Annotated in this window: 55 protein-coding genes and 1 tRNA gene (2 of these 56 running past the window's edge); 31 read left to right on the plus strand and 25 right to left on the minus strand. The window is 42.6% G+C overall.

Translation table 11 applies throughout. From position 1 onward, the window contains the following. The 3 genes from GVO60_RS15175 to GVO60_RS15185 all read left to right on the plus strand — a co-directional run. On the plus strand, positions 1-603 hold the 3' portion of the coding sequence (locus GVO60_RS15175) for a LysR family transcriptional regulator ArgP (RefSeq protein WP_159655509.1). 294 nt of this gene lie to the left of the window's left edge; only the last 603 of its 897 coding nucleotides appear in the window; its start codon lies beyond the left edge, outside the window; its stop codon occupies positions 601-603. Positions 604-700: 97 nt separating this feature from the next. Further along, positions 701-1,396, plus strand: coding sequence for an oxidative stress defense protein (locus GVO60_RS15180; protein WP_159655511.1), 696 nt, complete (start codon positions 701-703; stop codon positions 1,394-1,396). A gap of 97 nt (positions 1,397-1,493) precedes the next feature. Beyond that, complete coding sequence (locus tag GVO60_RS15185; RefSeq protein WP_159655513.1) at positions 1,494-3,374, plus strand: GGDEF domain-containing protein; 1,881 nt, start codon at positions 1,494-1,496, stop codon at positions 3,372-3,374. 41 nt (positions 3,375-3,415) lie between these two features. Here GVO60_RS15185 and GVO60_RS15190 read toward each other — a convergent pair whose 3' ends face one another. Both GVO60_RS15190 and pykF read right to left on the minus strand, forming a co-directional pair. Continuing rightward, positions 3,416-4,075, minus strand: a complete 660-nt coding sequence (locus tag GVO60_RS15190; protein WP_159655515.1) for a GntR family transcriptional regulator — start codon at positions 4,073-4,075, stop codon at positions 3,416-3,418. A 179-nt stretch (positions 4,076-4,254) separates the two neighbouring features. Beyond that, positions 4,255-5,667 (minus strand): pyruvate kinase PykF, encoded by a 1,413-nt coding sequence (gene pykF / locus GVO60_RS15195; protein ID WP_159655517.1) that lies wholly within the window; start codon positions 5,665-5,667, stop codon positions 4,255-4,257. A gap of 429 nt (positions 5,668-6,096) precedes the next feature. Here pykF and GVO60_RS15200 point away from each other — a divergent pair, with 429 nt between their 5' ends. Both GVO60_RS15200 and glmS read left to right on the plus strand, forming a co-directional pair. Beyond that, entirely contained in the window at positions 6,097-6,858 is a 762-nt protein-coding gene (locus GVO60_RS15200; RefSeq protein ID WP_159655519.1) for a DeoR/GlpR family DNA-binding transcription regulator, read from the plus strand. Between the two features lie 85 nt (positions 6,859-6,943). Further along, the gene (gene glmS, locus GVO60_RS15205; RefSeq protein ID WP_159655521.1) at positions 6,944-8,776 is read left to right on the plus strand and encodes a glutamine--fructose-6-phosphate transaminase (isomerizing); all 1,833 of its coding nucleotides are present in this window, start codon (positions 6,944-6,946) and stop codon (positions 8,774-8,776) included. 107 nt (positions 8,777-8,883) lie between these two features. On the opposite strand, the gene GVO60_RS15210 is transcribed toward glmS, so the two are convergent. The 6 genes from GVO60_RS15210 to ispB form a co-directional block, all read right to left on the minus strand. After that, the gene (locus tag GVO60_RS15210) at positions 8,884-9,414 is read right to left on the minus strand and encodes an MltR family transcriptional regulator (RefSeq protein ID WP_159655523.1); all 531 of its coding nucleotides are present in this window, start codon (positions 9,412-9,414) and stop codon (positions 8,884-8,886) included. A gap of 58 nt (positions 9,415-9,472) precedes the next feature. Then, entirely contained in the window at positions 9,473-10,621 is a 1,149-nt protein-coding gene (locus GVO60_RS15215; protein ID WP_159655525.1) for a mannitol-1-phosphate 5-dehydrogenase, read from the minus strand. A 106-nt stretch (positions 10,622-10,727) separates the two neighbouring features. Further along, positions 10,728-12,680 (minus strand): PTS mannitol transporter subunit IICBA, encoded by a 1,953-nt coding sequence (locus GVO60_RS15220; RefSeq protein ID WP_159655527.1) that lies wholly within the window; start codon positions 12,678-12,680, stop codon positions 10,728-10,730. A gap of 499 nt (positions 12,681-13,179) precedes the next feature. After that, positions 13,180-14,262: a TRAP transporter substrate-binding protein gene (locus tag GVO60_RS15225; RefSeq protein ID WP_159655529.1), complete on the minus strand. Its 1,083-nt coding sequence runs from the start codon at positions 14,260-14,262 to the stop codon at positions 13,180-13,182. A 257-nt stretch (positions 14,263-14,519) separates the two neighbouring features. Further along, positions 14,520-16,277 carry a bifunctional lysophospholipid acyltransferase family protein/GNAT family N-acetyltransferase gene (locus GVO60_RS15230; RefSeq protein WP_159655531.1) on the minus strand — a complete coding sequence of 586 codons (1,758 nt, stop codon included), beginning with the start codon at positions 16,275-16,277 and terminating at the stop codon, positions 14,520-14,522. 416 nt (positions 16,278-16,693) lie between these two features. Continuing rightward, positions 16,694-17,665, minus strand: coding sequence for an octaprenyl diphosphate synthase (ispB, locus tag GVO60_RS15235; RefSeq protein WP_159655533.1), 972 nt, complete (start codon positions 17,663-17,665; stop codon positions 16,694-16,696). 272 nt (positions 17,666-17,937) lie between these two features. Here ispB and rplU point away from each other — a divergent pair, with 272 nt between their 5' ends. The 6 genes from rplU to folA all read left to right on the plus strand — a co-directional run bounded on the left by rplU (position 17,938) and on the right by folA (position 21,838). Beyond that, positions 17,938-18,249, plus strand: coding sequence for a 50S ribosomal protein L21 (rplU, locus tag GVO60_RS15240; RefSeq protein WP_006074830.1), 312 nt, complete (start codon positions 17,938-17,940; stop codon positions 18,247-18,249). A gap of 20 nt (positions 18,250-18,269) precedes the next feature. Next, the gene (gene rpmA, locus GVO60_RS15245; protein WP_004409945.1) at positions 18,270-18,527 is read left to right on the plus strand and encodes a 50S ribosomal protein L27; all 258 of its coding nucleotides are present in this window, start codon (positions 18,270-18,272) and stop codon (positions 18,525-18,527) included. 286 nt (positions 18,528-18,813) lie between these two features. After that, complete coding sequence (cgtA, locus tag GVO60_RS15250; protein ID WP_159655535.1) at positions 18,814-19,986, plus strand: Obg family GTPase CgtA; 1,173 nt, start codon at positions 18,814-18,816, stop codon at positions 19,984-19,986. Between the two features lie 116 nt (positions 19,987-20,102). Then, entirely contained in the window at positions 20,103-20,870 is a 768-nt protein-coding gene (locus tag GVO60_RS15255; protein WP_159655536.1) for a threonine/serine exporter family protein, read from the plus strand. Next, complete coding sequence (locus tag GVO60_RS15260; protein WP_159655537.1) at positions 20,867-21,340, plus strand: threonine/serine exporter family protein; 474 nt, start codon at positions 20,867-20,869, stop codon at positions 21,338-21,340. The genes GVO60_RS15255 and GVO60_RS15260 overlap by 4 nt, the downstream gene beginning before the upstream one ends. A gap of 18 nt (positions 21,341-21,358) precedes the next feature. Continuing rightward, positions 21,359-21,838: a type 3 dihydrofolate reductase gene (folA, locus tag GVO60_RS15265; RefSeq protein WP_159655538.1), complete on the plus strand. Its 480-nt coding sequence runs from the start codon at positions 21,359-21,361 to the stop codon at positions 21,836-21,838. A gap of 158 nt (positions 21,839-21,996) precedes the next feature. Here the strand turns inward: folA and apaH are convergent, their stop codons facing one another. From apaH to lptD, 6 genes are all read right to left on the minus strand, one after another. Next, positions 21,997-22,806, minus strand: a complete 810-nt coding sequence (gene apaH, locus GVO60_RS15270) for a bis(5'-nucleosyl)-tetraphosphatase (symmetrical) ApaH (RefSeq protein WP_159655539.1) — start codon at positions 22,804-22,806, stop codon at positions 21,997-21,999. Between the two features lie 17 nt (positions 22,807-22,823). Continuing rightward, on the minus strand, positions 22,824-23,201 hold the full coding sequence (gene apaG / locus GVO60_RS15275) for a Co2+/Mg2+ efflux facilitator ApaG/CorD (RefSeq protein WP_159655540.1): 378 nt from the start codon (positions 23,199-23,201) through the stop codon (positions 22,824-22,826). A gap of 69 nt (positions 23,202-23,270) precedes the next feature. After that, complete coding sequence (gene rsmA / locus GVO60_RS15280) at positions 23,271-24,077, minus strand: 16S rRNA (adenine(1518)-N(6)/adenine(1519)-N(6))-dimethyltransferase RsmA (RefSeq protein WP_159655541.1); 807 nt, start codon at positions 24,075-24,077, stop codon at positions 23,271-23,273. 12 nt (positions 24,078-24,089) lie between these two features. Continuing rightward, a complete protein-coding gene (gene pdxA, locus GVO60_RS15285; RefSeq protein ID WP_159655542.1) occupies positions 24,090-25,082 on the minus strand; it encodes a 4-hydroxythreonine-4-phosphate dehydrogenase PdxA in 993 nt (330 codons plus the stop codon). Beyond that, a complete protein-coding gene (gene surA / locus GVO60_RS15290; RefSeq protein ID WP_159655543.1) occupies positions 25,072-26,367 on the minus strand; it encodes a peptidylprolyl isomerase SurA in 1,296 nt (431 codons plus the stop codon). The genes pdxA and surA overlap by 11 nt, the downstream gene beginning before the upstream one ends. 53 nt (positions 26,368-26,420) lie before the next feature. Beyond that, on the minus strand, positions 26,421-28,736 hold the full coding sequence (lptD, locus tag GVO60_RS15295; RefSeq protein ID WP_159655544.1) for an LPS assembly protein LptD: 2,316 nt from the start codon (positions 28,734-28,736) through the stop codon (positions 26,421-26,423). Between the two features lie 193 nt (positions 28,737-28,929). Here lptD and djlA point away from each other — a divergent pair, with 193 nt between their 5' ends. Then, positions 28,930-29,784, plus strand: coding sequence for a co-chaperone DjlA (djlA, locus tag GVO60_RS15300; RefSeq protein ID WP_159655545.1), 855 nt, complete (start codon positions 28,930-28,932; stop codon positions 29,782-29,784). Positions 29,785-29,839: 55 nt separating this feature from the next. Here the strand turns inward: djlA and GVO60_RS15305 are convergent, their stop codons facing one another. After that, the gene (locus tag GVO60_RS15305; RefSeq protein WP_159655546.1) at positions 29,840-31,681 is read right to left on the minus strand and encodes a sensor domain-containing diguanylate cyclase; all 1,842 of its coding nucleotides are present in this window, start codon (positions 31,679-31,681) and stop codon (positions 29,840-29,842) included. A 504-nt stretch (positions 31,682-32,185) separates the two neighbouring features. Between GVO60_RS15305 and GVO60_RS15310 the strand changes: the two genes are divergently transcribed. Next, positions 32,186-33,541 (plus strand): tyrosine-type recombinase/integrase, encoded by a 1,356-nt coding sequence (locus GVO60_RS15310; protein WP_159655547.1) that lies wholly within the window; start codon positions 32,186-32,188, stop codon positions 33,539-33,541. Here the strand turns inward: GVO60_RS15310 and GVO60_RS15315 are convergent, their stop codons facing one another. The 4 genes from GVO60_RS15315 to GVO60_RS15330 form a co-directional block, all read right to left on the minus strand. Beyond that, positions 33,542-34,780, minus strand: a complete 1,239-nt coding sequence (locus GVO60_RS15315) for a flagellin N-terminal helical domain-containing protein (protein ID WP_159655548.1) — start codon at positions 34,778-34,780, stop codon at positions 33,542-33,544. It abuts the gene before it with no gap. 105 nt (positions 34,781-34,885) lie between these two features. Next, positions 34,886-36,178, minus strand: coding sequence for a hypothetical protein (locus tag GVO60_RS15320; protein WP_159655549.1), 1,293 nt, complete (start codon positions 36,176-36,178; stop codon positions 34,886-34,888). 75 nt (positions 36,179-36,253) lie between these two features. Further along, entirely contained in the window at positions 36,254-37,204 is a 951-nt protein-coding gene (locus GVO60_RS15325; RefSeq protein WP_159655550.1) for a hypothetical protein, read from the minus strand. A gap of 45 nt (positions 37,205-37,249) precedes the next feature. Continuing rightward, positions 37,250-37,444 (minus strand): helix-turn-helix domain-containing protein, encoded by a 195-nt coding sequence (locus tag GVO60_RS15330; RefSeq protein ID WP_025505681.1) that lies wholly within the window; start codon positions 37,442-37,444, stop codon positions 37,250-37,252. A gap of 209 nt (positions 37,445-37,653) precedes the next feature. Here GVO60_RS15330 and GVO60_RS15335 point away from each other — a divergent pair, with 209 nt between their 5' ends. The 5 genes from GVO60_RS15335 to GVO60_RS15355 all read left to right on the plus strand — a co-directional run bounded on the left by GVO60_RS15335 (position 37,654) and on the right by GVO60_RS15355 (position 42,757). Next, positions 37,654-38,043, plus strand: coding sequence for a hypothetical protein (locus tag GVO60_RS15335; RefSeq protein WP_031829229.1), 390 nt, complete (start codon positions 37,654-37,656; stop codon positions 38,041-38,043). A 265-nt stretch (positions 38,044-38,308) separates the two neighbouring features. Further along, positions 38,309-40,960, plus strand: a complete 2,652-nt coding sequence (locus GVO60_RS15340) for an SMEK domain-containing protein (RefSeq protein WP_159655551.1) — start codon at positions 38,309-38,311, stop codon at positions 40,958-40,960. After that, positions 40,957-41,334 carry a hypothetical protein gene (locus GVO60_RS15345; protein WP_031829232.1) on the plus strand — a complete coding sequence of 126 codons (378 nt, stop codon included), beginning with the start codon at positions 40,957-40,959 and terminating at the stop codon, positions 41,332-41,334. The genes GVO60_RS15340 and GVO60_RS15345 overlap by 4 nt, the downstream gene beginning before the upstream one ends. Then, positions 41,318-41,719 carry a hypothetical protein gene (locus tag GVO60_RS15350; protein ID WP_031829233.1) on the plus strand — a complete coding sequence of 134 codons (402 nt, stop codon included), beginning with the start codon at positions 41,318-41,320 and terminating at the stop codon, positions 41,717-41,719. Before GVO60_RS15345 ends, GVO60_RS15350 begins: the two co-directional genes overlap by 17 nt. 3 nt (positions 41,720-41,722) lie before the next feature. Continuing rightward, entirely contained in the window at positions 41,723-42,757 is a 1,035-nt protein-coding gene (locus GVO60_RS15355; RefSeq protein ID WP_108677791.1) for a radical SAM/SPASM domain-containing protein, read from the plus strand. A 248-nt stretch (positions 42,758-43,005) separates the two neighbouring features. Here the strand turns inward: GVO60_RS15355 and GVO60_RS15360 are convergent. The 5 genes from GVO60_RS15360 to rpsU all read right to left on the minus strand — a co-directional run bounded on the left by GVO60_RS15360 (position 43,006) and on the right by rpsU (position 47,740). Further along, positions 43,006-43,081, minus strand: a tRNA-Ile gene (locus GVO60_RS15360). A 149-nt stretch (positions 43,082-43,230) separates the two neighbouring features. Next, positions 43,231-45,093: an RNA polymerase sigma factor RpoD gene (gene rpoD, locus GVO60_RS15365; RefSeq protein WP_159655552.1), complete on the minus strand. Its 1,863-nt coding sequence runs from the start codon at positions 45,091-45,093 to the stop codon at positions 43,231-43,233. Positions 45,094-45,191: 98 nt separating this feature from the next. Further along, positions 45,192-46,949 (minus strand): DNA primase, encoded by a 1,758-nt coding sequence (gene dnaG / locus GVO60_RS15370; protein WP_159655554.1) that lies wholly within the window; start codon positions 46,947-46,949, stop codon positions 45,192-45,194. Between the two features lie 106 nt (positions 46,950-47,055). Continuing rightward, complete coding sequence (locus tag GVO60_RS15375; protein WP_159655556.1) at positions 47,056-47,499, minus strand: GatB/YqeY domain-containing protein; 444 nt, start codon at positions 47,497-47,499, stop codon at positions 47,056-47,058. Between the two features lie 25 nt (positions 47,500-47,524). Next, positions 47,525-47,740, minus strand: a complete 216-nt coding sequence (gene rpsU / locus GVO60_RS15380) for a 30S ribosomal protein S21 (RefSeq protein ID WP_001145625.1) — start codon at positions 47,738-47,740, stop codon at positions 47,525-47,527. 229 nt (positions 47,741-47,969) lie between these two features. On the opposite strand from rpsU, the gene tsaD reads away from it, so the two are divergent. Then, positions 47,970-48,986, plus strand: a complete 1,017-nt coding sequence (tsaD, locus tag GVO60_RS15385; RefSeq protein ID WP_159655558.1) for a tRNA (adenosine(37)-N6)-threonylcarbamoyltransferase complex transferase subunit TsaD — start codon at positions 47,970-47,972, stop codon at positions 48,984-48,986. Positions 48,987-49,119: 133 nt separating this feature from the next. Further along, positions 49,120-49,932: an alpha/beta fold hydrolase gene (locus GVO60_RS15390; RefSeq protein WP_159655560.1), complete on the plus strand. Its 813-nt coding sequence runs from the start codon at positions 49,120-49,122 to the stop codon at positions 49,930-49,932. Positions 49,933-49,962: 30 nt separating this feature from the next. On the opposite strand, the gene plsY is transcribed toward GVO60_RS15390, so the two are convergent. Continuing rightward, the gene (gene plsY, locus GVO60_RS15395; protein WP_159655562.1) at positions 49,963-50,571 is read right to left on the minus strand and encodes a glycerol-3-phosphate 1-O-acyltransferase PlsY; all 609 of its coding nucleotides are present in this window, start codon (positions 50,569-50,571) and stop codon (positions 49,963-49,965) included. A 147-nt stretch (positions 50,572-50,718) separates the two neighbouring features. On the opposite strand from plsY, the gene folB reads away from it, so the two are divergent. The 11 genes from folB to rpoS form a co-directional block, all read left to right on the plus strand. Next, positions 50,719-51,072: a bifunctional dihydroneopterin aldolase/7,8-dihydroneopterin epimerase gene (folB, locus tag GVO60_RS15400; protein ID WP_159655564.1), complete on the plus strand. Its 354-nt coding sequence runs from the start codon at positions 50,719-50,721 to the stop codon at positions 51,070-51,072. After that, a complete protein-coding gene (gene folK, locus GVO60_RS15405; protein WP_159655566.1) occupies positions 51,069-51,554 on the plus strand; it encodes a 2-amino-4-hydroxy-6-hydroxymethyldihydropteridine diphosphokinase in 486 nt (161 codons plus the stop codon). The genes folB and folK overlap by 4 nt, the downstream gene beginning before the upstream one ends. A 19-nt stretch (positions 51,555-51,573) precedes the next feature. Next, positions 51,574-52,377, plus strand: coding sequence for an undecaprenyl-diphosphate phosphatase (locus tag GVO60_RS15410; protein ID WP_159655568.1), 804 nt, complete (start codon positions 51,574-51,576; stop codon positions 52,375-52,377). 113 nt (positions 52,378-52,490) lie between these two features. Then, positions 52,491-52,769: a cell division protein FtsB gene (gene ftsB / locus GVO60_RS15415; protein ID WP_159655570.1), complete on the plus strand. Its 279-nt coding sequence runs from the start codon at positions 52,491-52,493 to the stop codon at positions 52,767-52,769. Continuing rightward, positions 52,770-53,477 (plus strand): 2-C-methyl-D-erythritol 4-phosphate cytidylyltransferase, encoded by a 708-nt coding sequence (ispD, locus tag GVO60_RS15420; protein ID WP_159655572.1) that lies wholly within the window; start codon positions 52,770-52,772, stop codon positions 53,475-53,477. 3 nt (positions 53,478-53,480) lie between these two features. Next, positions 53,481-53,957, plus strand: coding sequence for a 2-C-methyl-D-erythritol 2,4-cyclodiphosphate synthase (ispF, locus tag GVO60_RS15425; RefSeq protein ID WP_159655574.1), 477 nt, complete (start codon positions 53,481-53,483; stop codon positions 53,955-53,957). Positions 53,958-54,013: 56 nt separating this feature from the next. After that, complete coding sequence (gene truD / locus GVO60_RS15430; protein ID WP_159655576.1) at positions 54,014-55,057, plus strand: tRNA pseudouridine(13) synthase TruD; 1,044 nt, start codon at positions 54,014-54,016, stop codon at positions 55,055-55,057. Beyond that, on the plus strand, positions 55,057-55,815 hold the full coding sequence (surE, locus tag GVO60_RS15435) for a 5'/3'-nucleotidase SurE (protein WP_159655578.1): 759 nt from the start codon (positions 55,057-55,059) through the stop codon (positions 55,813-55,815). Before truD ends, surE begins: the two co-directional genes overlap by 1 nt. Positions 55,816-55,817: 2 nt before the next feature. Then, on the plus strand, positions 55,818-56,444 hold the full coding sequence (locus GVO60_RS15440; RefSeq protein ID WP_159655580.1) for a protein-L-isoaspartate(D-aspartate) O-methyltransferase: 627 nt from the start codon (positions 55,818-55,820) through the stop codon (positions 56,442-56,444). Between the two features lie 2 nt (positions 56,445-56,446). Beyond that, the gene (gene nlpD, locus GVO60_RS15445; protein ID WP_159655582.1) at positions 56,447-57,355 is read left to right on the plus strand and encodes a murein hydrolase activator NlpD; all 909 of its coding nucleotides are present in this window, start codon (positions 56,447-56,449) and stop codon (positions 57,353-57,355) included. A gap of 72 nt (positions 57,356-57,427) precedes the next feature. Further along, positions 57,428-57,671, plus strand: partial view of an RNA polymerase sigma factor RpoS gene (rpoS, locus tag GVO60_RS15450; RefSeq protein ID WP_159655584.1) — the 5' portion only. It continues 752 nt past the right edge of the window; the window shows 244 of its 996 coding nt (coding positions 1-244); it begins with the start codon at positions 57,428-57,430; the stop codon falls past the right edge of the window.

A 57,671-nucleotide genomic window follows, 5' to 3' on the forward strand; every position in this document is an offset into this window, starting at 1 on the left:
ACCAATGCTGACAGTTTGGCGACATGGTTGTTACCTGCGTTGGCGCCTATCATGCAAGAACGAAAAGTTGAATTTAATCTTTCGGTAGACATTGAAGCACGTACGATCGAGAAGCTAAAAAAAGGGGAGGTGACAGGTGCGATTAGCCTTGAACCTGAACCTATTCCTGGATGTGTTAGCCAGTATTTAGGTCGTATGGACTACGTTTGCGTGGCGAATCCAGAATTTGCAAAGCGATATTTTTCTAAGGGAGTGACCCGTCATACTTTAAAACATGCTCCAGCGGTTTCTTTCGATCAATATGACGAAATGCACCAGATGTTTCTTAAGCAACACTTCAACTTATCCCCAGAAGTGATCACTCAGCATCGAGTTGCAAGCTCAGAAGCGTTTGTAAACTTAGCGCTACTTGGTGTTGCTTATTGCCTGATTCCACGACTACAAATAGCTAAGGAGTTGGAACAGGGAAGGTTAGTCGATCTCATGCCCGGTTTTTTGCTGAGTTTTCAGATTTACTGGCATCATTGGCAGCTAGAAACTGGCTTATTACAGGAAATTACTCAAGCGATTGTTGATTACAGTAGTGCTCAATTACCTAAATAGTATTGAGTTAATTCTCTGTCAGTTTGTCCTTGAGTGCTTGGTCTAATGTAGTTCGTTACCTATGATGTATGAGGTTAATTATCTACGGTGAATTAGTATGAAAGCACTTCCAGTCTTACTTGCAACACTATCATTGACAGCAACCAGCTTCGGGGCTCTAGCGAATAGTCCTGATTTTCCTCACTTAGTGACGACGGGCTATGGTGAGGTAGTCGCAAAACCAGATATGGCTCAGTTTACGGTTCGGGTGGTTGAAACAACGATGACTGCAGAGCAATCAAAGCAGTCGGTTGATAAAGTAGTGTCTGATTTCTTAACTGCATTGGCGGCACAGGGTGTGAGCACGGATAGTATTACTAGCTCAAACCTTTATATCTCTCCGCAATATCATTATCCGAAAAAGGGTAAGCCTGAACTGGTAGGTTATCGTGCTAGCCGCACTGTAAACGTTACGGTTAACGAGTTAGACAACTTAAATCAGTACCTTGATACTGCTCTTAATGCTGGTATCAATCAGGTTGATAACATTCAACTTAAAGTCAAAGAGCCAGCAAAATATCAGCAGCAAGCACGTTTATCTGCGATCAAAGATGCTAATGAGAAAGCGGAATTCTTAGCCGAAGGTTTTGGCAAAGAGTTAAAAGATGTGTGGCGTATTGACTACAACATGCCTAGCTCTCAGCCTGTCTTGATGCGTTCAATGGCAATGGACGCCAAAGCAGAGTCAAATACTTATCAAGATTCTACGATCGTAATTCGTGACCGAGTGGATGTAATTTACAAGCTTGATTAAGGAATATTCGATATTCTAAGTTATTGATAGCTTAGTAATTACTCTGCTAGATGGTAAGTGGTATACTATTTGCTCTATTGATGAGGAGTAGTAGTCAGTGGCAAGGCGTAAAAATGTAGTTTCGTATCTTATTACCACCACTCTATTCTTCACACTGGTAGTAACCACTTACTATATCCATAAATATAATCAGGTTAAACAGCAGGTTATCACTCAAACGGCCAAGCAAGCTGCTCATCAACTTGCTTATAGTGAGCGTGAGTATCTCTCTGCACGAAACCAATTTTTCTCAATTATTGAGCTCCTATCGCATAGTCGCAATATGCACGACTATATTCAGCATTCGACCCGAGATCATAAAAAGATCGTTGAGGGAGTATGGAGTTCAGTCGCCATTAATCAGAAGTGGTATAGCCAGATCCGCTATATTAACTTGCAGGGCATTGAGGAGATCAAAGTCAGCTATAGTGACCATCAAGTCGTGGTTGGAAATAGCTATGAAGACAAGTCTCAGCGAGCCTATTTCCTTAAAGCACAAGAGCTATCGCAGAATCAAATTGGATCTTGGGGGATTGACCTTGAGTACAAAAATGGTGAAATAGCTTTACCGTATCAACCAACACTTAGGCTGTTCACGCCAGTATTTGTGAACGACATGAAGGCGGGCTATTTGGTGCTAAATATTGATGTATGGTATTTGGCGTCAAGATTGAACTACTCACCAGATGAACTCTTTAAACCAGAATTGATTGATGACGATGGTTTTTTCTTAGCTGGAGATAATCAAACTAAGCTTTTTGGTCATTTAATCGAAAGGCGAGCCCAATATAACTTTTCTATCGATTACCCAGCCTCTTGGTTTTCGATGCAAGAAGATCAATCAGGTTATCTTGTCGAGAATGATCACTTAGTCGTTTATAACCGAATTCGCCTCTCACCTGAACAGCAGCTTTACCTTGTGATCAACTTTAGCCCTGAACAATTAGACGACATCGCAAAGGGAGAACTTGAGGACTTAGTACAGGAAGCGATCTTAGTCGTCCTCCTTATGTTTGCTTTTGTTGTGCCGACAACTTGGCTTGTCATTTATTACCGTAAGCGAAGCGTGGAAAGTCAGCTTGCTCGGGCGGCGTTAAGTGGCATGTCTGCAGTCATCATTTCAGACCGAAATCATCGCGTAATATTAGTTAATGATGAGTTTACTCACTTAACGGGGCTCGCTTTACATGAGATTGCATCGAAGAATTCTTTAAGTAAGTTACTTGGTGATGAGCAACTTGATCGTATGCTGTTTATCTTTGAGCAAGTCGCAAGTAATCATTTTTGGGAAGGCGAGGTTGTCCTTAAGCGTTTTGGAAATTCTGACTCTGTCACAGCTATATTGCGGGTGCAAAGTGTGCGAGCGAAGTCCGGCCGCGTGAGTTACTACATTAGCTCTTTGGTCGATATCAGTGATCGTAAACAGTTAGAAGAACGTTTACGTATGTTGAGTGAGAAAGATGAGTTGACTCAGTTATGGAATCGCAGAAAGTTTGAGTTAGAAATTCGTTCTTGTTCTCGGCTTCAAGAGCGATACCCGCAAGGTGCAGTCACTTGTTTATCATTACTCGATATTGATTATTTCAAACGTGTGAACGATGAATTGGGACATGATGAAGGGGATCGGGTGATTACTCGAGTTGGTAGCATTATTCAAGACACGCTGAGAGAGACGGATTTTGTTGCACGTATTGGCGGAGAGGAGTTTGCAATAATTTTACCGCACACGACGATTAAAGAAGCCGAACTTGCGCTTGAACGGGTGCGTGTTGCTGTCGAGATTGCTCCTGACCTATCTGTGACGATCAGTGCGGGCGTGACGGATCTTCTTAGTGATAATACAAGAAGCTATAAACTGGCCGATATTGCCTTGTATGAAGCGAAAACATCAGGGCGAAATCGAGTCTCTACCTGTTTGTCTAGTGCTGACGTTGCATAAAAAAACGAGCGCAATGCTCGTTTTTTATTGTTTGATTCAGTTTATGCTGCAGATTCAATCACGTTTTGAATGTGCTGCATTGAACGGGTTAAATGCAGTTCAAATCTTTCTTTTGCTTGTTCAGTGTCCTTCGCCAGAGCAAGCTTCATGATCGCTTCGTATTCATCAATATTGAATGCGTTTTTATCTATGCCGTTGTTTAAAGCAAAGTAGCGGTAGCGCTTTACTTGATTGATCAAATCTATGAAGAAGTTAAACATGTGTTTTGAACGCGCACCTTCTAACAGTGAAACATGAAACTGATGCTGACGCTCTTCCCACTCAGCCCAATCTAAATCTGTTTGGGAGTGCTTTACTCGAGAGAGTTTATGGAATGAAGTGAGTACTTCCAATTCCCAACTTTCGTCGCCTGATTCTATGGCTTGTCTAAGCAATTCCGATGCAACAAACCGAAGGCTTTGATAAAGGTCGGTAAGTTCTTCAATAGTGACAGGGGCAACCCAACAACCTTTTTGTGGTTCAAGATTGACGTATTTTGTCCAAGACATCTGAACTAAAGCTTCTCGGATCGGCGATGCGCCGACATTATATTTGGACTTTAGCTCAGCAACGACTAGCTTTTGGCCAGGTTTCAACTCGCCATTTAAGATATCCAGATAGATCATTTTTGATACTTTATCTGTCAAAGTTGGGCTAGACACGACACAATCCTCATTCACATAAAACGTGGTTATATAAATTCAATGTAATTTTAACGGTACGTAGTACCGACCTGTGTGACTGATGATATAGCGTACTGAATATTGGGGCAAGGAAAATATATAAAAAAAAGAGGGCCGAAGCCCTCTTTTTATCGAATAGTGAGAAAGTTCTCTAATTCTTATAGAACGTGTACAGAAGCTGTGTTTGTTGTGCCTGAAGCAACTAGTGCACCAGAAACCATAACAACGATATCGCCTTTCTTACCAAAATCAGCTTCTAGAGCGTACTCTTTACCCATTTTGTAGAAAGCGTCTGTGCTGTCGATAGAGTCAACAAGAACTGGACGAACACCTTTAGTTAGAACTAGCTGAGCTGCTGTCTTTTGGTTTGTTGTTAGTGCGATGATGTTTGCAGTTGGGAAGTACTTACGTACAGAACGTGCAGATTTACCACCTTCAGTAGCAACGATGATCAGTGGAGCAGCTAGTTTCTCAGCTGTGTCTACTGCACCTTTACATACAGCTTCAGTGATACGTAGACGTGGGCTGTCTAGACGAGAACCTAGTTCAGCTTTAAGTGCAGTGTCAGTACGGTTAGCGATTTGAGCCATGATAGTTACCGCTTCAACTGGGTACTTACCTTTTGCTGTTTCACCAGAAAGCATTACTGCGTCAGTACCATCCATGATTGCGTTCGCAACGTCACCCGCTTCTGCGCGAGTTGGACGTGGGTTGTTGATCATAGAATCAAGCATTTGAGTTGCAGTGATAACCATCTTACGTGCACGGTTACACTTCTCGATCATCATTTTTTGAGCGAAGATTACTTCTTCAGCTGGGATTTCAACACCTAGGTCACCACGAGCAACCATGATACCGTCAGAAAGCTCTAGAATTTCGTCGAAGTTATCAACACCTTCTTGGTTTTCGATCTTAGAAATGATGTGAATGTCAGAGCCGCCGTTTGCGTCTAGGATTTCACGGATTTCTTTAACGTCAGATGCTTTACGGATGAAAGATGCTGCAACGAAATCAACGCCTTGCTCACAACCAAATTTAAGGTCGTTCTTATCTTTTTCAGATAGAGCTGGAAGTTGAACAGAAACGCCAGGAAGGTTAACGCCTTTGTTTTCGCCTAGAGCACCGTTGTTAAGAACTTTACACTTAACTTCAGTTTCAGTTGTAGCGATAACTTCCATCTCAATTAGGCCGTCATCAACTAGGATAGTGTTACCAACGTTTAGGTCAGCAGCGAAGCCAGCGTAAGTTACGGCTACTACGTCTTTGTTACCAACAACTGAGATGTCAGTTGTAAAAGTGAATTCTTGACCAGCTACTAGATCAACGTCGTTGCCGCCTTCTAGCTTGATAGTGCGGATTTCAGGACCTTTAGTATCTAGTAGGATAGCTAGTTGCTTGCCTACTTTGTCCATTACTTCGCGGAAGTTCGCAATACGAGTGCCGTGCTCTTCGTAGTCACCGTGAGAGAAGTTCAGGCGCATTACGTTCATGCCTGCGTTTACTAGTTCAGTTAGCTTCTCTACAGATTCAGTTTTAGGGCCAATCGTACATACGATTTTGGTCTTTTTCATGGAAGATACTCTCCGGTCTATATATTTACAATTTGAAAGTTGGTTATTGGTCTGAAGCTCAAGCTACTTTTAGGCATTTTGTGCCTGCCAACTTATAAAGGTAGCGGATTGTTTTGTTAGCTTCAGAACTGAAAGTCTTTCATAAGTTTAGTCATTTTATGACCAACTTATGGGCGTCAAGTGCCATCTTTATGTGACAAAACTAGGATATATGGCCTAGATTGCAAAAAAATAACGGTCAATTCTGTAATTTTTTTTCTTTTAGGTTGCGGATTCTACCACCTAATCATTCCAATATCACTGCTTAACAATTGTCTTAGGACAAGGTTTTGGTGCTATTTATTAATTTTTTGGATCGAAATAAATAGACTTAAAAGTTTCGACTTGACTATAATTGCTTTCACTTCGAAACTTTAAAGTAATTAATAAATGTCGAAACGAAACACTCAGCTGAGAAGGCATACCATTTCTAACCTTGTAAATGAAAAAGGAGAAGTGAGCGTTGAAGAGCTATCCGCTCAATTCGAAACTTCGGAAGTCACAATTAGAAAGGATCTTGCATCATTGGAAAAAAATGGCCAGTTGCTTCGCCGATACGGTGGTGCGATTGCTCTTCCTAAAGAAGTGGTTTCGGATGAATTGAGTAAAAATGTTTCGATTCGTAAGAATGAACTGGCCGAAGCGGCTGCGAAATTAATTCGAGAACACAATCGTATCGTCATCGATAGTGGTAGTACTACTGGGGCGTTAATTAAGCAGCTAGACGGTATGCGAGGACTGGTTGTAATGACGAATTCTCTAACGGTTGCTAATACACTCAATGAACTTGAAAGTGAGCCGACACTGCTCATGACGGGTGGAACATGGGATGCACATTCAGAGTCTTTTCAAGGGCAAGTGGCTGAATCTGTTCTACGATCATATGACTTTGATCAGTTATTCATTGGTGCTGACGGCGTGGATCTTGACCGAGGAACAACCACTTTCAACGAGCTTGTGGGCCTTAGTAAAGTGATGGCGGAAGTTTCCCGCGAAGTGATTGTTATGGTGGAGTCAGAAAAGATTGGTCGAAAGATTCCTAATTTAGAACTCGCCTGGGATGTGATTGACATATTAATTACGAACAAAGACTTAGAGCCAGACTATAAGCGAACGATTGAATCGCATGGCATCAAAGTCATTTGCGCGTAGATATTTATAACAACTTAAACCTAACTAATCAGGATTTGGCCTTTGCTTGCTGCCACCTGGAATCAAATAAATTGGAGTTAATAATATGTGTGGAATCGTAGGTGCAGTCGCACAACGAGATGTCGCAGAAATTTTAGTAGAAGGATTACGTCGCCTGGAATACCGAGGCTATGATTCTGCAGGTGTAGCAATTGTCGATGGTGCATCTAACTTAACGCGTATACGTCGTTTGGGCAAAGTTCAAGAGTTGGCTGACGCGGTAGATTCGGCAGAAGTGGTTGGCGGTACAGGTATTGCTCATACACGTTGGGCAACCCATGGAGAACCATCAGAAGCGAATGCACACCCACATATGTCAGGCGATATTGCAGTCGTGCACAATGGCATTATTGAAAACCACGAAGAGCTACGCGAAATTCTTCAATCTCGTGGTTATGTATTTGAATCTCAAACCGATACCGAAGTTATTGCGCACATGGTTGAGTGGGAACTGCGTACATCAGAATCTCTATGTGATGCGGTACAGAAAACGGCGAAACAGTTAGAAGGGGCGTATGGTACGGTAGCATTGGATCGTAAAGATCCTTCACGTATCGTAGTGGCTCGCTCAGGAAGCCCAATCGTAATTGGCTTTGGTGTAGGAGAAAACTTTCTTGCATCGGATCAATTGGCATTATTAAACGTAACTCGACGCTTTATGTATCTAGAAGAGGGAGACATTGCGGAGATTACTCGCCGTGAGGTGAACGTCTTTGATGCATCTGGTGAGCGTGTTGAGCGCGAGATCATTGAATCTAACGCTGAGCATGATGCGGGTGATAAAGGCCAATATCGCCACTTTATGCAAAAAGAAATCTACGAACAGCCAACCGCTCTGATTAATACGATGGAAGGACGCTTGACGGCAGATTCTGTTGTGACGGAAGCGATTGGAGTGAACGCCGTTGAGATTTTAAATAAGGTTGAGCATGTACAGATTGTAGCGTGTGGTACCTCGTATAATGCAGGTATGACTGCGCGATACTGGTTTGAAGATATTGCTGGTGTAAGCTGTGATGTCGAAATCGCGTCTGAATTCCGCTATCGCAAATTTGTGACTCGTCCAAATAGCCTTTTGATCACTCTGTCTCAGTCTGGTGAAACGGCTGATACTCTGGCCGCCCTACGCTTGGCTAAAGAGAAAGGCTACATGGCTGCAATGACTATCTGTAATGTAGCGGGATCTTCTCTTGTTCGTGAATCAGACTTTGCTTTCATGACTCGCGCAGGGGTGGAAATCGGTGTTGCTTCAACTAAAGCGTTTACCACTCAGTTGTCTGCATTGTTGATGCTTGTGACTGCATTAGGTAAGCAGCAAAACCGTGTTAGCAAAGAGAAAGAAAAAGAGATCGTACAAGCGCTTCATGCACTACCAAAGCAGATCAATGCTGCGCTCTCTTTTGAGAAAGAGATCGAAGAGTTAGCGACTGACTTTGCCGATAAGCACCACACTCTCTTTTTAGGTCGCGGTGAGTTCTACCCAATTGCGATGGAAGCTTCTCTTAAACTAAAAGAGATCTCTTATATTCATGCGGAAGCTTATGCAGCAGGTGAGCTGAAACACGGCCCGTTAGCTCTGATTGATGCAGACATGCCTGTTGTGGTTGTAGCACCAAGTAATGAACTATTAGAGAAACTAAAATCGAATGTTGAAGAAGTGCGTGCGCGTGGTGGTTTGCTGTACGTGTTTGCTGATGAAGATGCTGGTTTTGAAGGTGATGAGACAATGAAGATCATTACCATGCCACATGTGAGCGAAATTACTGCGGCGATCTACTACACGATCCCAATGCAGTTACTCTCTTACTATGTTGCGCTAATCAAAGGGACAGACGTTGATCAACCACGTAATTTGGCTAAGGCAGTCACCGTCGAATAAGCCGAACTGAATAGCATAATAAAAGCCGAGGGTGACCTCGGCTTTTTAATATTCGTAACTTGGCTTCAGTAATTAATAATTTCAAAATTGTTAGGTAAGGCAGTGGACTAAAAAGGGCTCTCTTTACCGAGTTCATTACAAATTTCGACAATAGCCAGTGAGAGCCCAGATTTGATAATTTGTTGCTGTCTTTGAAGTTGAAGCTGATAAAACTCTAAGTCGATATCGTCATCTGGCTCTGTGACTTCTAGCTGAACCATCCCCATTTTTTTTACTAAATTTAGTTTCTTAATAGGCTCTAAAATATTAGGGTCAGTGAACTCATAATCAGAGGCATCACTGTTTAATACATTCTTGATTTTTATTATGTCTTCGATGTCATGGTAGACATGGTCAGGAAGGACACCTAAGCCAAATAGTAGCTTTAAACGAACAGACAAATCGCCTAGTGGACCTGAATCGTGAAGTAGGGGCCCAACAACGGATTGCACCGCAAAGTTGTCTTTTTGAAAAATGCGTTGCATGAGTGCATCAATGGAGTCATTAAATACGTCAACGGCAGCAATGAAAAAACCGCGTACCGAAGGCGCGTTGTTTAATCGCTCTATAATTTCAGTTTCATTGATATTTTCTGCCATATATTGAACTAAATATTCTGTTAGTAAGGGGAGTCATTACTCCCCTTGAGTTTGATGGTTATAGTGTTTCGAAAATAGTTTTAATTTTCGCTATTTCTTCGCTGCTCTCACTTAATCCAGTGTATTGAGCAAGAGTTTTGCCAATCCCTTGTTTCTCAATTGAATCTTGCAGCTCGATCGCCTGAGGGTCGTCGTCGCTTTGATACTTAAGCGCAGCGGCAATACCTTTCAAAAGTGTTTGGTTTTCAGTGCCATATTCAATTGTACCCAGTAATGGCTTAACTAATCTATCGTTAGCACCTAATTTGCGAATTGGTTGGCGGCCTACGCGGTCTACCTCATCGACTAAATAAGGGTTAGCGAAGCGGGTTAAGATTTTATTGATGTAGGCATTGTGTAACTCTTGATCAAATTGGTAACGACGAATAAGGACTTCACCACTTTCAATCATTGCTTGTTTTACTTCAGCGTAAATTGACGGATCTTCGATGGCTTCACGAATGGTCTTGTGGCCCTTTAGGCAGCCTAAATAAGCGGTAATGCAATGCCCAGTATTGAGAGTGAAGAGTTTACGCTCTACAAAAGCCATTAGGTTATTCGTCTTTTCCATTCCTGAAATATCAGGGATTTCACCTTTGAATTGCTGTTCGTCGACAATCCATTCACTAAAGCTTTCTACGGTGACTTCTAGAGGATCATCGTTAGCTGCTTCTGCTGGTGGTACTATACGGTCAACGGCTGAATCGACAAAACCGACCAACTCATTGGCTTTTTCATGCAATGACTCTTCGAGATGTTTATACACTTCGCCTTTTAAGTGAGTTGTGCCGCGCACCATATTCTCACAGGCGATGATATTTAAAGGTGAATTGTTGCCGGCTTCAAAGCGCTTGCTGATACCCGTTGCTATAGTCTTTGCGATGATATCCAGTACATTTGGGCCTACGGCTGTGGTGACGAGATCGGTATGAATGATTCGCTCGATGACATCATCACTGGCAGAGTTGACAGCTGTAACATGAGTAACCGTATCAATTTGGCACTCATTACCGACCACCTTTACCTTATATTCTTGTTTGTGACTCAGTTGGTCGACTAGAGGGGCATCGACATCGGCGAAGGTGACTTCAACATCTGCATCCGCCAATAATTTTCCGATAAACCCACGACCAATGTTTCCTGCGCCAAAGTGAACTGCATTTTTCATAATAATACCTACCAAATAATTGAAAATAACGACTCTAGGGTGAGGCCAACCGCATAGGGGGTGACAGTTGACCTCGTTGCTCTCAGGAGCAAAGTAAATGATGAGCTTAAGCTGCTTGTGGCTTACCTAAGATGCTGAGAATCTCAGAAACATCTTTAGTGCTAGTTAGCCTTTCAATTGCTTTCGGTTCATCGAGTGCGTTAGTAATGGTGGTAATAACTTGAATGTGTTCATCATTCTTAGCAGCAATACCAATAACCAGTTTTGCTACATCTTCTTGGTCATCAGTGAATTGAATACCTGAAGGGTACTGGCAAATCACAATGCCGGTTTTCTTTACTTTGTCTTTTGCCTCAACAGTGCCATGTGGAACTGCAATAGACTCGCCTAAGTAGGTTGGGACCAGTTTTTCACGTTCAAACATTGCGTCAACGTATTCAGCTTCAGCGTATCCCATCTCAACCAGTTTATTTCCGGCAAAGAGAATCGCTTCTTCTTTGGTTTTTGCTTTTAAGTCGAGATGAATATTTTCAGCTTCAATTTGGAACACAGAAGGTTGTTGTGCTTCGTAGTGATCATCATTGGCTGCAAGTACAGACACTTTAATGGCTTGGCTATCGTTTGCAGCTTGCCCTTTTTGTGCTGCTAACAATTTAGTGACCAGCTGGTTATACATCTCGCTGTCTAGGAAGTTTGTAAGAGAAATATGTTGTGCGTTTGGAGCGTGCTTACGTGCACGATCAGTTAGATCTTTATGGGTAATCACGATATCGGCACTCTCAGTTAAGCTATTTATTGCAAGGTTATTTACATCAATGTTTAAACCAGCGCTCTGCACTTTTTTTCTCAGCATGCTGGCACCCATAGCACTTGAACCCATACCTGCATCACAAGCTACGATAATGCTTTTAACATTAGCTAGGTCGATCTTACCCTTGTTTGGGTTATTTGCTACTGAGCTAGATTTTGATGCCGATTTCATGCCTTTCATTTGTGATGTGGCTTTTTCAAGTGCTGCTTCATCACCATCTTCTTCTGTTGAAGTCTGCGTCTTCATAAGTAGTGCCGCTACTGCGAATGATACGCCCGTTGCAGCTGCGATAGATGCTAGTACACCAACGATCGAACCTTTCTGGGTCATTAATAAGATTGCGAAGATTGAACCTGGTGATGCTGGAGAAACGATACCAGCGTTAAAGAGAGTTAGAACGAATACGCCTGTCATACCACCTGCGATAGCTGCAAGGATTAGGCGAGGATTCATTAGAATGTAAGGGAAATAGATCTCATGGATACCACCGAAAAAGTGAATGATCGATGCACCACCTGCAGTTTGACGGGCTGTACCTTTGCCAAACACCATGTAAGCGAGAAGGATACCTAGACCAGGACCTGGGTTAGCCTCAATTAAGAAGAAGATAGATTGACCAGCTTCAGACGCTTGTTGGATCCCTAGAGGGGAGAAAATACCGTGGTTGATCGCGTTATTGAGGAATAGGATCTTTGCCGGTTCAACAAAAATAGAGGTTAAAGGTAGAAGGTGTGCTGATACCAGGAAGTTAACACCTGCCGCTAAACCACCAGATAAAACTTTGACAAAGGGTCCAATGAAGAGGAAGGCGAGAATGGCACATACCATACCAATAATGCCGGCAGAGAAGTTATTAACCAGCATCTCGAAGCCGCTTTTGACCTTACCATCGATATAGTTATCGAATTTCTTGATTGCCCAACCACCAAGCGGGCCAACCATCATGGCGCCCATGAACATTGGAATGTCGGTACCGACAATCACACCCATTGTGGTGATCGCACCGACGACAGCTCCACGTTCACCGCCAACTAATTTACCGCCGGTATAACCAATCAACAGAGGTAAAAGGTAGGTGATCATAGGCCCAACCATAGAGGCTAGCGTTTCATTAGGTAGCCAACCTGTTGGGATGAAAAGTGCTGTGATAAAGCCCCATGCGATAAACGCACCGATATTCGGCATTACCATGTTAGACAGAAAACGACCAAAATTTTGTATCTTGATCTTCGCATCTGGTGATATCATAGGAATTCCCCGTTTGATGTTCTGATGAATATTGTAGTAGTGCGGTTCGCCAAAACCGCTTGATTGTTTAGTTCATAATCAATTTACCACACAATTTTCATTTAGAACTGACAACGGGTTTTTTGTGACTTACTCCCCAATAACTCACCACTCCAATCTTTTTTATGTGACACAGCACGCTTCCTGACATTGTAATTTAGCTACAAATTACTATTAACTTATTTGTCAATTTATTTTTATTGCTTTAGATCTCTTTTTTATTATTTTTTAAATCAACCTTAATGTGATTTATGTCACTTATTTGTTTTGTTGATCTTTGGGTGTGATTATTTGTGTGAGGTGTGTCGCGCTAGTGGTATGGTTAATAAATAGCCTTGTGGTGATTTTTGTCACGTTTTAATTTGATTTGAAATAAAGTAACAGTTTGACGTTATAGGTTAGAAGCCTAATTGTTACTGATTGGAAGGAGAGTGGGCAGAGAGAAACTCTGCCCTTATAGCTATTGAGTACTATCAAGATACGCTTTCGAAGAAATATCTGTCCAAGCTCGTACTTTGGTTAAGTAGCGCTTTTGGGATTCAATGATCTCTTTCGCTAGCGCGTCATTACTAGCTTGTTCTTCGAGAAGTTCTGCTGTTGCAGTTTGCATGGCTTGAAGTACCTCTGGTGGGAAGTCACGCACTTTAATATCAGGATACTCTGCACTCATTGTTGCCCAGCTATTGGCGTTAGCGTCGACAGCTTGGGTATACATATCAAAAGCAGCCACTCGGAATGCTGTTTCTAGGATGGTTTGCAAATCTTTAGGTAGTTTGTTCCATGTCTTTTTATTGACTAAGAACTGAGTTTCCGAGCCCGGTTCATGCCACGCGGTGTAGTAATAAGGTGCGATTTTTTGAAAACCCATCCTCAGGTCAAAGGCTGGGCCGACCCATTCCAAAGCATCAATCGTACCGCGCTCTAGAGATGTGTATAGCTCGCCTGGGGCAATATTGGTTGGTGCTGCGCCCACCTTTGCCATCACTTCACCGGCAAAGCCCGGAATGCGAATTTTTAAACCTTGTAAATCGGCTACTGAATTGATTTCTTTCTTAAACCAGCCACCCATTTGAATATCTGAATTGCCGCCAGGGAATGAAAGAAGGTTGTGCGGAGCGTAGACTTTCTCCATTAACTCCATACCGCCACCACGATAAAACCACGCGTATTGTTCGGTAGAAATCATGCCAAATGGCATCGAAGAGAAGTAAAGAGTGTTTGGCACCTTTCCTTTCCAATAGTAAGAGCTGGAATGGCCTAAATCGTATTGGCCTGATTTCACCATATCGAAAATACCTAATGGCGCTTTGTGTTTGTTGGCAGAGTCGATACGAATTTTGAGCCTGCCATTGGACATCTCTTCAGCGAGTTGAGCCATGTTTTTTGTGGCATCGCCTAAGATGGGAGTGTTAGGCCCCCAGGTCTCTGCGAGTTTAAGTCGGTAAACTTTTTCAGCGGCTAAACTTGTAAATGAGCTTAGTGCTAGAGAAGTGACGAGTACTCCGCTAAGTAGTGATCGAAGTGACAATTGTTTTGGCAGCATAACGGTTAGACTTCCTTGTTGTTTTGAGTGTCCAAGGGTTAGCTTTTCGCTTGTTGATTTTTTCGTCAATCTAATTTTATTCTGCTGATTAAAGCTAACCTGGAATGAATGACTAGCCAGTATTGAATCTAAGGCGGTAATTCCTTATTGAAAAACCAAAGCGCACCATATTTGTGCAAAACAGTGATGCTTTTGAGAAGATAATTTTGATAGCAAAAGTGCTGCATATGTCACGCAGCACTGAGTATCCTGGCAGTCTATTTCGAAGAATGATGGTAAGAAAGATAACGACTGGCTTTAGCCGCTCCCATATAACGAGCCAGAGTTTTGTTTTCCACTTGTCTTAAGTCGACGAGGATCAAACCATCGAGTGCATTGTTAAAATAGGGGTCGACATTAAATGAAATCAGTTTACCGTTGAGTGCCAGATATTGACGCAGTAAAACGGGGACGCCTTTCCCTTCATCAATACGTGCTAAAACACGAGATAATAATTGTAGGTCGCCTAATGCAGTCAGCATACTGGTGTTCCAAGCTTTGGCTGATGGGGCTAATGGGTTTGATGGCGATACATACTCAGCTTTGTCATCATCGTAATAGTGCAGTGTCATGCTGTCTGCGAGTAATTGTCTTGCTTGTTCACTGTAATCATTGCTGATACTGACTGGGCCGAATAAGTGGGTATAGTCAGGATTGCGTGAGACAAAAGTCGCGATGCCTTTCCAAAGCAAAAGTAAGGCGCCCATGCTTTTTTGGTAACGCTGATCAATAACCGATCGACCCATTTCAATAGCTTTACCCATACTGTCAATAAGTCGAGAGTCATAGCGAAAAAGAGTGCGCGAATATAGGCTATCTAATCCTTTCTCCTTTATTAAGGCGTCGACAAGCCCTAAACGATAAGCGCCAACTAAACATTGTTGTTCGCGATCCCAAATAAAAAGGTGGTAGTAGTCTCGATCGAATTGATCAATGTCTAAAGCGAGACCAGTTCCTTCGCCGACTTGGCGAAAACTAATCTCTCTAAGTCTTCCTATCTCATGCAAGATTGAAGGGATGTGTTCTGCTTTCGTGCAATAGAGGTCAAATTGGTTACTTGAAAGGAGGTGGTGTTGTTCTGGAATATGTTCAAGATCGATTAGGAGATCGCTAACGGGCAGAGGATCGACGACAGGTAGCGGCGTAGTTTGGATGCTAGCTGATTTGGTCAAGGCTGGTTGGCTTTGCAACAGATAGGTATTTAAACGGAGGTAGTTGGCAACTTGGTTGTCGACTAAGTTATGTAGCTCTTTGTATTTGATCGCAGAACCAATGGAAAGAGAGATGGGCTGTGAGGATTTATTGAGTAGCTCTCTTCCTAACATTAAAGTTCGCAACAACGGGTGAATCTTACCAGCTAAATAGAAACGTCTGGAGTTTTGCCCATCAATAAAAATCGGAACCGTCGTTGCTTTAGATTTGCGTACTAAATGGCTGACTGAGCGGCTCCACTCTTTATCTTCAATTCTCTGGCTTTTGTTATCAACCATTTGTGAAACTTCCCCAGCCGGAAATAACAGGAGTAATCCACCACAAGCGAGATGTTGATGAGCTTGACGGAGTGCTTTTAAGTTGGCTATTGCTGCTTTATCGGTATTGAAGACATCTACACCGATAAACAGCTTGTCGAGCTCAGGTACGGTTTTTAGGTATTGATTGGCGAGAATTTGGACGTCACTTCTTTTCTGGAGCAGCAGTTCAGCCAGAATAACGCCTTCAACGCCACCTAGCGGATGATTTGCAACGACAATGGTTGGCCCGCTAATTGGAATGTGATCGATTGATCCTTTTGCTACCTGATAGTCGATCCCTAAGATCTCGAGTGTGAAACGAAGAAAGCTAGGGGTGTCACATCCTATAGGACGTTTTGTGTAAAATTGCTCAAGCTTATTTAGACCTGTTGCCCACTCTGCTAGGTGTTCACCTATTCCGAAAGGGGTTTTACGAGGTAAGCGAAAAGGACTGGTTGAATGCATAATCACCTCAATCTGGCATGGTTGTCATTGAGGATATGAAAGTGATGTTTCAGGAGTGGGTCAGCTAGGTATGGAAGATATGACAGTTAGGTGAAACTTTAGTGATGTTGGCTAGACTTCAGAGTCGAAAATGAAATTAATATGCAACAATGATTATTTAATCACTCTAAAAAATATATCGCTCACAAAACATACTAATTTTGCATCTTTGAGGAAGTTTTATTGCTAGGTTACAAGTGCGGGTAAAAAATATCACTATTGATACAGACAAGCATTAGACTTGCACCATGGTGATATAGCAGTCAATTTACCTTCGACTTGCTGAGCTGGAATGAAGCCATCGAATAAGGTTTACTAGACTAGATGGTAAAAACGGGAACCTAAGGGTTCCCGTTGTCATATTTGAAGTGTTGCTATTAACTTGAGCGATGAACCGCCATATGAGCAAGTGTAATGAGAGCCTGCTTATACTGAGAATCTTCAAGAACATCTAATTCAGCAATGGCTTTATCAGCTTCTTGGTAGGCTTTCTGACGAGTGTATTCAAGCGAGCCTGTCTCATTCATCGCAGTCATGATGTCATCCAGCTTTTCCATTCCATTCGCTTTTTCAATAGCTTCACGAATCATCGCTGTCTGATCTTCAGTACCGTTTTGCATAGCGTAAAGAAGCGGTAGCGTTGGTTTACCTTCTGCGAGATCATCGCCCACATTCTTACCCATTTCTTTACCGTCAGAAGTGTAATCCATCACGTCATCGATAAGTTGGAATGCAGTACCTAGATATTTACCATAGTTTTGTAAAGCAAGTTCTACTTCTGCAGGGGCGTCATTCAAAATTGCGCCAATCTGAGTCGCTGCTTCAAACAAGCGAGCTGTTTTAGAGTAGATGACTTGCATGTAGCTTTCTTCGGTCGTATCAGGGTCGTTGCAGTTCATTAATTGTTGAACTTCGCCTTCCGCAATGATGTTAACCGCATCACTCATTAACTTAAGGATCTTCATTGATCCTAGTTCAGTCATCATTTGAAATGAGCGAGTGTAGATAAAGTCACCGACCAAAACGCTAGCTGCATTACCGAATGCAGCATTCGCGGTTGCTTTACCACGGCGCATATCTGACTCATCGACCACATCGTCATGCAATAACGTTGCTGTGTGAATGAACTCGATAAAGGCCGCAGATGTTGTATGTGCGTTTCCTTGATAACCCAAAGCGCGAGCAGACAATACTGCTAACAGAGGACGTATGCGCTTACCACCACCACTAATGATGTAAAAACCTAATTGGTTGATTAAAGATACGTCTGAGTTGAGTTGGGCGTGAATTGTTTCGTTCACTTTTGCCATGTCATCGGCAGTTAGCGCTTGGATAGCTTTAAAATCCATGGTAAATCCGGCTGAAGTTAGAACTTATAAGGGCTTCTTATCTGTTTTATGAGCTGAATAATACACTAAAAAACGTTGATTAATACATGCTTAAAGGGCATGATTGCCGCACTTTTAATTGGCGAACAGCTTTTCGCCAATTTTTTCAAAATATGGCTTGTCATGGGGACATCTCTTCTGTAGAATCTGCGCCCTATTGATGATTAGTTTAGCGCACACCCAAGATGCTCACTATATATGCATATGGCTGTGCGGAAAAAGCGGAGTAAGATATGTACGCTGTTTTCCAATCTGGTGGTAAACAACACCGTGTAAGCGAAGGTCAAACCCTTCGTTTAGAGAAATTAGACGTTGAAACTGGTGCAACAGTTGAATTTGATAAAGTTCTTCTTGTAGCTAACGGTGAAGACATCCAAGTTGGCGCTCCTCTTGTTGAGGGCGGCAAGGTAGTTGCTGAAGTTGTACAACACGGTCGTGGCGATAAAGTTAAAATCGTTAAGTTCCGTCGTCGTAAGCACTCTCGTAAGCAACAAGGTCACCGTCAGTGGTTCACGGAAGTGAAAATCACTGGTATCAACGCTTAATCGATTAGGAGAGTTTAACAATGGCACACAAAAAAGCTGGTGGTTCTACTCGTAACGGCCGCGATTCAGAAAGCAAACGTCTAGGTGTTAAGCGTTTCGGTGGTGAATCTGTTCTTGCAGGTAACATCATCGTTCGTCAACGTGGTACTAAGTTCCACGCTGGTACTAACGTTGGTATCGGTAAAGACCACACTCTTTTCGCTCTTACTGAAGGTAAAGTGAAATTTGAAGTTAAAGGTCCTAAAAACCGTAAATTCGTTAGCATCGAAGCTGAGTAATTGATTAAGCTTTTGCTTAGTTAATAATTCGCTTTCTAGCTGAATTCAAAAGCCCTGCCGATTCGGCGGGGTTTTTTATTTGTGGCAAGCGAAGAACCAATACTCAGGCACTCTGTAAAGAGTCCCTCATTATTTGTTCCAGAGTGGCAGAGCGATCTAAGATCTCAGGTGATCGATCTGAAAATGGAATCTGCTAGAATTTATATCATTCACTGTCACGATGGTGTGGTAGTGAGATGATATTTGCAACGCAGCTATGTTAAATAGCAAAAGGGCGGAGTAAGAGATGAAATTCGTTGATGAAGCGGTAGTTAAAGTTCAAGCCGGCGATGGCGGCAACGGTGTAGTGAGTTTCTGGCGAGAGAAATTCGTTGCGAAAGGCGGCCCTGACGGTGGTGATGGCGGTGACGGCGGTGATATTTATATCCAAGCTGATGAAAACCTAAATACCTTGATTGATTACCGTTTCCAACGCTTCTATGAAGCGGAGCGCGGTGAAAATGGTCGCGGTGGTAACTGTACAGGTAAGCGCGGTAAAGACAAAGTGCTTCGTGTTCCTGTGGGTACTCGTGCTGTGGATATCCACACAAATGAAATCGTAGCTGAAGTTGCGGAACACGGTAAGAAAGTGATGATCGCAAAAGGCGGTTGGCACGGTCTTGGCAACACGCGCTTTAAATCTTCAGTAAACCGCGCACCACGTCAGAAAACATTAGGTACGAAAGGTGAAATCCGTGAGATTCGCCTAGAGCTATTGCTATTGGCTGATGTGGGCATGTTAGGTCTACCAAACGCAGGTAAGTCGACGTTTATTCGTGCGGTATCTGCAGCGAAACCAAAAGTAGCGGATTACCCGTTTACAACGCTGATCCCAAGTTTGGGCGTAGTGAGTGTGGTTCCTGAAAAGAGCTTTGTGGTTGCCGATATTCCGGGTCTTATTGAAGGTGCTGCGGATGGTGCTGGCCTTGGTATTCGTTTCTTGAAGCACCTTGAGCGTTGTCGCGTTCTGCTGCACATGATCGATATTATGCCGATCGATCAAAGTGATCCGATCCAAAATGCGTTAACGATCATTGATGAACTAGAGCAATACAGTGAGAAACTGGCTGGTAAACCTCGTTGGTTAGTCTTCAACAAAGTCGATCTTATGCCTGAAGAAGAAGCGGATGAAATTATCCAGGGTATTCTTGATGCATTAGGTTGGGAAGAAGATTACTTTAAGATCTCAGCGGTAAACCGTGACGGTACTAAAGAGCTATGTTTCAAACTGGCTGACTTTATGGAAAACCTACCTCGTGAAGAGGAAGAAGTAACTGAAGAAGAAAAAGTTAACTTCATGTGGGACGACTACCATAAAGACGCTATGTCAGGTTCTGACGTTATCACTGAAGATGACGAAGACTGGGATGATTGGGACGACGAAGAAGATGACGGTCACGTTGTTTACGTTCGCGACTAATACCTAAGTAAATCGCAAAGCCGCAATATCAATTGCGGCTTTTTTGTGTCTAAATCAAATCATTATTGGTTGTTTACCCGCACAATATCCGCATTCTAAAGGAGTAGGATTGATTTATGGCATCTAAACAACGGGCGGTGTCTCGTTTGATTGCGCAAGCAGGGCAAATGCTCTTAGCTCATGGCGCGGAAAGTACTTTAGTTGGCGATCTTATGCGTCGCATAGGCATGGCTTCTGGCATGGATGAAGTGGAAGTATCCCTCTCTGCTAGTTCTTTGGTTGTCACGACGGTTTATCAAGAGCATTGCATTACGACGGCTCGTCGTTGTCCTGACCGTGGGATTAATATGCGTGCAATTACTCAAGTTCAACGTATTTGCATTATGTTGGAGCGCGGCATTATCGATCATGTTATGGCGCAGCATAAGCTCAATCAGATAAGCCCGGAGCGTTATAACCGTTGGCTTGTTGTCTTTATGATTGGCTTATCTTGTGCGGCATTTAGTCGATTAGCTGGCGGGGATTGGATCGTCTTTATAATGACATTCATCGCTTCCACGACTGGCATGGTAGTTCGACAAGAAATTGGTCATCGTCACTTCAATCCCCTATTAAACTTTGCAGCCACAGCGTTTGTTACTACTGCGGTCTCTGCTCAAGCTGTGATCTATGAGTTGGGTAACTCTCCTTCGATTGTCATGGCTTCTTCGGTATTAATGCTGGTTCCCGGTTTCCCATTGATTAACTCAGTCGCGGATATGCTCAAGGGATATATCAACATGGGGATTGCTCGTTTTGTTATGGCCAGTTTACTCACGTTAGCAACAAGCTTAGGTATTGTGGCAGCGATGAGTTTAGTTGGTGTTTGGGGGTGGGTAGTATGATTACTTTTGGACTCTTACTAGGGCTAGCCAACGATATGCTTTTTGCTGCAATTCCAGCCGTAGGTTTTGCTTTGGTATTCAACGTGCCGCAAAAAGCGTTAGTTTATTGCGCGTTAGGCGGCGCTATTGGCCATGGCTCACGTTACTTAATGATGCACTACGGAATCCCCATAGAGTGGGCGACTTTTTTTGCTGCGATGATCGTGAGTATGGTCGGCATACATTGGTCACATCGTTTTTTTGCTCACCCTAAGGTGTTTACTGTTGCGGCTCTCATCCCAATGGTACCCGGTGTGTTTGCTTTTAAGGCGATGATTGCATTGGTGGAGCTAAATCATCAAGGTTATAGCCCTGAACTAGTGGCTATGCTGATGGAAAATTTCCTCAAAGCAATGTTTATTATTGCTGGATTAGCAGTTGGCTTAGCGATGCCTGGGTTGTTATTCTATCGCCGAAAACCCATAGTTTAAGCTCAAAGGAGTAACTCAATGATCATTAGCATGATCGCCGCGATGGCAAAGGATCGAATTATCGGTAAAGACAACCAAATGCCATGGCATCTTCCCGCTGATTTTGCTTGGTTTAAGCGTTGTACTATGGGGAAGCCCGTTGTTATGGGACGTAAAACTTATGAATCGATAGGCCGCCCGTTACCAGGTCGTCAAAATATCGTGATTAGCCGAGATGCTGGTCTTGAGATCGACGGAGTGACGACGGCAATTTCAATTGAGGAAGCATTGAAAGCCGCTGGTGATGTGGAAGAAGTCATGATCATTGGTGGTGGGACTATTTATCAAGCTTGCCTGCCAGAAGCGAATAAGCTGTATGTAACCCACATTGACGCAGACATTGAAGGCGATACGCAATTCCCGCAATGGGATGACTCCTTTAAAGAGATTTATTCAGAAAGCTACGCAGCGGATGATAAGAATGCTCATGATATGCGTTTTGTAGTGCTTGAGAAATAACTCTGCTTAGTCTTGAAAACTCTAACTCGCTCGCCCTTTGCTCTTAAGGGGGTCAGTCCATGAACTGAAGGATGAGGGAGTGGGGAGCCTCTAAAAAGTGGATTAATTATTAGAGGTTCCCAATTTGCTTATTTTCCCCGCTTGGGAATGACGAGCGTTTATTGTGACAAAGCTTGTTGGCTGAAAAACGTTTTATCCTCCCAACGTAGCATAGTTAAACGCCCTCCCCAAACACACCCAGTGTCCAGGCCAATAACGTCGCTCCCTTCGTAACCTTCTAATGCTGCCCAGTGGCCAAACAGAACGGTTTTACTGAGTGGGATCCTTTGTTTAAGCAAAAACCAAGGCGTGAATTGCGTATCTGATACTTCATCGGGTGGCAATTTGCAGTCCATATCAAGTTGACCATCAGGTAAGCAGAAACGCATTCGTGTATAGGCGTTGATGATGTAACGATAACGCTCAATACCTTGTAGTTTATCGTCCCATAAGTCAGGTTGGTTCTGGTACATATTTTCTATCAGCCAAGGCCACTTATCGCTTTGCAAGATTGCCTCAACTTCGCGTGCACAGCTACGTGCTTGGGCTAGATCCCATTGCGGAGAAATACCCGCATGACACATTACAAACTCGTCATGTTCTGCCAGAAGCGGCTGGCAACGTAGCCAGTTGAGTAGCTCATCTTTGTCTTCCACTTCAAAGATTGGCGCGGTTTTATCTTTGTTTTTTACTTTGTGGATACCAAGTGAGACGGCTAATAGATGTAAATCATGGTTACCTAATATGACTTTTGCACTTTGACCTAAGCTTTTAATAAAGCGTAAGGTCTCCAATGACTTTGGCCCACGGGCAACGAGATCACCAGCAAGCCATAACGTATCCTGCTGTGGATTGAAGTTGGCTTGCTCAAGAAGTAGCTGCAGTTCATCAAAGCAGCCTTGGATATCACCCACGATATAGGTCGACACAGTGAGCCCTTATTTAATTAGTTGAGAATGTTTGGGATTGCGAGTCTAAATGGATCAATTTCAGCAATGAACTCTTGGCCTTTGCCATCTTGCATAATGTATTGACCTTGCATGACTCCCACCGGAGTTTCGATGGCGGTGCCACTGCTATAAGTGTACTCATCTTTCGCATCGATGAACGGTTGTTGGCCAACCACACCATCGCCTTCAATCGTGAGTTGTTTTCCGTTTGCATCGGTGATCAACCAACGACGGCTGATCAGTTGTACGGTTTGGTTACTAAGGTTTTTAATGGTGATGATGTAAGCAAAAATGTAGCGCTTAGAGTCTGGTTGACTTTGCTCGGGAATGTATTTGCTATGAACTTGGACTTTTATACAAGGGACAGCTTCCATGTAAACTCCTGCTTAAAGCCAAAAAAAGGGTGATAAACCTTCGCTTATCACCCTCTATTTTAGTCGAAACTATTTGTGGTTTGCATCTAGCCAGTTCGCTAAATCAACAAATTGTTTCAGTGTTAGGTTCTCTGGACGCATACCAGGATCGATGCCGATCTCTTCCAGAGTTTCTGCTGCGACAAGGCCTTTATAACAGTTGCGAACTGTTTTGCGGCGCTTGTTAAAGCCTTCACGGCAAACGCGATCTAGCCAGTTAAGGTTCGTTGCTGGGTATGGTAGCACTTCATAAGGAACCAAACGTACAACCGCAGAATCTACCTTTGGTGGCGGAACAAACGCTGTTGGTGGTACTTCTAGAACTGGTACAACTTTACAATAGTACTGAGCCATAACGGTTAGACGACCGTACGCTTTTGTACCTGGGCCAGCTGCCAAACGGTTAACCACTTCTTTTTGTAGCATAAAGTGCATGTCTTGCACGTCTTTATGGTACTCAAATAGGTGGAACATCAATGGAGTAGAGATGTTGTATGGTAAGTTACCAAAGATACGTAATCTGTTGTTTGGCTTCACAAGCTGCGAGAAGTCGAAGCGCATTGCATCGCCTTCATGAATTGTCAGTTTGTCCGCAAGCTCTGGGTGATTACGTAAACGCTCCGCTAAGTCGCGGTCTAGTTCGATAACAGTAAATCTATCAACTTCACGACCTACAGGCTCTGTAATTGCACCAAGACCAGGGCCGATCTCAACCAAGTTTTGGCCTGGTTTTGGATTAATAGCAGAGACAATACCGTCGATGATATACGGGTCATTTAAGAAGTTTTGACCAAAGCGTTTACGTGCTTTGTGCCCTAAGTGGACATCATTTCTCATAATTTTCTCAAGTTAACTGGTTTTCTTTTCTACAAGCTCAATCGCATGAGCTAATGCAGTTCTGAAGCTTCCTGTGTCCGCATTGCCTGTCCCTGCTAGGTCTAATGCAGTGCCGTGATCAACGGAGGTCCTGATAAAAGGTAAACCCAAAGTAATATTTACTGAGCGTCCAAAACCTTTGTACTTTAATACTGGAAGTACCTGATCATGGTACATTCCTAAAACTGCATCGGCTTCTTCAAGGTATTTATCATTGAAGATAGTGTCAGCGGGAAGAGGGCCGATTAAATCGATACCATCTTGCTGGCGCAGTTTTTCAAGGGTTGGTGTGATGGTCTCTATCTCTTCTTTACCGAGACAGCCATCTTCACCTGCATGCGGATTTAAACCACACACGTAAATCTTAGGCGATGGAATCGCAAACTTCTCCACTAAATCAGAGTGAAGAATATGAATGATCTTTTCCAGTCGTTCTTCGGTTACCGCTTTAGAAACGTAAGCCAAAGGAATATGCGTAGTAACGAGTGCGACGCGCAAGCCTTCGGTTGCCAGCATCATTACTACAAGAGGGGTATTTGATTTATCCGCAAAGAACTCGGTATGGCCACTAAAGGCGACACCTGCGCGGTTAATTACCCCCTTGTGTACAGGGCCGGTGACAATAGCATCAAATTCACCATTCATACAGCCCAATGCAGCTCTTTCTAGTGTTTTTAATACGTAATGTCCGTTCGCTTCGTTCAACTCACCGGCAATAACTGATTCCGCGAGAGGGATGTGGTCAACAATCAGTGAGCCCGCTTTCTGAGCTGTTGGCAAAGATTGTGGATTGTAATCCAATAAATCAACGTCAATTTCAAGTTCGTTCGCACGTTGTTCAAGTAGCGCTTTGTCAGCACACACAATAATCTGATGGGCCCAACTCTCTTTAGATAGCGCTAAAACTAAATCTGGCCCAATACCGGCTGGTTCACCTGCCGTGACGATGATGCGCTTAACTGTCATCTTCGTTGTCCTTAATCACTTCAACAAAAGCGCTAGCTCTGAGTTCTTGCAGCCATGCACTCGCTTCTTCATTGAATTTACGATTGAACAAAATGCGATAGGCTTTGTTTTTTAGTGCTGAGTCAGTACGGTCTACTTCACGGCGATCGATGACTTCAACAATATGCCAACCATGCACGGTTTTGAAAGGCTTACTAATTTGGCCTTTCGGTAGCGTGTCGATTTGATGCTTAAACTCTGGTACATAAAGGTCAGAAGTTTGGAAGCCTAGTTCGCCATTTTGTGCCGCTGAACCAGGGTCTTGGCTGTACTGTCGAGCCATTTCACCAAAGGTTGCTTCACCAGCTTGAACACGCTCAATGATCTCGTTGAGCTCTTTCTGTACGCCTTCGTCGCTTAGAATGACTGTAGGGCGAATTAAGATATGGCGAGCATTCACTTCTGTTACGGCTACCGTTTCTAAACCCTTAACATCTTCAACTTTTAAAATGTGGAAACCTACGCCACTACGGAAAGGACCAATGATGCTGCCCTTGTTTTGTAGGCTTAGTTGATCTGCGAAGATTGTTGGCATCTCTTCTTTACGCATCCAGCCCCAATCACCGCCTTGAAGCGCTTTAGGGCCTTTAGAGTAGGTGTATGCCATTGTTGCGAAATCTGAACCGCTATTTAGTTTAGCGACAATCTCGTTCGCTTGTTTTTCAATCGCTGCGGCGTCATCACCATCATTCACACGTAGTTGAATGTGGCCGATTTTGTACTGCACCGTTGCATTGGTCTCTTGAGCCAGAATATTCGCTAGATTGTCGACTTCAGCAGGAAGAATATTGATGCGGCGACGAACTAGTGCGTTACGTGCTTCGCTTGCTGCGATTTCTTTACGTACTTGTTCGCGAAACTCCGGATAGTTCAAACCTTCAGCTGCAACGGATGCGCTCAGTTGCTCAATTGTTTGATTGTTGTTTTTCGCAATCTCTTCAATCGCTTGGTTGAGGCGGTTGTCATCAATACGAACACCGATACGTTCAGCTTCTTGCTGTTGTAAGGTATCGATAATGAGCTTTTCGGTCACTTGCTGGCGCAAAACGTCCTGCTCAGGCAAGCCTTGGCCACTCTTTTTCGCGTTTACTTTCAGTGTTTTTATTGAGCTATCCACGTCACTTTCTAAGATAACGCCGCTATTTACAATCACGTTAATTTTATCAAGTGCGACTGGTTCTGCTGCTGCCACGTTAACGTGACTTGCTGCAACCAGTGCTAACAACGACTGTTTCCAAAATTTCATTTGTTGTCCTATCCATTCATCGCAGGCTTATTGTTAGACAGCCGGCGCGCAAATTAGTTGTTTAAGAAGAATGGGCGACCGTAGCCCAGTGAGTTATCGCTACTGCCAGAACCACCACCGAGGTTAGTACCAAAGCCGATAATGCCAAAGTTAACACTGAAGTTATTTTCGTATTCAGGTTTAGAGTTCGGGTAGCTATTAAAATCAGGTTTCCAGTTTCGAAGCTGGTTACTGTAGGAGAAGCCTATATACCAACAATCAGAGGTATAGTTAACTCGTCCTAACCATTCTAAGGTTTCTTCGGTAGTGAAATCGTAAAAGTATTGTACGCTCGCATCCCAGTGACGGGTCAGTTGGTAACTCGCCAGAAGGCCGCCTTGTGAAATGCCATCTTCAGTAATTGAGTCCCATTCGCCTAAGCTATCGCCTAGTGTATTCTCAATATAATCAAGGGTAACGTAACGGTAGTTACCTTGGATATAACCTTTATCAAATCGGTATTCGAGTGTGCTGTTACCAAGCTGTACTTCACTTGAGTCAATGTCATACTGAATCCCACCATGGTAGAAGAGGTAGTCATCATAGTTGAAGTCCATCTCAACAGCCCAAGCGGAGTAATTAGAGGCTTTATCAGACGTTTTATCTAAGCGATTGGTTTTATCGATATAGATGATTTGGCCAAATGAGACGCTTAACCGTTCTTTGTAGTCGCTATCAAAAAAGCGTGAACTTGCGCCATAGCTAAATTGGTTTGCCCCTTGGATTTTATCCACGCCACTGTATTTACGACTACGGAACAACCCATAGTAGTCCGTTTGCAGCAAGGTCGTATCGTAATTAGCAATATTGCTTTGCTCTTCCTCTGGAACATAAAGGTACTGAACTTGAGGTTCTAGAGTTTGGGTATAATTATCTAAAACGAAGGTATCGCGCTCTAACACCACCGCCGCGTGAGAGCGCACCTCAGGAATAATACGAGTCACGCTTTCTTCTAAATCAGGATCGGTAACACCGTTCAGATCTTGTTGATAATGGGTGCCGAGCAGACGAGCTTCTGTTGTCCACGAACCCCAAGTGGTACCAATAGGTACGGTTAAACCGGGTTCGATGTGGACTCGAGTCGCAGAGGGTTTACCTTTTGCTTCTGTATCAAAACGTGTTACGTGGCTAATTAAGTCAAAATCGAGATAACGCATTAATTCTGGAGAATAATAGTTAAACTCAAGTTGCGGCAAAATATGGTACGGCAGGTTGTCACTTTCTGTCAGAACTTGGAAGTCACGAGTGAGTAGGGTGGCATCCCAGTTGGCAGAACGATACTGAACACGACCTTCTTGGATTAATTGACCGTCTTCTCGGCTACCAATGCTGGAATCGACATCAGTGAAATAGTCGACATCGCTTACTTGGGAGTAATCGATGTTGAATTTCCAGGCCTGTTGGTAGACACCATCATGTTTATATTGCACACCCCAGCGAGCGCCTTTTTCAGAGAACTTGCGATCGTCAGGTAAGTATTCAGCCTCAATCTCACCTTCACCTAAAATAGTGAGGTAGCGGAATTTATTATTTAGCTGAGTACCACGTTCTTGCATGTACTTAATCGTGCTCTCTAAATCATAGTTTGGCGCAATGTTCCAATAGAAAGGAACTTCTAACTCTAAACCATCACTGGAGCCATAGGAGATAGTTGGGTAGAGAAAACCTGTTTTTCGAGTGTCACCGATAGGCACGGTTACGTAAGGTATGTAGAAAACAGGCACATCAAGAACTTCAAAGCGCGGGTTGTAGAAAGTGGCAACTTCTTCGTTTTGGTCAACCTCGATACCTGATGCTTTCATACGCCAAGCGTTATCACCTTCCGGACAGGAAGTAATGCTGCCATCTTCAATTTCGTAAACCGCTTTACCTGTTTTAGCAATATACACCGCATCTCCGCGGCCAGGCTCACAAAGAAATTTATATTTGGTATTCTCTAAAGTAATGTCTTCACTGGTAAGGTTATTCGTCACCTTATCTGACGTCGATTTTACGGTGCCATCACTGAAGACCACATTGCCTTCTGCGACAATGATGTTCTCTTTTTGGTGTAATGTGACTTGATCTGCTTGAAAGCGTTTGTTGCCTTGCACTACCACAACGTCGCCTTTATAGGTCGCTTTATCGCCATTGATTGCTTCAAGGCTATCGGCTTCAACGCTAACTGGCTGTTGATTTGGATTTTCTGGCTCTGGAGTGTCGATCAAACATTGATCTATAGCGGGCAGTTCCTGCACACTATCGTTTACCATAGCTTCTGCTTGAGTCTGAGGCACAAAAAGCGCTGCGCTAATTGAAGCGGCTAACAAGGTGCGGGAAAAAGGTGACATCGAGTTTTACTATCCTGTTTAACTTGATCTATCCGGTTATCGCATCAGATATTCTCGAAATATCGAGCTTATGAATTTACTAAGCGTTAACGACCGAATGTAAAATAAACGGTCCTTATGATAAAGGAATTTGTGGCTAACAGCACTATCAGACCGCTTAACGACGAAAAAATTCAGAGATTGAGAGCACATAATGCATATTTTCGGCAAAATTTTGGGTACTTTTTTTGGCTTTCTATTTGGGGGACCATTTGGGGCGCTATTTGGTTTATTTATCGGCCATCAATTCGATAAAGCGCGCCGTCTAAGACAGGCTGGTTTTACGGGGAGTTTTGGTGGTGGTCCAAGCCAAGCAGAACGTCAAGAAGAGTTCTTCAAGGCTGCTTTTGCTGTCATGGGGCACGTAGCGAAGGCGAAAGGGCAGGTAACGCGTGAAGAAATTCAATTAGCCTCTACCATGATGGACCGTATGAACCTTCATGGTGATTTGCGTCGTTCTGCGCAAGATGCTTTTCGTGAAGGTAAAGAAAGTGACTTCCCACTCGAAACGGTTCTAGAACGAGTTAGAATTTCGTCTGGTGGACGATTTGACTTAATGCAGTTCTTTTTAGAATTACAGATTTCAGCAGCGTTCGCAGATGGCGATATCCACCCAAGTGAGCGTAATGTGCTACACAAGGTGGCAAAAGGCTTGGGCTTTTCATCTGAGCAACTAGAGCAGCGTTTACGAATGCAAGAAGCTGCGTTTCGCTTTCAGCAAGGTGGTTTTGGCGGCCACGCAGGTGGTGGTCAGTCTCATCATTCTGGCGGTAGTTGGCAACAAGCCTCTACGGCCGATCAGTTGAGCGATGCGTACAAATTGTTAGGCATCGACAGCAACGCTGATGCGAAGAGTGTGAAGCGCGCCTATCGTAAACTGATGAATGAGCACCACCCAGATAAGTTGATGGCGAAAGGCCTGCCGCCAGAAATGCTGAATGTTGCGAAAGAAAAAGCCCAAGAAATTCAAAATGCTTACGATGTGATTAAGAGAGCGAAAGGCTTCTAGGTCACTTAAGAGACAATGACAGCGATTTAATGCAGTTGTCATTGTCATTTATTGGCTATCTGATCAGGTTTTTATCCACATTTCTGAGCAGGTTCTTGGTCAGTCCGATATTAATATTAGGTTGATTAGACGTTGGCATTTTTAAAATAGTGGTAACTGCATTTTTGTGAATCGCTTTACTAAAATACCATCCTTGGATTAAGTAGACCCCTTCATTGACTAGCCAATCTAGATCATCCTGAGTTTCGACCCCTTCACAGAGCAATTTAAGGTTTAGAGCATCAGCTGTTCCTTTGATTAATCGTAAAAGTGCCGCTATGTGTGGATTAATGGAGATGCCGTGGACAAATTGACGATCGATTTTCAGGAGGTGACAGTCGGTGTCTTTTAGGGTTGCGATGTTGGACATTCCCGTTCCAAAGTCATCAATGGCAATTTTAAAGCCAGCACCTTGTAATGAAGAGATGTAATTTGCCGTATCGTGGTCATCAATTTGAAAGCCGCATTCAGTTACTTCCAAATAGATGTCACTGGTTGTAAGAGCATGTTGATTTAGTCTAGCCAGCAATTCGTCGGAGAGGTTAGGCATTTGCAGCGTTGTGCGTGATATATTGGTTGATATGGTCTTTGTGGTTAGCCCTTCTGCTTTCCATGCCGCAATGTCGGCACATACTTTCTCGAATATGAGTAGGTCAACATTAGGGGTTACGCCCATTGCGTCAAATACAGCAAAAATTTGAGCTATTGAAACATTTCGGTGCGCTTTGCAATCCCAACGAAGTAGTGCCTCAAAACCTGAAATGAGCCCCGTCTTCATATTTACTTGAGGCTGATAATAGGGGGTCAACGCATTGTTTGGATCAACATTGTGTAGAGCGGCGACAAGGTCTTGAGAGATTTTGTTTTGAGTTAGCTCGTCACATTCTGTCGTAAAATAGTTAACTTTAGAAACCCCAATACTTGGGTTTTCATTCGCAGCGAGCTCGGCCATGTCCACTAAAGCCGCCGCCGATGCGGATTTATCAAAGGTAGTAGCAACCCCAGCTATTGCTGTTACCGCGATTGTGGTGCCCGAAATCGTGATAGGTTGGCACAATTCAGTTAGAAGACTTCCAAAATCATATTTGCATAAATCGTTACCTTCCATTGCTATCCCAAAAGCAAATTGCCCGCTACCTAAATCACCAATGAGTTCTGTTTTAGACCATTTTGACAATCTTTCTCCGGTCACTTGTAGTACATAGTCTGTAGCATCTTTGCCAAAGACATTGTTTATGTACCGAAGGCGTTGAATATTAACGGAACAAACAAATACTTCCCGACTTGTATTATTGATAAGAGCTTGAAGCTTCCTAACAAAACAGCTTCTATTAGGGAGGTGTGTAACTTCACTTTTGAAGTGATGTTCAAGCGTTAAGACGACGAAGGCAGCTAAGCTTCGTAATATAATAGATAGCTCTTCATTAGGCTTTCTTGGACTCGTATCCATTATCCAAAGCGTGCCGATTGCAAAGTCTTGCTCATCAAGGAAGGGGCTGGCAGCATAAAAGCGTATATCAGGAGCATCTGTAACAAGTGAATTTTTGCAAAACCGTTCGTCTGTTGTTGTGTTTTCAACGATAAATAAATCTTGATTTGAGTCGATTGCAGCAGCACAAAACGCCCCTTCTCTTGGGAGACAAGTTGCATCAATGCCGTAACTTGCTTTAATCCAAACCATTTCTTCATCGACAACACTTATGCCAGCAAAAGGCACGTTGCACAGTTTAGCGAGCATGGTTACCAGCGTATCCAAGGAAGGTTCATTGTCTTCAATAATTGATGTGTAATGATCAATTTTTTGATTTCTAAGTTTCTCAGAATGCTGACGGCCGACATAGATGCTCACAGGATCCATTATATACACCTCAATCTAACGTTTATTTTGGTTCCTATATTAGCGTAGTCTAAAATTTAGAAGGGCTTTACTGTTGTGCTGCTTATTATGGGGATTTTAATCTGACTTAGAGGTTATGATTGAGTTGGTATAGAGCAAGTGAGGTGCGTTTTATCATCAGTGTATAAAACGATAGGATCAAAAAAGGCGTAGTAGGTATTAACCTGTTACGCCTTTCGAAATATGGTGGCCCCTCGCAGACTTGAACTGCGGACCAATCGATTATGAGTTTTAGGTTAGTAGTTTTGATGAAAATGCCTTTAAATTGATTCTATAGAATAATTTCTTATATAACAGTGTGTTATGGTTATTTTTCCTGTTGATTTACATTGATTTATTTGGCTTGGTATTGATTCGGTCCGTAGCACACTCGTAGCACGGACCTACCTCCATGCAACTGGGTAAGATATAATCGAAGTACGTTCTCTTGATATGGAAGGATTGCTGTAGAGCAACCGAAGCATTATGAAAAACTCACTTCGATTTACTGTTAAAGAGCTAACGGCTCTGAAGCCGACAAACAAAAGAACACGTTATCATGATACAGCTGTTGATGGTCTTGTTCTCGAAGTCTCTCCTTCTGGTACGAAGTCTTTTCGTGTGTATAAGCGTGCGAAAGGTGCAAAATCCCCTTCCAACGTGAGTCTTGGTCAGTTTCCTAGCTTGACCATAGATCAAGCGCGAACAAAAGCTCGTGAAGCTCTTAACGAGTTAGCCATGGGAATTAATCCTAATGAGAGAATGAGAGTAGAAAAGAATCATCACGTTTCATTGCAAAAGGTGTTTGATGATTATCGGTTGTCAAAGTCTTTGTCCAGTAACACTCTGAAAGGATATGAGCAGGCGCTGAAGTGTTATTTTTCTACTTACTTGAAAAAGCCACTGATGGCGCTAACTGAAGAGGCAGTTAAAAAACTACATGCGGATATCTCTGCTGGTCGTATCGAAGGGATGAGAAGTGGCAGTCATGCGCAAGCGGATCTATGCATGAGGCTTTTAAGAGCTCTGTTCAATTATGCGAAATATGAGTATCGCGGTTTTAATAATCAGATCATTTTTGCTGAAAACCCCGTCAAAATTCTTAGCCATCAAAGAGCGTGGCATAACATAGAGAGAAGAAGAACTTATATTCGCTCACATCAATTAAAGGAGTTCTTCGAAGTACTCCATTCCAAGCGTGAAAGGTATATTCTGGAGAAAAGTCAGTTTGGTTCGACTGTATGTGATTTAGTCGAAATGGCCGTGCTCACTGGCTTAAGAAGGAATGAGCTCCTTACTTTAGAGTGGGAGTTCATAGACTTAGATGCTAAGTCTTTCTATGTCAGTAAGACTAAAAATGGAGTGCCACTTGAGTTGCCGATCAGTCATTACTTGTGTGAGTTATTAAGCAGGCGACTTAACCTAAAAGACGAGAGAGGCTTTGTATTCAATGTGGACAATTCTCAGGGACGCATTGTTGATCCAAGAAAAGTACTAAGTGCCATTAATGATGAGCTTAGCTTTGAATTCACGTTGCATGATTTGAGAAGAACATACACTACGGTGGCAGAGAGCTTAAGCCTTGGTACATACACGATAAAGCGTCTACTCAACCATAAGTCGAAAAGAGATGATGTGACAGAAGGTTACACAATTCTTACGCCAGAAGAGCTTCGTTCTCCATCTCAACGAATTGAGGATTACATCCTTGATAAGTCGGAAGTTAGGTCTAAGGTCTTACCTCAAAAGAGCTCGTCTGGCGCTGGCTTTTCTGAGTTTATTGGGGACTTAGGTAATGAGGAGAAAAAGAAGCTGATGAAGCTGCTAATGGATTCATTGTAGCTAACTGAGCAGGTTAAGAGCGCTCCGAGGTGCATTGCCTGCTTGAGCTAGCATTGATGTGTTTACTTCTTTCAAGATCGACTGTTTGGTTAGCTGAGTTGACTCTTTGGCAAAGTCTGTATCTCGAATTTGGCTATGACTATCAGCCACATTTTCTGAAGACTGAGATAAGTTGTTTATGGCGTGGGTAAGTCGGTTCTGTGATGATCCAAGGTAAGCTCTTGATGAATCGACAAACTCCAAGAGTCTATCTATTGCAACTAAGGACTCATCACTTCCTTCTTCTAGCGATGGTAGTGGATGTTCGAGAGAACTATCTTCAATGTATGACCGACCACTAGCATACCAAAATGGGTTGTTTACTTGGGTGGCATTGGGCGCGTTACGAAATTGTATAGTTATATAACTGGCTTCTTTGGAGGTATAGCAAAGCCTCATTTGATCTGCTTTTCCTACATCAATTTCTTCGATGGTTTCTTTATCAATAGAGCTATCGAGATAGAAGTTAACTTTGTCTCCATATTTACTATTCAAGTTATCTACGATGTCTTCCATTGAAGCTCCGTCAATCGCATCTGAAAGCAAGTTTTCGGTACGACTTCCATTGCCTTCAGAGTAAACCACCTGAACACCAATGCGCTGCCCGGGGTCTGCTCTCCAGCTGTCCACTTTATGATTCATGATTGGTGCGTAAAATACTGTTTGACCACTGTTTTCCTTTTGCTCTATAACTTTACTTAAATCAGGAAGTTCAATTAGTATTGCTTCACCACTGGAAGAGCCAACTTGAAATGAACGTGATTTAGTACTTCCATTTAATAACTTATCTCCAGCGAAGCTTGTAGCTTGCGTAATTCTACCGAGTTCCTTTTTTAGCTCTTCAAACTCAACCGAAATCGACTCTCGATCTTCGGAGCTAAGAGATCCATTTGCATACCTGAGCGTCAAATCACGCATTTGCATTAGATTCTTTGTGTATTCGTTCATTGCTCCTTCAGCTGTTTGAAGTACTGAAATACCATCATTCGCGTTTCGTATTGCCACGTCCATACCACGGTTTTGTACTTGTAATCGATTCGATATCTGAAGACCAGCTGCGTCATCTTTGGCTGTATTGATCTTTAACCCAGACGAAAGACGCTCCATAGATGTGTTTTGCTTATCTATAGAGCGGTTCAGTTGGCTTTGGTACTGCATTGCTGGTGCGTTAGTGTTAATGCTTGAGATGCTTGTCATCATCCAGTTCCATTAAGATATCGAAGCTATTTCAACTAGTGGTTATGTGTTATGTTCAATATCGGCCGGATATGCAATGAGTTTAGATCTTTTGCACTAAAATTGGATTCAGACACTCAGTTGCTCTGACTGGCGTTGAGCATAGTATTGTTGAGCTTCTTTAGCTTTTGGTTTCTTTGCTTTTAAAATCAGCTGTTGGTAGTGACAGAGGAGCTGACTGCTTTGCACATCTAACCATTGCTTATCGAGTGATAGCAGATTTGCCTCAAGGTCTTTCTCGCTGAAGTGCGAGTAGAAATCTTGCGTTCTGCTATAAGTTTTGTTGGTGATGAGCTTCGATATAACTTCCTTCGGTACGCCCATTAAAATACTTGGGTCAATAAAGGTTATATCTTGCAAGCTGAGGTTTATGTTGTTCATTTCAGTAAGTAGCAATATTCTTTTCATCCTATATGGTAAGTGACGTCTCTCTACTCTCGTTGTTAAAAGTGAAGAGTTTAAATAACTTAGTGCAAGGCTTTTATCTCTAATTGAACTCTCATCAAACTTAATTTCCTTTATAATCTTGTCATAAACAATAGTATGACATGACTTGAATTTGGAACCTAAATATAGTGTTTCTTTGATACAGTCTCCTCTTGGGTATTCATCCGTTATTTTTATTGTTCCTTTCTTTGGGAAGACAATAACTAATGGAAATGTAACTCCAACCATATTAAAACCTATATCAATACGGGTAATTCTTGCCTTTTTCATCAGTTGTGTATAACGCCGATTAGTTAAAGTACTCTTTAAATATCCAAAAATAACATGATGTTCAAAGTCATTAAGATTGTTTGGGTTATAGCATATACGAATACTTTTCTTATGGTTTTTTGAACTTTCGCCATCAGCAATATAAATAATTAAGTGACTTTTGTTTTTACCTTCTATAGTCATTTTGTATGCGTGATTATAGATTGGCCTGTTTTTTGTTCTTCCGTACGAATTCTCTCTTTTACAGTCCCCATTTACTTTGCCGATAGCGTGTTTTTTGACAGTTAGGATACTATTTAAGTACAACGGGATGTTCGAAGTTAGCTGACTTGTAAGGTGTTGTATGTCACCGTCACTGCAATTCATCGTAAAGACCAGTTTGTCGCAGTCTAGAGATAGATATTGCTCTGGTTTGCCCAACATTTTTCTGAGCAACCTGCTTTGATACATTAACAGTGCTCTCTTACTTAGAATACCAATAGAACGATTGATATCTTTAATGTATGAGTAGGTATTCGTATCAATTAGTTTTCTAAGTCTATGATTCAATACTCTGGTTACAATACCTTTGTTCTTGTCATTAAAATTGTTACTCCAGTGACTATTATCTATTAATCTATTTTTATTACAGATGCTATTATTCATTACGTACATCCTTATATACGTACTATATTAATACTATTGTGTTTTATTTATTGGACAGTGATAATTATAAGGGGGTTACTTGTTATGGTTAAATAACGTTGAATCCAAATCTTCAAGCGTATCAGCTAACCATTCGTTTACTTGACTAGCATCTATTTGATATTTGTACTTTTCAATTGCATCCATAATAATAAAGTGTTCGTCTTTTGAGAGTTGTTCTAACGCTGATTTTAATCCAATGGTATTTATCATGTATAAGTAGGATATTGGGATGTAGTCTTTGATGCTATCTGCTAGTATAAAGAAATATTCAAGTTTTATTTTTATATCTTTTATGCTTTCTATGTTTATTTTTTCTTTTTTAGGTTGAAGAATAAATATCACGTCAGTATCAAATCCAAATACTTTATTGCTTCTTTGTTTATCGAAACCTTTAGTGATTACGACCTGATCACATTTCTCGCTTCCGATAACTTGATATGAGTGACATTCTGAGTCACCAACTACATGAGCAGAACTTTTACATCGACTTAATGCTAATACGATGTTTTCTAAGGCGATGTTTTTAAGCTTAAGTTCTACTGCAATTTTGTTGATTCGAGACTTCTTTCGTATAACGTTATCGATGAATTTAGTTGGGAATAGCTGACTCAATGTCTTGCTTAGCTCGCTGTAACACTGGTCAGATAGTTCATTCGTATCAAGTTCACACTTAACAAAGTTGATTGATGAGTTTCTTGGTTCCCATAGTATTTGAAGCAAAGAATCATTAGTTGTTTGGTAGCTGATACAGTTTCGGTAATTGCAATCATTGCTTTTTTCTTGTGTGAAACGAGGATTGTTGAGTGTTAACGCTCTTAATCTTTGATTTAAGCGCTCATGATTTTTTTCAGATACAGGACAGGTGAAACTCAGTTTTCGGACGATTAATGGTGAACGTTTGTCGATAGCTCTGCTGGCAACTTGATCGTTTAGGAGCGAGAGGTAACCAAGCATCTTATGTTGGTGAAGTGGTTTAGTAGTCATAGTTTGAGTTCCTTTTGTTTTGGTTAGTGGTCGTCGCTGTTTGTGCTAGTGCTTACTCATTTCTATAAATCTCTGTATCGATTCTTCTGAGTAGAGAACTTTGGCTCCAATTTTGATCCAACTAAGTTCTGGACAACTTCTGTTGCAACGCCATTTAGCGAGCGTTTGTGGCTTTAGACGCAGTAAACGAGCGGTTTCCGAGGTTGTATAAAACACTTGAGGGTAGTGTTCTGTGTTCATTGGTACTCTCCTAATGAGTGCTTAATCATTGGGAGTAAGGTTACTAAATGGCATTAGCTTAAGAATTTGGGGACAGAATTCTCAAAAGTGGCTCTAGTTCGTTGCGGAAGGTGGACTGCGTAATCTACGATGATTTCTTTGAAAAATATCCGGACAAAATTGAGTGCAAGTGAATAATTGCGTTTGAAATTAGATGTTTAGAGGTTGTTTTGGGAAAGATACTTATCGATGATGATTGTAAAGGAGTTGAGTTTGAAGATGGGAGGCGAACTTCGCTAAAGAAAAGAGATCTTAAAGAACTGAAAAGCTATCTGAAGAAGAAAAAAGTCAGAGAAGGCAATGATGAGAGGTTCCTGAAAAACTTGTGTGATTTCTTACATGATTACCAAACTGCTGAATTGGATCAGAAGGAAGAAGCACTCTTATGGTTGGTAGAATACTTGACCGTCGATCATCAAGATTTCTACGATAAGTTTCGAGATAACCTGCGCAAGAAGAAAAAGAGAGCACAAAAAAAGAAAGTCCAAACGCGAAAGTTAAATGCTGAAGAAGAAGTGAATGAAGCAGGAAAGCGAGTTCATAAACTGTTCCCTAAGTGACAAGTTCAGTTTCTCGTAAAGCCCAGCGTACTATGAGCCAAGGTTCGTGCCGTTTAAGAAAAGCTTGTTTTTCTACCAAATGAGTGACAGATCATTGTTAATGTGATCACTTTGTCTAATCATTGGTGATAAGTTGCAATGCTTTTTAGTGCTAAGCAACGATATGAGCTCCGCTCAAAGGGCAACCTTATGATATGTAAGTACAATTGAGCTAGCTAGCGACATAAAAAGCTAATCGATAGATTATCGATTTATTGAGACATATATGAATCAACAAGAGCTATTAACAAGAATTAACGCACTGTTGGGACGATTTGCGTATGAGGTGAGGGTTTCAAATGCAACAGGGTTGTTTGATATTAATATTCTTGCGGAAGACTTTTTAGTTCCTATTTTATCTGTGGTTTTTGACTGCCCTGATTTGAAAAATCAAAATCACGTTCAAATGAATTTTCCAGCAGTAGACTTAGGTTGTAATACAAGTCGAATATCAATTCAAGTAACTTCAGATCCATCCGCTCCAAAGATAATTAAAACGATAAAGAAATTTCGAGAGCATGAACTGAATAAGTTGTTCGATACTCTTTATATCTATGTTATATCGGAAAAACAGAAAACATATAGGTCTTCAGCTCTTGAATCTGAGATTAAAACTTGTCCTGTTGATTTTAATACTCGAGATAATATTCTAGATTATAGAAGCTTGGCTGAAAGGTTAAGCACTCTAAGCAGTGAAAAGCTAGATATTATTCGAAATCATTTAGAGTCTGAGTTTGATAAAGTTGATTCAAATTTAAAATTTAGAAAGAGCTTGACTGAATTTATTAGTGTAAGCCAAAAGAAAATTGAAGATGAAAAGAAGACTAAGAAGTATATTCCATCTGTATTTGTAGAAACTTCTGAAATAAAAGATTCTGTCCGTTTTTTTTCAAATCCTAAGTTTTTTTATAGAAAAATTGATTACGATTTACAACGTATTAACCTTGAGAGCTGCAACCATTTTCTTGAGTTATCAAGAGTTGAACCGCTAAATATTGAAGTCAATGATTTGATATCACTTCCAGAACCAAATAGTCTTGAAGACTTAAATACTCGACTATTAAAACAGCAAGAGGCTGTTAAGAGGTTTAAGAAAGCCATTACACCTCTGTCTTGGCGAAGCGAAGAGAATGAAAAATTTAGTCCTCAAGCTGACTTGAAAGATTACTGGAGAGTTTTTAAGTATAATGTTGAATCAAGTACAACTGGTATTTATTATCAGTTAAATGACATTTTGGATAAAATTAAAATATCAACTTCTAAGATATTCTTAGTTACCGGAATGGCAGGCCAAGGGAAAACTAACTTCGTGTGTGATTTAGTAGAAAATCAACTTCAACGATTTGAGGTTCCAACTATATTCATACCTGCGAGACTCTTAAATCATTACTCTTCTCCAAATCGGATTTTATCTTATATAACCAACAATCGTTTTTGTCCAAGTTTATCGAGCCTGCATGAATTATTTGAATTGCTAAATAATGTAGCGTCAGAGTCTGGTAAACCATTCATTATAGCGTTGGATGGGATAAACGAAGTTAACGATCTGCAAGGGTTTGTTGATGAGCTTAAGATATTCCTTGATGCGTTATGTCAGTATGATTTTATCAAGATTATTGTTACGTGTAGAAATGAGTTTTTCGAACACAAGTTTTCTGGAGTATTTGAACCTCACTTTTCAGACTACCTATATCGTGTTCAGGATCTCAGGAATGAAATGTCTGAAAATAATAAGTCAAAACTCCTAACTGAGTATTTTGATTATTTTAATATTAATCTTAGTCTTTCAGGAGTGTCAAAAAAATTCTTGATGAATGATCTGATTCTTCTGAGGTTATTTTGTGAAATATTTGAAGGACAAGATATAGGATATGTTCCTGATATATATAAAGGAGAATTGTTCGAACGTTATTTGATGATGAAAATAGAGCAGTTTCCGCTAGAGCAGCAATCAATTGCTATTGGTTCCCTGAGAAAAATTTGTCACCAGATGCTTAAGAATGAGGATTTTTCGTTGGTGTCAAATGCTTGCTTCGATGCTGTTGAGCGGCAGGTCATAGAGAAGCTAGTTGGCGAGGATATCATTTTAAGAAGAGAGCTACCTCCGTCAGGGTTGATGTCACTGGGCATTGAGAACATTTCGTTCACATATGATGAAATGAGGGACTTTCTACTAGCTTACTTTATGGTGGCAGATGTTGGAGCGGATAGACAAGATATCAGTATATTCGAAAAAATGAGTGATTGGCCAATCTATGAAGGTCTATTCCGCTATACCTATATCTTAGCCAGAAAACATAATAATCAATCGGTTACATCGTTGTGTGAGAGCTTCGATGACTTTATCACCCACTATGTGAACAACTTGCCACTTCTATCTGCGGATTTGCAATCAGATGAAGATATTGAACGTGTAACAAGTATATTAAAGGAAAGTTCTATCCGTTCAGAAATACAGTCCGTTGCTTGGTTTCTCTTTAGGAAAAGAGATGCTTCTGAACTGCTTAACTTGAGCGTTTTAAATATGCACTTAAGTAAATTGAATGATGATGAGTTAGAGCGGTTTTTAAGCTTTATGTATGGCGAAAATCTCGGATATGGACGCAATGATTGGAAAGAAGATCTAAGTAGACAAGTTGGAAGTTTGAAAGACTATAGCGATGAAGAGAAGGTATCACTTGATCCATTGGTCTTGACGTTCATTTTATATACCTTGCCTTATGTATATTGGGAGCGGAGGGAATATGTCCTTGATTTCTTTAATAAGTACAAGGATCACGATAACGTAGCTGCTGCCATAGTCTCTTGTCAAGACGCTTGTTCAGAATGTATTCAAGTATACTTACGTGAGTTAGAGTTGGGAGTCGAAGAGTCGTGAGGGATGAAGTTAAGTTTATTGTTGCTACCTCTTGGGAGCCAAACCTTGAAGAGTTTTTGTCATCTCTAGGAATATCATCGGGAGGTTTTGGAGCACAAATTTTCTCTTCTGTTTATGATGCGTTTTTTAAATTCTCAATCAACTTAACAGAAGAATATGAACGATTTTACTCAGTAGAGTATGGATGTTTATCGGACTATGTAGAAATTCGATATGGTAGAAAGCTCAGTGATGAAGACTTGGAGGCCAAAAGGATATTTGCTGTAACTCGGATTCCACAAGTAGTCGACGACGACTATGAAGATAATAAATTGGAAGTAGTTTTGAACAGTCTTGCTATTTTGAGTGAGGTAAGCAATGAAGATAAAGCTTGATTTTGTATCTAATAGTTCATCAACCTCATTTGTCTATATCTCAGACACTGAATTGACTTTAGATACGTTTCTAGAATCGGTTGGTGTTGACAAGGATGGCCCTGTAGGAGACCTGTTTTGTGATATGTATAACGAGTTACATGACGCGATTGTGAATTATGGTAAACCGATCAAAACGGAAGAAGAAGCAAATGCTTTGTTAGGTTCTTATGAATTTACTCCTGATGTTATTGATAAGATGAAGGATGGTATTGCCACTGGGAAAAATGTCATTACTTCATCATTGAGTAGCGATGGTGAGTTTGCAGAGTCTCTTCTTTGTATGGCAGTGTTTGAAATCGACTCTGAACACTTCTATGTCAATGCTTACAATAACTACTGGTGATATATGCTTAAGGTAAATCGGTTTAAAGATCTTGGTTATACAGCAGTTTTTAATAGTGTTACTGGTTTCTTTGCTCGTATTCCCGATAAAGATAATCCAGAGCCATTTTGGTCTCCACATGGCCCTGAGCTAATGGATATATCTATAACCAACTGGTGTGATAAGGGATGCTCATTTTGCTATAAGTCATCGACAAATCGCGGAAAGCATATGAGTTTGGATGATTATAAGCTAATCATCAACCAAGCAGCTGAGATGGGAACCTTTCAGGTAGCTTTGGGAGGCGGGAATCCGAATCAGCATCCAGATTTCATAGAAATATTAGAGTATACGAAGTTAAAAGGAATTGTTCCTAACTATACATCGAATGGTCGCGGACTGAGTGATGAAGTTCTAGAGGCAACAAAAAGGTGCTGCGGAGCTGTAGCCATTTCTGCGTACCCTCCATATGATGAGACCGAACAAAGCTTACAAAAGCTGCTTAGTGCTGGAGTTAAAGTTAACTTACATTTTATCTTAGATGCTCATAGCATTGATACAGCGATAAGCTGGTTAAAGGAGCCCCCAGAGTTTTTGATGGGGATTAATGCAGTCATATTTCTTAATTATAAGCCTTCAGGAAGGAAGGTCTTTGAAGACAAGCTGTTAAGAAACAGCGATAGACTTGATGAGTTTTTTAGGTTGGCTACATCCTCAGAGAGAAAGCTAAAGGTTGGATTTGATGCCTGTTGTGTTAGTGGCGTATTTGCGAGAACAAATGCGAGTCCGGTTATGGTTGATGCCTGCGACGCAGCAAGATTTTCAATGTATGTATCAGAAGATTTAAAGGTATACCCATGTTCTTTTCAAAGTGGTCTAGAGGCTGGAGATACTTGGAATAGGGATACATCATTAGTAGATATATGGACTAAATCAGCAAACATGCAATCTTTTCGTAATTACTTTAACTCAGAACGTTGTGCTGGTTGTAGTTACATCTCAACCTGTAAGAATGGTTGTCCTATTTTTGAACAGCTTGTGGTTTGTGGGAACCGATAATCTATGCATGGCTTGAGATTATGAGCTCTGTCTCATTCATAATCGATAGCAGTGCATGATAGTGGTTATCTGTGTATAGAGCTCACTTTATCCAGTGCTATCTAAGGAACTAACGAGCATGAGTTATTTCGCTTATAACGGAATGAGGCAGAGAGCACGGATTTAGAAAAAAGTAGCACATGTGTAGCACAGCGACTGAAAAGCAAAAGGCCTGAGAACAAATAAATGCTCTCAGGCCTTTCTGTATATGGTGGCCCCTCCCAGACTTGAACTGGGGACCAATCGATTATGAGTCGACTGCTCTAACCACTGAGCTAAGGGGCCATATAGGGCAATGATTATAGGGGATGCAGATCTTGCTGTCTAGCCAGAAGAGGGGGTAAATGCGCTTAGTTTTTATCCACTCAAATCGATTAAATAAAAAAAGGTGAGCAATCGCTCACCTTTTCATCAATAACTGACTAGCAGCTAAATTATTCGTCTAGGAAGCTGCGCAGAGTTTCTGAACGGCTTGGGTGACGAAGCTTACGCAGTGCTTTCGCTTCGATCTGACGGATACGCTCACGAGTAACGTCGAACTGCTTACCAACCTCTTCTAGAGTGTGGTCTGTGTTCATATCGATACCGAAACGCATACGCAGTACTTTTGCTTCACGAGGCGTTAGGCCAGCAAGTACGTCTTTCGTCGCAACTTTTAGGCTACCTGATGTTGCTGAATCTAATGGCAACTCAAGTGTTGTATCCTCAATGAAATCACCTAGATGCGAATCTTCATCGTCACCAATTGGTGTTTCCATTGAGATTGGCTCTTTAGCAATTTTCAGTACTTTACGGATCTTATCTTCTGGCATTTGCATGCGCTCAGCCAGTTCTTCCGGTAGCGGCTCACGACCCATCTCTTGCAACATTTGGCGAGAGATACGGTTTAGCTTGTTGATCGTTTCGATCATGTGTACCGGAATACGAATTGTACGAGCTTGGTCTGCAATCGAACGAGTGATTGCCTGACGAATCCACCAAGTAGCATAAGTAGAGAACTTGTAGCCACGGCGGTATTCGAATTTATCTACTGCTTTCATCAGACCGATGTTACCTTCCTGGATTAGATCCAAGAACTGTAGACCACGGTTGGTGTATTTTTTAGCGATAGAAATTACAAGACGTAAGTTCGCTTCAACCATCTCTTTTTTCGCACGGCGAGCTTTTGCTTCACCGATAGACATGCGACGGCTGATGTCTTTAATATTTTGAACAGTCAGTGATGTTTCATCTTCAATCATCTTAAGTTTTAAGATTGAACGACGAATGTCATCTTCGCTGCGACGGATTTTGTCTGCGTACGGCTTATCAGACGCTAGAATTTCATCTAGCCATGCATCACTTGATTCATTACCGCTAAATAGTGCAATGAATGACTTCTTCGGCATTTTGCCGTACTCAACTGACGCCTTCATGATAAGACGTTCTTGAGTACGTACACGTTCCATAGAAGTACGCAGTTCGTTTACTAGGTAGTCAAACTGCTTCGGCGTTAGACGGAATTCTTTGAATACGTCAATCACCATCTCGTGAGCAAGTGTTGCTTTCGGGCTTTCGTTGCCGTACTCGTTGCACGCTAGCTGGAAGTTTTGGAAAGTGTTGCGTAGTGCAGTGAACTTCTCAAGAGCAAATTCAGGATCAATACCTGTATCTTCCTCTTCTTCCTCTTCATCGCTATCGTTCGCGTCTTCCTCTTCTTCTTCGTCTGCTTCTTCATCTTTCAGATCAGTTTCAGCAAGCTCAGAACCGATGTGTGTCGCCGTTGGTGCGGCAGTCTCATCAGCGTCAGGGTCAACGAAGCCAGTGATAAGGTCAGTTAGGCGAAGTTCTTCAGCCTGAACTTTATCAAATTGCTCAAGGATGTAAGGGATAGTGCCTGGATACTCAGCCACTGCGTTTTGAACTTGGTTGATACCATCTTCAATACGTTTCGCGATGTCGATCTCGCCTTCACGAGTCAATAGTTCAACAGTACCCATCTCACGCATGTACATACGTACTGGGTCTGTTGTACGGCCGATTTCATTCTCTACGCTTGAAAGTGCCGCTGCAGCAGCTTCTGCTGCATCTTCATCGGTGATGGTTTCATCATCATTCAGGGCAAGATCATCAGCATCTGGTGCTGTTTCTACAACACGGATACCCATGTCGTTGATCATCTGAATGATATCTTCTACTTGCTCTGAATCTACGATTTCTGCAGGTAGGTGGTCATTTACTTCTGCGTAGGTCAGATAGCCTTGTTCCTTGCCTTTAATGACAAGTTGCTTTAGCTGTGACTGCGGATTTTGATCCATAGACGGTATCCAACTTAGTATCTGGTGAAGGAATTAGTATGCGAGTTGCAAACCACACATAGTAACAAATTAATTGATTGCTGGCTAATCGAACAGGGTTACGCTTTCAAATCTAGCATTAAGGCTAGTAGCTCCCTTCTTTCTTCGGTTGATAAACCGACACTTCTTTCTTTAGCTTGCAGATTCTCAATTTGTTTTTCGACGCACTGGGCAAGAATCTTATCCAATGAATCTAAAAATATATCTTGTTCATTGTCGTCATCTAGTGGGATTTCCCACCCTGCGAGACGAGAGAACAAAGCCTCATGGCTACTGTTTCGCCAGTGTTCTATTAACTGGCCCGTTCTGATATTGGGGTGGAGGTGACAATATTCAAGCACCTCAACAAATAAACTTAGTCCAGGTACTGTTAACTCTCTCACACTTGAGAGATCCGGTACCATTTGAGCATAGCTCGGATTTTGGATAAGCAAAGCAATGACTTCACGCATTGGTGTTCGCTTCAGCTCTTTATGCGGTTGAGGTCTTGTTTCACTGGTTTTTTTACGCGGTTGGCGTAATTGATTGTCAAAACCAGTTCGCTCATCCAATAGTTTTTCTAGAAGTTCCTGAAAGTATGGATCGGGTATTTTATTGATCAGCGCACTCGCATGAGCTCGCAGGGCTGACTTCCCTTCTGTGTTACCTAGGTTGATCTGATGAATCTCAATCAGGTTATCAAACAGGTAGCTTGAGAGCGGTGTTGCCTGCTGGACTTGCTGTTCAAAGGCTTCTTTACCATATTTTCGAATGTAGCTGTCTGGGTCTTCGCCATCTGGTAAAAACAGAAACTTCAGCGTATTACCTGTTTTTAAATACTGTAGTGCATTTTCTAATGCTCGCCATGCTGCTTCTCTACCTGCGCGGTCACCGTCATAGCAACAGACGACGGTATTAGTTTGGCGGAATAATAGCTGAACATGGTCGCCAGTCGTCGAGGTACCCAATGAGGCAACGGAGTAATCAACCCCATATTGCGCCAGTGCTACCACATCCATATAGCCTTCTACGACTAGGATCTGTGATGGTTCACGATGTGCCTGCATGACCTCATATAAACCATAAAGCTCTTTGCCTTTATGGAAGATAGGGGTTTCTGGCGAGTTTAAGTATTTAGGCGTACCGTCACCCAGAACACGACCACCAAAGCCAATGACTCGACCACGGCGATCTCGAATCGGAAACATGACACGGCCACGGAATCGGTCATAGCGATTGCCTTTGTCGTTTTCAATCAACATCCCGCCAGAGACAAGCATCTCTTGGCTTTGTTGCTGTTGCCCAAAGTTTTTCCTAATCAGATCCCATTCGTCTGCTACATAGCCGATGCCAAATTTTTGGACGATCTCCCCAGAAAGCCCACGATTTTTTAAATATTCAATCGCAATTTTGCTGGTCGATAGCTTAAGTTGATCTCGATAAAACTGAGCGATACTGCCCATAAGATCATACAAACTGCGCTTTTGTGCTGAACTGGCCTGTGGTTGGTTTGATTGAAATCCACCACCTTGACGTTGCTCTCTTGGGACGTCGAGACCTAAGGAAGAGGCGAGTTCTTCAATTGCTTCCACAAAATCGAGTCGCTCGTACTCCATCAAGAAGTCGATGGCATTTCCGTGCACCCCACAACCAAAACAGTGATAGAACTGCTTTTCTTGGCTCACACTAAAAGAAGGGGTCTTTTCATTATGGAATGGGCAACAAGCGCCGTAGTTTTTACCTTTTTTCTTAAGTTTCACACGTGCGTCAACGATATCGACAATATCGAGTCGAGCTAGAAGGTCATCAATGAAGCTACGTGGGATGTGTCCTGCCATAAAACCTAACAAAAAAAGTTAAACTGTAATGAAAAGAGAGAAGGCTAGATACAAACAAGCCGTGCGTCCAGAGGATAGCACGGCTTGTTGCAAACAGGTTGGGAAGTTAAGCTAACTTAGAACGAACTAAGCCACTTACTTTACCCATATCTGCACGCCCTTGAATTTGAGGTTTAAGCACGCCCATTACTTTACCCATGTCTTGCATGCCCGCTGCACCAGATTCCGTCATTGCTGCTTCAATAAGAGCAACAACTTCTTCGTCAGTCAGTGGTTGAGGCATAAAGTCCTCAAGTATTGTAATTTCAGCCTGCTCAACATCAGCAAGGTCTTGACGACCTGCAGATTCGTACTGAGCGACAGAATCGCGACGTTGTTTAACCATCTTTACCATCACAGCAAGAATGTCATCATCGTTCAGAGTGATCTGTTCGTCGACTTCACGTTGCTTGATAGCTGATAGAGCTAAACGGATAGTGCCAAGGCGTAATTTATCCTTGGCTTTCATCGCTAATTTTTGCTCTTCTTTGAGCTTGTCAATAAGAGCCATAACTATATCCTTGTGGACTTAGTTATTAGTACAGGCGAACGCGACGAGCGTTTTCGCGAGCAAGCTTCTTAGCGTGACGCTTTTGAGCTGCTGCTTTAGCGCGTTTGCGAACTGTAGTTGGTTTTTCGTAGTGCTCACGACGACGCACTTCAGAAAGGATACCTGCTTTTTCGCAAGAGCGTTTGAAACGACGTAGTGCAACGTCGAACGGTTCGTTTTCACGTACTTTAACTACTGGCATATGCCTTTCACCTCAGGGGTTAATTCGTTAATGCTGACTTCACAGTGCCTAGCTCAGTTGCTGGGCCTACAATCAGCTTGATCAAAAATGGTGCGGAATTTTAATCCGATCACACATACTTTGTAAAGTATTTTGTTGAGTACAGTTTGCACAAAATTTGTTTGATGAGCAAAGGCGCGGTAATATTGCGCCAATTTTGAATTATAGACGAACACATCCAGGGTAAACCATGCGCATTATTGGTATCGAAACCTCTTGTGATGAAACAGGAATTGCTATTTATGATGATGAGAAAGGCCTACTTTCGCATCAACTATACAGTCAGGTAAAACTGCACGCCGACTACGGTGGTGTGGTACCTGAACTGGCTTCCCGTGATCACGTAAAGAAAACTATCCCGCTTATTAAAGCTGCGATGGCAGAAGCGAACTTAACGCCAAAAGATATTGATGGTATTGCTTATACCGCAGGTCCTGGTTTGGTTGGCGCGTTACTTGTCGGCGCGACGATTGGTCGAAGCTTAGCCTATGCTTGGGGGGTCCCTGCTGTGCCTGTTCACCATATGGAAGGTCACCTTCTTGCGCCTATGTTAGAAGATAACCCACCACCATTTCCATTTGTGGCGGTATTGGTATCGGGCGGCCACTCAATGATGGTGGAAGTAAAAGGTATCGGTGAATATAAGATTCTAGGTGAGTCGATTGATGACGCGGCGGGTGAAGCGTTTGATAAAACAGCAAAACTTATGGGGCTTGATTACCCTGGTGGCCCTTTGTTGTCTAAATTGGCAGAAAAAGGCACGCCGGGCCGTTTTAAGTTCCCACGCCCAATGACAGATCGTCCTGGTTTGGATATGAGCTTTTCTGGCCTGAAAACGTTCACAGCAAATACCATTGCCGCTAATGGTGATGATGAGCAAACTCGCGCAGATATTGCTTTAGCATTTGAAGAAGCGGTGTGTGCGACGTTGAGCATTAAATGTAAGCGAGCGCTTGAGCAGACTGGCTTTAAACGTATTGTTATTGCTGGTGGCGTGAGTGCAAACCGTCGTTTACGCTCTGATCTTGCCGATCTAGCGAAGAAGATTGGTGGTGAGGTTTACTACCCTCGTACGGAATTTTGTACCGACAATGGTGCAATGATAGCGTATGCGGGCATGCAACGTCTTAAAAACGGTGAAGTTGCCGATCTTTCCGTTCAAGCAACTCCACGTTGGCCGATTGATCAACTGGAACCGATCGCTTAACCGCTCAACAAATAAAAACTAAGGTCGCTCAAGTAGCGGCCTTTTCTTTTATTTGTCTTGAACTCTTCCGAGGTCTTACAATCAAAATAAATGGTAAGCTCCTATTTTATAAAAACAATCAATGGATAGAAAAATGCAAAAATTTGCTGTCGATGGCCGCGAGATGGCTTATCAAGATGTGGGGTCTGGCCCCGTTGTCGTTTTTGGTCATAGTTATTTGTGGGATAGCAAAATGTGGGCGCCGCAAGTCGAAGCGTTAAGCCAGCACTATCGCTGTATTGTTCCCGACCTATGGGCTCATGGAGAATCACAACCAGCGCCAGAGAGCACTCGTTCATTAACAGATTACGCAAAGCAGATCGTTGCTTTACTTGATCATCTAGAGATCGAACAATTCTCAATTGTTGGTTTATCTGTTGGTGGCATGTGGAGCACAGAGGTCGCAGCACTTGTACCATCTCGACTTCGTTCTCTCGTTCTGATGGATACTTTCGTTGGATTAGAGCCTGAAGTCACACACAAAAAGTATTTTGGTATGTTGGATGCGATTACTCAGGCTCAATCGGTTCCAGATCCGATCATTGATGCCGTAACACCGTTGTTTTTTGCTAATAATGCCAGTGAAGATAGCCCTGAGTTAGTTTCTCAACTTTCTGCATTTCTGGCTCAATTAAAAGGTGAGCAGGCGGTTGAAGTCGCGCGAGTTGGTCGAATGGTATTTGGTCGCCGCGATCAAATTGAAGAGATTGAGAAATTTGCTTTACCAGTATTGATCGCTGTTGGTCAAGAAGATAAACCCCGTCCAGTGCTTGAGTCTTACTTGATGCATGACTGCATTACTGGATCTGAATTGATCCAAATTCCAAAGGCCGGCCATATCTCAAATCTAGAGCAACCAGATTTTGTCACGGGTATGTTGGAAGATTTTCTGGCGAAGCACGCTTAGTCGTCGATTACTTGGAATAAAGCCTAATTGTTAGGCTTTATTCATTGCTTCTTTCTTATCACCAATCTTAGGCTCAGAACCATCCAGCAGTCGTCTAATGTTTTGATGATGCCTAAATACGATCAAGCAACAGAGCATGGCTACGGGTAGAGTGTATTGTGGCTTGAGCATCCAAGTATAAAGCGGCGCAAGCAATACGGTGACTAAGGCTGCTAGTGATGAGTAGCGAAAACAAAATGCAATCGCCAACCAAGTTCCTATTATCATTGCCGTAAAATCTAAGCCGATCGGTGCAATCGCTCCAAGTGCTGTTGCGACGCCTTTCCCGCCTTTGAAGTGAAAAAACAGTGGATACATGTGGCCCAAACAGGCTGCAATAGCGATCACACCCAGTATTACGGGATCAATACCAAGAAAAAATCCACCCCAAACCGGAATTGTGCCCTTCAACATGTCACAAAGCAGGACTGATGCTGCGGCTTTTTTGCCGCCGATACGTAATACATTTGTGGCGCCAGGGTTATTGGATCCCATTTTTCTTGGGTCTGGTAGACGCAGCATTCGACAAATTAAAACCGCACTCGAGATTGAACCTAACATGTAGGCTGCAATGATCATAACAAGTGCTAATGGGGTCATATAAATTTAACTCGTCTTTGGAGATGTTTGTTAGGCAACTACTTGATATTATATCGAGCTTGCCTGCGTCAACAATACTGCTTCGGGCAAACGAATAGTACGACTTTTTGTCAAAATTGGGTATCCGACCTCTAAAGGAAGTAACGCATGGATAAAGTATTTATCGAGCAGCTAGAAGTAATTACTACGATTGGTGTCTACGATTGGGAGCAAGAGATTAAGCAAAAACTCGTGCTTGATATTGAAATGGCCCACGATAACCGTCCTGCGGGAAAAAGTGATGATGTTGTTGATGCGCTTGATTACTCTCAAGTTAGCCAAGCGGTATTAGAGCATATTGAAGGTGGGCGATTCCTGCTTGTTGAGCGCGTTGCAGAAGAGATTGCTGAGCTGATTATGGCTCGATTCTCTGTGCCATGGATTAAGATCCGCTTAACGAAACCGGGTGCTGTACCTCAGGCTAAAGGCGTCGGTGTCGTGATTGAGCGAGGCACTGCATGACAACGGCATATATTGGAATCGGATCCAATATTGAGCGACATAAACATATAGAAGCAGCAATCACGGAGCTTCGCGCGATAGGAAGCGATGTTCGAGTATCGACTATCTATGAATGCGAAGCGATCGGCTTTGATAGTCATGCGTTTTACAATCTTGTCGTAGAAATGAAAACCGCGCTAAATTTAGCGGATTTTGCACGACAGCTACGTGATATTGAGCTCAAATGGGGCCGCGCAGTGGACGCGAGCAAGTTTGAGGCAAGAACCATTGATTTGGATATTGTTCTTTTCGGTCAACATATCTCCTGCTCACAGCCAGAACTCCCTCGTCGCGATATTTATAAATATGAGTTTGTTTTGCAGCCATTAATGGACCTCTGTCCTGAATTGGTTGTGCCAAATGATGGTAGAACCATTGCCCAGATTTGGCAGCAATCGAGTTTTGAATCTTCTTTAGTGCCAATACCATGTTGGTTTAATTAATAATTTTAGTGGAATTGTAATGAGTTACTTTGAAGCGTTTGTTTTGGCTTTGATCCAAGGTTTAACCGAGTTTTTGCCGATTTCGAGTTCGGCGCATTTAATTTTACCTTCAGCTATTCTCGGTTGGGAAGATCAAGGCTTAGCATTTGATGTTGCTGTGCACGTTGGTACGTTAGCGGCGGTAATGATTTATTTTAGAAAAGAGGTGGTTTCTCTGCTCACTGCATTTTTTGCCTCTATCTTCAAAGGCGATCGCAGTAAAGAAGCGAAATTGGCGTGGATGATTCTTATCGCGACTATCCCAGCTTGTATACTGGGCTTGTTTATGAAGGATTTGATTGAGATCTACCTACGTAGCGCTTGGGTAATTGCGACCACGACTATCGTTTTTGGTTTGCTGCTTTGGTACGTCGACAAAAACGCAAAACTGGCTGCTGATGAGTATCAAGCGGATTGGAAAAAAGCGGTCTTTATTGGTTTAGCGCAGGCGATGGCATTAATTCCAGGTACATCTCGTTCTGGCGCAACGATTACCGCAGCCCTTTATTTGGGGTTCACCCGTGAAGCTGCCGCACGTTTCTCTTTCTTAATGTCGATTCCAATTATTTTGCTTGCAGGCGGTTACCTAGGCCTAAAACTGGTGACCAGTGGTGAGCCAATTCATTTTGGGTATCTGTTCACAGGTATTATTACTTCATTTATTAGTGCGTACATCTGTATTCACTTCTTCTTGAAGCTGATTTCTCGAATGGGTATGACACCATTTGTTATCTACCGTTTGATTCTAGGTGTTGGCTTGTTTGCTTTCTTAATGATGGCGTAACTTCTCTCATTTCAGAATAATCTTTATTGAGGCCACATAGTCCAATCTCGCGCCTACAGCGACATTGTGATATATATGTGGTCTTTCTTTATCTCTCTTCTTTGAATCAACTTATGCGAATTTTTGCACTGACTCTTCTGATTGTTTTAGGCTGGCTGCAATTTGAATTGTGGTTCGGCAAAAACGGCGTTTCTGATTTTCAATTGGTCAATGCTGATATTGAAGTCCAGCATCAAGTAAATGGCAATTTGCAGACTCGTAATAACGAAATGTTTGCTGAGATTGACGACTTGCGTCAAGGGCTTGATGCCATTGAAGAACGAGCGCGTCATGAGCTCGGTATGATCAAAGAGGGAGAAACTTTCTACCGTATTATTGGAGAGGATGATTAAATGTCCGATCTTAATGGTTTGTCGATTGTAGCGATTGTTCCAGCCGCAGGAGTTGGAAGTCGCATGAAAGCTGATCGTCCGAAGCAATATCTATCGATTGGTCATCAAACCGTACTGGAACATACTGTCGAGAAATTACTCTCACACCCTGCGATTTCGAAAGTGATTGTGGCGATCAGTGACGGAGACCCTTACTACCCAGAATTATCTATTAGCCAAAGTGTTGATGTTGTTCGTGTTGCGGGCGGTAAAGAGCGTGCGGACTCAGTGCTTTCAGGTTTAGAGTATGTCTCTTTGCATAAACTGTCTGATTGGGTCATGGTTCATGATGCAGCAAGGCCTTGTGTGGCATTGGCCGATATTGATCGTCTTATTGCGGAGTCGATAGCGCATCAATGCGGTGCCATATTGGCAACGCCCGTTCGCGATACGATGAAACGTGGTAATCGAGAGCAAAGCATAGACCATACGGTAGAAAGGGAAGCACTGTGGCATGCACTTACCCCACAAATGTTTAAAACTGAGCAACTGACCCATGCGTTATCTTCTGCACTAGCTGAAAATGTCGCGATTACTGATGAAGCCTCGGCACTAGAATGGTTGGGTGAATCCCCGGCTTTAGTGGCGGGGAGTGCCGATAATATAAAAATTACTCAACCTGAAGATCTGGCACTTGCTGAGTTTTATCTGACGCGTAATAAAGGATAATTTATGATTCGAATTGGTCACGGTTTTGATGTTCACAAGTTCGGTGGCGAAGGCCCAGTGATTATTGGCGGCGTTGCTGTCCCTTATGAGCAGGGCTTGATTGCTCACTCAGATGGTGATGTTGCTTTACATGCTTTATGCGATGCTTTACTTGGTGCTATTGCGGCCGGAGATATTGGCCGCCACTTCCCAGACACCGACGATGAATGGAAAGGGGCCGACAGCCGCGATCTATTGCGTGATGTTTACCGTCGAGTAAAAGAGCAAGGTTACGTACTGGGCAATGCTGACGTAACGATTATGGCTCAGGCTCCTAAGATGGCACCGCATATTGAAGCAATGTGCCAAGTGATCGCGCAAGACTTAGAAACAGAGCTCTCCAACGTCAACGTGAAAGCGACGACGACAGAGCGTCTAGGCTTTACTGGGCGTAAAGAAGGTATCGCGACTGAAGCGGTAGTATTACTTATTAAAAAATAACTCAGTTATGTGTGGTCTATTATCCCTAAATAGAGCCGCACGTAATGGAACATGATATGTCTGACATTCTATCTTCACTGGCTTACCTAAATGGTAAACCGACTGCCACTGGCAAAATTAAAGCACAACCTGAACATTTCCAAGTGAATGAAATCCTTGGTTATGAGTTTGCAGGAAGTGGTGAGCACTTAATGGTTCGAATTCGCAAAACCGGTGAAAATACCAGTTTTGTCGCGAACGAGTTAGCCAAGGCATGCGGTGTTAAATCTAAAGATGTGAGCTGGGCTGGTCTTAAAGATCGCCATGCTGTGACTGAGCAGTGGCTAAGTATTCACTTGCCTAAAGGAGATATGCCGGACTTCAGCGAATTCCTCAAGCAGTATCCTAGCATAGAGATCCTAGAGACAACACGACACAACAAGAAGCTACGCCCAGGTGAGCTATCTGGTAATCAATTTAGCGTTACATTGTCTGAAGTTAGCGATGTCGCTGATGTCCTTAAGCGTCTAGAGTCAATTGCGGAAACAGGCGTGCCAAACTACTTTGGTAGCCAACGTTTTGGTAATCAAGGTAATAATTTAGAAGAAGCGCGCCGCTGGGGTAAAGAGAACGTACGTACTCGCAATCAGAATAAACGCAGTATGCTGTTGTCAGCCGCTCGCTCTTGGATTTTTAACAATATCCTTTCTGAGCGCATTGAGCAGAATTTGTTTACTCAGGTGGTTGAAGGCGACGTATTACAAGCTGGCTCAGAGCAAGCTCAGGTCGATACGGCTAACCTAGAAGCGATGAACCAAGCTGTCTCTGCTAGTGAAATGAATATCACTGCAGCGATGGCTGGTGACAATGCATTGCCAACGAAGGCTCGCGCATTAGAACTGGAACAGCCTCATCTTGATGCCGAGCCAGATTTAATGGCATTAATCTGCGGTAACCGTATGCGTCATGATCGCCGCGCCATCTCATTAAAAGCTCAAGAATTAAGCTGGATCTCGGAAGGCGATTGCGTCACGTTGAAGTTCTCATTAGATGCGGGCTGCTTTGCAACGGCCATCGTACGTGAGTTGATTGAAGAGATTGAAGTAGAGCGAGTCTATTAATGGAAGATAAAGCGCTTAAGATCTTACTTAGCAACGATGACGGCGTTCATGCTCAAGGGATCCATGCGTTAGCAGAATCTCTACAAGATATCGCTGAAGTCACTATTGTTGCTCCAGATCGTAACCGCTCAGGCGCTTCAAACTCGCTAACCTTAGAGCAGCCATTACGAGTTACAGAGATTGCTGACAAGGTGTATTCTGTGCAGGGAACACCAACCGATTGTGTTCATTTCGCTTTGAATGAGTTAATGAAAGACGCGCTACCTGATTTAGTCCTGACGGGCATAAACCATGGTGCTAACCTTGGTGATGACGTGCTGTACTCTGGCACTGTTGCGGCTGCGATGGAAGGGCATTTCTTGGGCGTTCAGGCGGTGGCCTTCTCTCTTGTAGGTAAGCAACACTTCGTTACGGCAGGAAAAATCGCTAGACAGATTGTCGAGCAGCACCTTGTTAAGCCTATCCCAACCAATCGACTGTTGAACATTAATGTGCCGGATTTACCGTTTGAGCAACTTAAAGGGACAGCTGTGACACGATTAGGCGCGCGCCATCACGCTGAGGCGATGATCAAGCAGCAAGATCCACGAGGTCATGATATTTATTGGTTGGGGCCTCCTGGTAAAGAGCAAGATGCGGGGGAAGGAACTGACTTCTATGCGGTCGACCAAGGTTATGTCTCAGTAACACCACTGCAAGTAGATCTCACGGCGCATGAGTCACTAAGAAGTATGGATAACTGGTTAAAGGATCAATAAGGATGACAAATCCGCAAGCAGATAGATTGATACACTTTCTTGTTGCGAATGGCATTCAGGATAATCATGTTTTAGATGCGGTTCGTTGCTTACCAAGGGAGCAATTTGTTTCTCAAGCGATGATGCATCAAGCGTATGACAATAATGCTTTACCTATTGGGCAGGGGCAGACGATCTCTCAGCCTTACATTGTGGCGAAAATGACAGAGACGCTGGAACTTAATCGTACCAGTAAAGTCTTAGAAGTCGGCACTGGCTCAGGCTATCAAACCGCTGTTTTAGCCCAGCTGGTAGAACATGTCTATTCGATTGAACGGATTAAGTCCTTACAGTGGGAAGCAAAACGACGTTTGAAGCAGCTCGATATTTACAATGTATCGACGAAACATGGTGACGGTTGGCAAGGCTGGGCTGCCAAAGCTCCGTTTGATGCGATCATCGTGACAGCTGCCGCAGAGTCTGTACCTACAGCCTTGCTTGAGCAGCTGGCGGAAGGTGGCATTATGGTGATCCCAGTCGGTACTGAAGATCAGCAACTGCTGAAAATTACCCGTCAAGGTGATACATTCTTATCCGAAGTTATTGAAGTTGTTCGTTTTGTCCCATTAGTGGCGGGTGATCTTGCTTAAAAATGTCAGTTAAATCTCATTCATTGTTGATGATAGGTATATGTAGCGTGCTGTTCGGGTGTGCTGCTCAGTCTCCTGCGCCTGTCTCAGGGCTGAAGAAAGATTACAATTCCGTTTCTCGTGGTAGTTATCGAGGTAGCTACTATGAAGTCGAGAAGGGAGATACGCTGTATTTTATTGCCTACATCACAGATAAGGATGTAAAGGAAATAATTCGTTACAACGACTTGACTGCACCTTACACGATCTTTCCGGGCCAGAAATTACGTCTATGGCAACCGGCTTATACCGCGCCAGCGTACGGCGGAACTGGGGCGGGAGCGCCTGTAGTTGCTGTGACACCAGTTCCAGTATCTCCACCCACCAAATCGAGCAAAAACTCTAATCAAAAGGTTACGCCACCTAGTTCACAAAATACTCAAAAAGTGGCTAAAAAAGAGCCGCCCAAGAAGGTTGAACAATCTAAACCAAAGGAGTATGTTAAACCTACAGGTAAACAAAATGTTAATAAGGTTGTCAGTACAGACAAACCGAAAAATAACAAAGTTTCCAAATGGTTATGGCCGACAAAGGGGAGAGTGATTAAAAATTTCTCTGCTGGAGATCAAGGGAATAAAGGCATCGACATTGCAGGACAGCGAGGTCAGCCAATAGTATCAACAGCAGGTGGCACCGTCGTTTATTCGGGTAATGCGTTACGAGGTTATGGAAATCTTGTGATTGTAAAACATAACGATAATTACTTAAGCGCCTACGCTCATAATGACCGGTTGCTAGTACACGAAGGACAAAGTGTAAAAGCAGGCCAAAAAATTGCCACAATGGGCAGCTCTGGTTCCAATAGTGTTCGCCTACACTTTGAAATTCGCTATCAAGGTAAGTCTGTGAATCCAAAACGCTACTTACCGTAATAATTTACTGACAAGGTAAAATAGCGACATTAGACGTAGTAATGTCTTGCTAGCTCGCCAGGGGGAGGCGCTATGAGTATCAGCAATGCAGCAACGAAAGTCGAAGAATTTGACGTAGAAAAAGAAACCACGGGAGGTTTCCGATCTAACCGAAAATTACCTACATCCAAACCTACAGCCGCTGAAGAGAGCAAAGATAAGGAAGAATTTGACGCTTCAGCCAAAAGCCTAGATGCAACCCAACTTTATTTAGGGGAAATCGGTTTTTCACCACTTCTTACTGCAGAAGAAGAAGTTCTTTATGCTCGTCGAGCCC

Source organism: Vibrio atypicus (genome assembly GCF_009811315.1).
In the GTDB taxonomy this organism is placed as follows: domain Bacteria; phylum Pseudomonadota; class Gammaproteobacteria; order Enterobacterales; family Vibrionaceae; genus Vibrio; species Vibrio atypicus.

What these genes read in the sequence shown, in the direction of transcription:
- folB (WP_159655564.1), top strand. Translation starts at nt 50,719, where the DNA reads ATGGATAAAGTATTTATCGAGCAGCTAGAAGTAATTACTACGATTGGT.
- GVO60_RS15355 (WP_108677791.1), top strand. Translation starts at nt 41,723, where the DNA reads ATGCTTAAGGTAAATCGGTTTAAAGATCTTGGTTATACAGCAGTTTTT.
- GVO60_RS15315 (WP_159655548.1), bottom strand. Translation starts at nt 34,780, where the DNA reads ATGATGACAAGCATCTCAAGCATTAACACTAACGCACCAGCAATGCAG.
- apaG (WP_159655540.1), bottom strand. Translation starts at nt 23,201, where the DNA reads ATGGAAGCTGTCCCTTGTATAAAAGTCCAAGTTCATAGCAAATACATT.
- GVO60_RS15325 (WP_159655550.1), bottom strand. Translation starts at nt 37,204, where the DNA reads ATGACTACTAAACCACTTCACCAACATAAGATGCTTGGTTACCTCTCG.
- GVO60_RS15230 (WP_159655531.1), bottom strand. Translation starts at nt 16,277, where the DNA reads ATGCATTCAACCAGTCCTTTTCGCTTACCTCGTAAAACCCCTTTCGGA.
- GVO60_RS15410 (WP_159655568.1), top strand. Translation starts at nt 51,574, where the DNA reads ATGAGTTACTTTGAAGCGTTTGTTTTGGCTTTGATCCAAGGTTTAACC.
- rpmA (WP_004409945.1), top strand. Translation starts at nt 18,270, where the DNA reads ATGGCACACAAAAAAGCTGGTGGTTCTACTCGTAACGGCCGCGATTCA.
- GVO60_RS15390 (WP_159655560.1), top strand. Translation starts at nt 49,120, where the DNA reads ATGCAAAAATTTGCTGTCGATGGCCGCGAGATGGCTTATCAAGATGTG.
- GVO60_RS15305 (WP_159655546.1), bottom strand. Translation starts at nt 31,681, where the DNA reads ATGGATCCTGTGAGCATCTATGTCGGCCGTCAGCATTCTGAGAAACTT.
- GVO60_RS15330 (WP_025505681.1), bottom strand. Translation starts at nt 37,444, where the DNA reads ATGAACACAGAACACTACCCTCAAGTGTTTTATACAACCTCGGAAACC.
- plsY (WP_159655562.1), bottom strand. Translation starts at nt 50,571, where the DNA reads ATGACCCCATTAGCACTTGTTATGATCATTGCAGCCTACATGTTAGGT.
- nlpD (WP_159655582.1), top strand. Translation starts at nt 56,447, where the DNA reads ATGTCAGTTAAATCTCATTCATTGTTGATGATAGGTATATGTAGCGTG.
- rpoD (WP_159655552.1), bottom strand. Translation starts at nt 45,093, where the DNA reads ATGGATCAAAATCCGCAGTCACAGCTAAAGCAACTTGTCATTAAAGGC.
- surE (WP_159655578.1), top strand. Translation starts at nt 55,057, where the DNA reads ATGGAAGATAAAGCGCTTAAGATCTTACTTAGCAACGATGACGGCGTT.
- ispD (WP_159655572.1), top strand. Translation starts at nt 52,770, where the DNA reads ATGTCCGATCTTAATGGTTTGTCGATTGTAGCGATTGTTCCAGCCGCA.
- lptD (WP_159655544.1), bottom strand. Translation starts at nt 28,736, where the DNA reads ATGTCACCTTTTTCCCGCACCTTGTTAGCCGCTTCAATTAGCGCAGCG.
- GVO60_RS15220 (WP_159655527.1), bottom strand. Translation starts at nt 12,680, where the DNA reads ATGATATCACCAGATGCGAAGATCAAGATACAAAATTTTGGTCGTTTT.
- GVO60_RS15200 (WP_159655519.1), top strand. Translation starts at nt 6,097, where the DNA reads ATGTCGAAACGAAACACTCAGCTGAGAAGGCATACCATTTCTAACCTT.
- folK (WP_159655566.1), top strand. Translation starts at nt 51,069, where the DNA reads ATGACAACGGCATATATTGGAATCGGATCCAATATTGAGCGACATAAA.
- GVO60_RS15180 (WP_159655511.1), top strand. Translation starts at nt 701, where the DNA reads ATGAAAGCACTTCCAGTCTTACTTGCAACACTATCATTGACAGCAACC.
- GVO60_RS15225 (WP_159655529.1), bottom strand. Translation starts at nt 14,262, where the DNA reads ATGCTGCCAAAACAATTGTCACTTCGATCACTACTTAGCGGAGTACTC.
- folA (WP_159655538.1), top strand. Translation starts at nt 21,359, where the DNA reads ATGATCATTAGCATGATCGCCGCGATGGCAAAGGATCGAATTATCGGT.
- GVO60_RS15310 (WP_159655547.1), top strand. Translation starts at nt 32,186, where the DNA reads ATGAAAAACTCACTTCGATTTACTGTTAAAGAGCTAACGGCTCTGAAG.
- GVO60_RS15320 (WP_159655549.1), bottom strand. Translation starts at nt 36,178, where the DNA reads ATGAATAATAGCATCTGTAATAAAAATAGATTAATAGATAATAGTCAC.
- GVO60_RS15340 (WP_159655551.1), top strand. Translation starts at nt 38,309, where the DNA reads ATGAATCAACAAGAGCTATTAACAAGAATTAACGCACTGTTGGGACGA.
- surA (WP_159655543.1), bottom strand. Translation starts at nt 26,367, where the DNA reads ATGAAATTTTGGAAACAGTCGTTGTTAGCACTGGTTGCAGCAAGTCAC.
- rpsU (WP_001145625.1), bottom strand. Translation starts at nt 47,740, where the DNA reads ATGCCAGTAGTTAAAGTACGTGAAAACGAACCGTTCGACGTTGCACTA.
- pykF (WP_159655517.1), bottom strand. Translation starts at nt 5,667, where the DNA reads ATGAAAAAGACCAAAATCGTATGTACGATTGGCCCTAAAACTGAATCT.
- truD (WP_159655576.1), top strand. Translation starts at nt 54,014, where the DNA reads ATGTCTGACATTCTATCTTCACTGGCTTACCTAAATGGTAAACCGACT.
- cgtA (WP_159655535.1), top strand. Translation starts at nt 18,814, where the DNA reads ATGAAATTCGTTGATGAAGCGGTAGTTAAAGTTCAAGCCGGCGATGGC.
- dnaG (WP_159655554.1), bottom strand. Translation starts at nt 46,949, where the DNA reads ATGGCAGGACACATCCCACGTAGCTTCATTGATGACCTTCTAGCTCGA.
- GVO60_RS15375 (WP_159655556.1), bottom strand. Translation starts at nt 47,499, where the DNA reads ATGGCTCTTATTGACAAGCTCAAAGAAGAGCAAAAATTAGCGATGAAA.
- GVO60_RS15210 (WP_159655523.1), bottom strand. Translation starts at nt 9,414, where the DNA reads ATGGCAGAAAATATCAATGAAACTGAAATTATAGAGCGATTAAACAAC.
- GVO60_RS15215 (WP_159655525.1), bottom strand. Translation starts at nt 10,621, where the DNA reads ATGAAAAATGCAGTTCACTTTGGCGCAGGAAACATTGGTCGTGGGTTT.
- GVO60_RS15350 (WP_031829233.1), top strand. Translation starts at nt 41,318, where the DNA reads ATGAAGATAAAGCTTGATTTTGTATCTAATAGTTCATCAACCTCATTT.
- tsaD (WP_159655558.1), top strand. Translation starts at nt 47,970, where the DNA reads ATGCGCATTATTGGTATCGAAACCTCTTGTGATGAAACAGGAATTGCT.
- GVO60_RS15260 (WP_159655537.1), top strand. Translation starts at nt 20,867, where the DNA reads ATGATTACTTTTGGACTCTTACTAGGGCTAGCCAACGATATGCTTTTT.
- ispB (WP_159655533.1), bottom strand. Translation starts at nt 17,665, where the DNA reads ATGGATTTTAAAGCTATCCAAGCGCTAACTGCCGATGACATGGCAAAA.
- GVO60_RS15440 (WP_159655580.1), top strand. Translation starts at nt 55,818, where the DNA reads ATGACAAATCCGCAAGCAGATAGATTGATACACTTTCTTGTTGCGAAT.
- glmS (WP_159655521.1), top strand. Translation starts at nt 6,944, where the DNA reads ATGTGTGGAATCGTAGGTGCAGTCGCACAACGAGATGTCGCAGAAATT.
- djlA (WP_159655545.1), top strand. Translation starts at nt 28,930, where the DNA reads ATGCATATTTTCGGCAAAATTTTGGGTACTTTTTTTGGCTTTCTATTT.
- GVO60_RS15255 (WP_159655536.1), top strand. Translation starts at nt 20,103, where the DNA reads ATGGCATCTAAACAACGGGCGGTGTCTCGTTTGATTGCGCAAGCAGGG.
- ftsB (WP_159655570.1), top strand. Translation starts at nt 52,491, where the DNA reads ATGCGAATTTTTGCACTGACTCTTCTGATTGTTTTAGGCTGGCTGCAA.
- pdxA (WP_159655542.1), bottom strand. Translation starts at nt 25,082, where the DNA reads ATGACAGTTAAGCGCATCATCGTCACGGCAGGTGAACCAGCCGGTATT.
- rplU (WP_006074830.1), top strand. Translation starts at nt 17,938, where the DNA reads ATGTACGCTGTTTTCCAATCTGGTGGTAAACAACACCGTGTAAGCGAA.
- rsmA (WP_159655541.1), bottom strand. Translation starts at nt 24,077, where the DNA reads ATGAGAAATGATGTCCACTTAGGGCACAAAGCACGTAAACGCTTTGGT.
- ispF (WP_159655574.1), top strand. Translation starts at nt 53,481, where the DNA reads ATGATTCGAATTGGTCACGGTTTTGATGTTCACAAGTTCGGTGGCGAA.